General features: G+C 37.1%; 47 protein-coding genes. 30 read left to right on the plus strand and 17 right to left on the minus strand.

Translation table 11 applies throughout. The annotated features are described in order from the left end of the window. The 6 genes from J582_RS16035 to J582_RS16060 form a co-directional block, all read left to right on the plus strand. Positions 1 to 522 (plus strand): FimD/PapC C-terminal domain-containing protein (locus J582_RS16035; RefSeq protein ID WP_032048235.1); only part of this gene is annotated, 522 nt, incomplete at its 5' end. Further along, positions 513 to 1535, plus strand: a complete 1023-nt coding sequence (locus tag J582_RS16040) for a spore coat U domain-containing protein (protein WP_031982610.1) — start codon at positions 513 to 515, stop codon at positions 1533 to 1535. The genes J582_RS16035 and J582_RS16040, both read left to right, overlap by 10 nt. 232 nt (positions 1536 to 1767) lie before the next feature. Beyond that, the gene (locus tag J582_RS16045; protein ID WP_031982611.1) at positions 1768 to 2454 is read left to right on the plus strand and encodes a glutathione S-transferase family protein; all 687 of its coding nucleotides are present in this window, start codon (positions 1768 to 1770) and stop codon (positions 2452 to 2454) included. Positions 2455 to 2461: 7 nt separating this feature from the next. Beyond that, a complete protein-coding gene (locus tag J582_RS16050; RefSeq protein ID WP_031982612.1) occupies positions 2462 to 3223 on the plus strand; it encodes an SDR family NAD(P)-dependent oxidoreductase in 762 nt (253 codons plus the stop codon). Between the two features lie 9 nt (positions 3224 to 3232). Beyond that, positions 3233 to 3916, plus strand: a complete 684-nt coding sequence (locus tag J582_RS16055) for an SDR family NAD(P)-dependent oxidoreductase (protein WP_031982613.1) — start codon at positions 3233 to 3235, stop codon at positions 3914 to 3916. A 78-nt stretch (positions 3917 to 3994) separates the two neighbouring features. After that, positions 3995 to 4552 (plus strand): chorismate mutase, encoded by a 558-nt coding sequence (locus tag J582_RS16060; RefSeq protein ID WP_031982615.1) that lies wholly within the window; start codon positions 3995 to 3997, stop codon positions 4550 to 4552. 28 nt (positions 4553 to 4580) lie between these two features. Here the strand turns inward: J582_RS16060 and J582_RS16065 are convergent, their stop codons facing one another. Beyond that, the gene (locus J582_RS16065) at positions 4581 to 5066 is read right to left on the minus strand and encodes an Lrp/AsnC family transcriptional regulator (protein WP_031982616.1); all 486 of its coding nucleotides are present in this window, start codon (positions 5064 to 5066) and stop codon (positions 4581 to 4583) included. Between the two features lie 657 nt (positions 5067 to 5723). On the opposite strand from J582_RS16065, the gene J582_RS16070 reads away from it, so the two are divergent. Together J582_RS16070 and J582_RS16075 are read left to right on the plus strand one after the other, a co-directional pair. Beyond that, on the plus strand, positions 5724 to 6062 hold the full coding sequence (locus J582_RS16070) for a hypothetical protein (RefSeq protein WP_031982617.1): 339 nt from the start codon (positions 5724 to 5726) through the stop codon (positions 6060 to 6062). Between the two features lie 961 nt (positions 6063 to 7023). Continuing rightward, positions 7024 to 7578: a TetR/AcrR family transcriptional regulator gene (locus tag J582_RS16075; protein ID WP_031982619.1), complete on the plus strand. Its 555-nt coding sequence runs from the start codon at positions 7024 to 7026 to the stop codon at positions 7576 to 7578. 65 nt (positions 7579 to 7643) lie between these two features. Here J582_RS16075 and J582_RS16080 read toward each other — a convergent pair whose 3' ends face one another. The 7 genes from J582_RS16080 to sbnA form a co-directional block, all read right to left on the minus strand. After that, positions 7644 to 9884 (minus strand): TonB-dependent receptor, encoded by a 2241-nt coding sequence (locus J582_RS16080; RefSeq protein WP_032048236.1) that lies wholly within the window; start codon positions 9882 to 9884, stop codon positions 7644 to 7646. Between the two features lie 153 nt (positions 9885 to 10037). Next, positions 10038 to 10811, minus strand: a complete 774-nt coding sequence (locus tag J582_RS16085; protein ID WP_031982621.1) for an HpcH/HpaI aldolase family protein — start codon at positions 10809 to 10811, stop codon at positions 10038 to 10040. Continuing rightward, on the minus strand, positions 10804 to 14331 hold the full coding sequence (locus J582_RS16090) for an IucA/IucC family protein (RefSeq protein WP_031982623.1): 3528 nt from the start codon (positions 14329 to 14331) through the stop codon (positions 10804 to 10806). Before J582_RS16090 ends, J582_RS16085 begins: the two co-directional genes overlap by 8 nt. Then, complete coding sequence (locus J582_RS16095) at positions 14328 to 15533, minus strand: MFS transporter (protein WP_031982624.1); 1206 nt, start codon at positions 15531 to 15533, stop codon at positions 14328 to 14330. The genes J582_RS16090 and J582_RS16095 overlap by 4 nt, the downstream gene beginning before the upstream one ends. 3 nt (positions 15534 to 15536) lie before the next feature. Then, positions 15537 to 17177 (minus strand): IucA/IucC family protein, encoded by a 1641-nt coding sequence (locus J582_RS16100; protein WP_081404902.1) that lies wholly within the window; start codon positions 17175 to 17177, stop codon positions 15537 to 15539. 71 nt (positions 17178 to 17248) lie between these two features. Then, a complete protein-coding gene (sbnB, locus tag J582_RS16105) occupies positions 17249 to 18262 on the minus strand; it encodes a 2,3-diaminopropionate biosynthesis protein SbnB (RefSeq protein WP_004886614.1) in 1014 nt (337 codons plus the stop codon). Between the two features lie 21 nt (positions 18263 to 18283). Further along, positions 18284 to 19288 (minus strand): 2,3-diaminopropionate biosynthesis protein SbnA, encoded by a 1005-nt coding sequence (gene sbnA, locus J582_RS16110; protein ID WP_031982628.1) that lies wholly within the window; start codon positions 19286 to 19288, stop codon positions 18284 to 18286. 606 nt (positions 19289 to 19894) lie between these two features. Between sbnA and J582_RS16115 the strand changes: the two genes are divergently transcribed. The 7 genes from J582_RS16115 (at position 19895) to J582_RS26090 (ending at position 24467) form a co-directional block, all read left to right on the plus strand. Next, on the plus strand, positions 19895 to 21130 hold the full coding sequence (locus J582_RS16115; RefSeq protein WP_031982629.1) for a mechanosensitive ion channel family protein: 1236 nt from the start codon (positions 19895 to 19897) through the stop codon (positions 21128 to 21130). Positions 21131 to 21438: 308 nt separating this feature from the next. Then, complete coding sequence (locus J582_RS16120; RefSeq protein WP_002048677.1) at positions 21439 to 21690, plus strand: hypothetical protein; 252 nt, start codon at positions 21439 to 21441, stop codon at positions 21688 to 21690. Between the two features lie 414 nt (positions 21691 to 22104). Beyond that, on the plus strand, positions 22105 to 22575 hold the full coding sequence (locus J582_RS0104850) for a hypothetical protein (RefSeq protein WP_004886619.1): 471 nt from the start codon (positions 22105 to 22107) through the stop codon (positions 22573 to 22575). A gap of 182 nt (positions 22576 to 22757) precedes the next feature. Continuing rightward, entirely contained in the window at positions 22758 to 23111 is a 354-nt protein-coding gene (locus J582_RS16125) for a hypothetical protein (RefSeq protein WP_227556649.1), read from the plus strand. A gap of 158 nt (positions 23112 to 23269) precedes the next feature. After that, positions 23270 to 23551 carry a hypothetical protein gene (locus J582_RS0104855; RefSeq protein WP_004708208.1) on the plus strand — a complete coding sequence of 94 codons (282 nt, stop codon included), beginning with the start codon at positions 23270 to 23272 and terminating at the stop codon, positions 23549 to 23551. Between the two features lie 169 nt (positions 23552 to 23720). Next, a complete protein-coding gene (locus J582_RS16130) occupies positions 23721 to 24104 on the plus strand; it encodes a hypothetical protein (protein WP_031983157.1) in 384 nt (127 codons plus the stop codon). A gap of 231 nt (positions 24105 to 24335) precedes the next feature. Further along, positions 24336 to 24467, plus strand: coding sequence for a hypothetical protein (locus J582_RS26090; protein WP_002048661.1), 132 nt, complete (start codon positions 24336 to 24338; stop codon positions 24465 to 24467). A gap of 44 nt (positions 24468 to 24511) precedes the next feature. Here J582_RS26090 and J582_RS16140 read toward each other — a convergent pair whose 3' ends face one another. Beyond that, a complete protein-coding gene (locus J582_RS16140; protein ID WP_031983155.1) occupies positions 24512 to 25213 on the minus strand; it encodes a hypothetical protein in 702 nt (233 codons plus the stop codon). A gap of 383 nt (positions 25214 to 25596) precedes the next feature. Between J582_RS16140 and J582_RS16145 the strand changes: the two genes are divergently transcribed. Next, positions 25597 to 26031, plus strand: a complete 435-nt coding sequence (locus J582_RS16145; RefSeq protein WP_031983154.1) for a hypothetical protein — start codon at positions 25597 to 25599, stop codon at positions 26029 to 26031. A gap of 59 nt (positions 26032 to 26090) precedes the next feature. Here J582_RS16145 and J582_RS16150 read toward each other — a convergent pair whose 3' ends face one another. Next, positions 26091 to 27674, minus strand: a complete 1584-nt coding sequence (locus J582_RS16150) for an ATP-binding cassette domain-containing protein (RefSeq protein ID WP_031983153.1) — start codon at positions 27672 to 27674, stop codon at positions 26091 to 26093. Between the two features lie 262 nt (positions 27675 to 27936). Continuing rightward, a complete protein-coding gene (locus tag J582_RS16155; RefSeq protein WP_002053669.1) occupies positions 27937 to 28380 on the minus strand; it encodes a universal stress protein in 444 nt (147 codons plus the stop codon). A 288-nt stretch (positions 28381 to 28668) separates the two neighbouring features. On the opposite strand from J582_RS16155, the gene J582_RS16160 reads away from it, so the two are divergent. From J582_RS16160 to J582_RS16175, 5 genes are all read left to right on the plus strand, one after another. Next, complete coding sequence (locus J582_RS16160) at positions 28669 to 28896, plus strand: hypothetical protein (protein ID WP_000774578.1); 228 nt, start codon at positions 28669 to 28671, stop codon at positions 28894 to 28896. A 177-nt stretch (positions 28897 to 29073) separates the two neighbouring features. Then, the gene (locus J582_RS27300) at positions 29074 to 29247 is read left to right on the plus strand and encodes a hypothetical protein (protein WP_022575551.1); all 174 of its coding nucleotides are present in this window, start codon (positions 29074 to 29076) and stop codon (positions 29245 to 29247) included. A gap of 253 nt (positions 29248 to 29500) precedes the next feature. Then, the gene (locus J582_RS16165) at positions 29501 to 29944 is read left to right on the plus strand and encodes an RDD family protein (protein WP_002053613.1); all 444 of its coding nucleotides are present in this window, start codon (positions 29501 to 29503) and stop codon (positions 29942 to 29944) included. Between the two features lie 560 nt (positions 29945 to 30504). Next, positions 30505 to 33261 carry a magnesium-translocating P-type ATPase gene (gene mgtA / locus J582_RS16170; RefSeq protein ID WP_031983152.1) on the plus strand — a complete coding sequence of 919 codons (2757 nt, stop codon included), beginning with the start codon at positions 30505 to 30507 and terminating at the stop codon, positions 33259 to 33261. 15 nt (positions 33262 to 33276) lie between these two features. After that, entirely contained in the window at positions 33277 to 33996 is a 720-nt protein-coding gene (locus J582_RS16175) for an MgtC/SapB family protein (RefSeq protein ID WP_002053619.1), read from the plus strand. A 73-nt stretch (positions 33997 to 34069) separates the two neighbouring features. On the opposite strand, the gene J582_RS16180 is transcribed toward J582_RS16175, so the two are convergent. Further along, positions 34070 to 35242: a benzoate/H(+) symporter BenE family transporter gene (locus J582_RS16180; RefSeq protein WP_022575554.1), complete on the minus strand. Its 1173-nt coding sequence runs from the start codon at positions 35240 to 35242 to the stop codon at positions 34070 to 34072. 187 nt (positions 35243 to 35429) lie between these two features. On the opposite strand from J582_RS16180, the gene J582_RS16185 reads away from it, so the two are divergent. Continuing rightward, positions 35430 to 35903 carry an Lrp/AsnC family transcriptional regulator gene (locus J582_RS16185; RefSeq protein WP_002053657.1) on the plus strand — a complete coding sequence of 158 codons (474 nt, stop codon included), beginning with the start codon at positions 35430 to 35432 and terminating at the stop codon, positions 35901 to 35903. A gap of 36 nt (positions 35904 to 35939) precedes the next feature. Here the strand turns inward: J582_RS16185 and leuE are convergent, their stop codons facing one another. From leuE to J582_RS16200, 3 genes are all read right to left on the minus strand, one after another. Beyond that, positions 35940 to 36590: a leucine efflux protein LeuE gene (gene leuE, locus J582_RS16190; RefSeq protein WP_004708223.1), complete on the minus strand. Its 651-nt coding sequence runs from the start codon at positions 36588 to 36590 to the stop codon at positions 35940 to 35942. 73 nt (positions 36591 to 36663) lie between these two features. After that, entirely contained in the window at positions 36664 to 37653 is a 990-nt protein-coding gene (gene tal, locus J582_RS16195) for a transaldolase (RefSeq protein WP_004886642.1), read from the minus strand. Positions 37654 to 37783: 130 nt separating this feature from the next. Continuing rightward, positions 37784 to 38677: a LysR family transcriptional regulator gene (locus J582_RS16200; RefSeq protein ID WP_031983151.1), complete on the minus strand. Its 894-nt coding sequence runs from the start codon at positions 38675 to 38677 to the stop codon at positions 37784 to 37786. Positions 38678 to 38767: 90 nt separating this feature from the next. Here J582_RS16200 and aceI point away from each other — a divergent pair, with 90 nt between their 5' ends. Next, complete coding sequence (aceI, locus tag J582_RS16205) at positions 38768 to 39202, plus strand: chlorhexidine efflux PACE transporter AceI (RefSeq protein ID WP_004701059.1); 435 nt, start codon at positions 38768 to 38770, stop codon at positions 39200 to 39202. Positions 39203 to 39269: 67 nt separating this feature from the next. On the opposite strand, the gene J582_RS16210 is transcribed toward aceI, so the two are convergent. Then, a complete protein-coding gene (locus J582_RS16210; protein ID WP_002053671.1) occupies positions 39270 to 40838 on the minus strand; it encodes an acetyl-CoA C-acetyltransferase in 1569 nt (522 codons plus the stop codon). Between the two features lie 235 nt (positions 40839 to 41073). On the opposite strand from J582_RS16210, the gene J582_RS16215 reads away from it, so the two are divergent. From J582_RS16215 to J582_RS16225, 3 genes are all read left to right on the plus strand, one after another. After that, positions 41074 to 42465, plus strand: coding sequence for a 3-oxoacyl-ACP reductase (locus J582_RS16215; RefSeq protein ID WP_004886646.1), 1392 nt, complete (start codon positions 41074 to 41076; stop codon positions 42463 to 42465). Positions 42466 to 42539: 74 nt separating this feature from the next. Continuing rightward, on the plus strand, positions 42540 to 43394 hold the full coding sequence (locus J582_RS16220) for a MaoC family dehydratase (RefSeq protein ID WP_017393394.1): 855 nt from the start codon (positions 42540 to 42542) through the stop codon (positions 43392 to 43394). 71 nt (positions 43395 to 43465) lie between these two features. Next, complete coding sequence (locus J582_RS16225; RefSeq protein ID WP_031983147.1) at positions 43466 to 44725, plus strand: serine hydrolase domain-containing protein; 1260 nt, start codon at positions 43466 to 43468, stop codon at positions 44723 to 44725. Between the two features lie 48 nt (positions 44726 to 44773). Here J582_RS16225 and J582_RS16230 read toward each other — a convergent pair whose 3' ends face one another. Further along, positions 44774 to 45352, minus strand: a complete 579-nt coding sequence (locus J582_RS16230; RefSeq protein WP_031983146.1) for a TetR family transcriptional regulator — start codon at positions 45350 to 45352, stop codon at positions 44774 to 44776. Between the two features lie 126 nt (positions 45353 to 45478). On the opposite strand from J582_RS16230, the gene amvA reads away from it, so the two are divergent. From amvA to dnaX, 4 genes are all read left to right on the plus strand, one after another. After that, positions 45479 to 46957 (plus strand): multidrug efflux MFS transporter AmvA, encoded by a 1479-nt coding sequence (amvA, locus tag J582_RS16235; protein WP_031983144.1) that lies wholly within the window; start codon positions 45479 to 45481, stop codon positions 46955 to 46957. 257 nt (positions 46958 to 47214) lie between these two features. Further along, positions 47215 to 48996 carry a metalloendopeptidase CpaA gene (cpaA, locus tag J582_RS16240; RefSeq protein ID WP_031983142.1) on the plus strand — a complete coding sequence of 594 codons (1782 nt, stop codon included), beginning with the start codon at positions 47215 to 47217 and terminating at the stop codon, positions 48994 to 48996. Positions 48997 to 49018: 22 nt separating this feature from the next. Beyond that, positions 49019 to 49651, plus strand: a complete 633-nt coding sequence (gene cpaB, locus J582_RS16245; RefSeq protein ID WP_031983141.1) for a metalloprotease secretion chaperone CpaB — start codon at positions 49019 to 49021, stop codon at positions 49649 to 49651. A 123-nt stretch (positions 49652 to 49774) separates the two neighbouring features. Further along, positions 49775 to 51108 (plus strand): DNA polymerase III subunit gamma/tau (gene dnaX, locus J582_RS16250; protein WP_032048237.1); only part of this gene is annotated, 1334 nt, incomplete at its 3' end.

Consider the following 51108-nt stretch of genomic DNA (forward strand, 5'->3'; position numbering starts at 1 on the left):
GCGGCAGGACGTATATTTGCGGCCAATGAAATAGGGGATGGTTATGCTGTTGTCACCAATGCCGGACCGCAAAGCCAAATTATAAATGGTGGGATAAATCTAGGAACAACTGACAAGTCTGGAAGATTTCTTATTCCTAGTCTTATGCCATATAGAGAGAACCATATTTATTTAGATCCATCATATCTTCCTTTAAATTGGAATGTTAAATCTACAGATCAAAAAACAGTAGTAGGCTATCGCCAAGGGACTTTAGTCGACTTTGGTGCTCATCAGGTTATTTCAGGTTTAGTGAGAGTGGTTGATAAAAACAACTCACCATTATTACCAGGCTATAGCGTTCGAATTAATGGACAGCAAGATGCTGTAGTGGGCTACGATGGTGAAGTATTCGTTCCAAACTTATTAAGACAAAACAAACTTGAAGTAGATCTTCTCGATCATGGTTCATGCCAGGTTAACTTCACTTATAACAGTAATCAGTACTCAACTAAAAAATTGGGACCTTATATATGTCAGTAAATAGTATTAATAAGGCTCAAAGAGAGAGCTATAAAAAATTTTCATTGTCTTTAAAATATTTTATAGGTATTTGCTTATTTTATATCGTTTATGCATTTTTTAGTCCATCACATGCTGCTTGTACGGTAGCTGGAACGACCAATAATACGTTTACCTACACGGCAGCAAATATTAATAGTGATGCAACGGTAAACTTTTCAGGAACAATTACTTGTACGAATGGAGGGATAATACCTCAGATCTCTCCGTTTATGTGTATGAAGACCGTATTTACAGGAGCAACCACTGCGAATAATAACGTGACCTTACCCTATACGGTTACTGCAACTGTAGGTGGAGCAGGTTCTTCTACCACCAACCAAACCTCCAATGTTTGGTATGGTCCAGTGGTAACTATCGCTTCAAACAATGTTCTTAGCTATTCGGTAAATGTGAAGGTACCCGCACGTACAGGATCACTAATTGCTTATCCTCAAGGAACGTATACAGCTACAGTTCAACTATTTTGGGATATGGATCTTCTATCAGTGTTATGTTTAGGTGATTTACTCAGCTGGGACTCTGGAAGTGTAATTTTAACAGCAAATTTTGTAGTGCCAACACTTTGCCAATTAAACTCAACCTCGAATGTAGATTTTGGCAATATTAATGATATTGGCACGGCTAGTCGTGATTACACAACACAAGGTGCTGTAAATACGACATGTAACTATGGAACGCCTTATACGATTTATTTGGGGGATGGCAATAACCGTATAAGCGGAGGGTTCAGGCGTATGGCCAATAGTAATAATGAGTTTATTCCCTACCAGTTATATAAAGATGCTGCTTATAGTTCGGTGTGGGATGCTACGGGTGGAGTATCTAGTATTGGTGGCACAGGTGGAGTGTCTGGTACTGGAACAGGTAATGCTCAAACGACTACAGTTTATGGAAAAATTCCGCAAGGTACTACGATTGCAAGTAGACCTGGTAGTTACTCCGATAATGTGGTTGTTACAGTGACTTATTAATTATTTTAAAGCTATATGGGAGGCTCTTTTATGACAGAGCTTCTTATAATTAAAATTGTATTGGTTAGAAATTGCTAAAATATAAATAATACAAATCAAATAATTCTTAGCTTTTAAAACTTGAAGGTCATCAAAAATGGTTTGACTTAAAAAGGTATTCTGTATATTTATTGATTAGTTCCAAAAAAGAACTGGCAAGTAAAACAGGCAATTAAAAAATAAAGGTGAATAAATGTCAGATATTATTTTGCATCAGTGGGAAATTTCTCCATTTTGTCAAAAAATTTCAAGGGCTTTGAAATTTAAGGGTATCCCATTTGATACAGTAAACTATAACGGCATTCTTGGTGCCAAAGTTCCTTTGCTGAGTAAAGTGGGGAAAGTACCCGTTATTGATGATAAAGGGCAACGTATACAAGACAGTACCCGTATTGCTCGTTATTTAGATGAAGCCTATCCAGATACACCGCGACTTTATCCCGAAGATCCAAATCAAAAAGCACTTGCCGAACTGTGGGAAGACTGGGCAGATGAGTCTCTTTATTTTTATGAGGTGTATTTAAGAGTAAATGATTCGGAAGCTTTAGAGGAAGCCATCCGTATTAGTAGTATTGGTCGCCCAGCGTATGAAAAGCCGATGGTGAAAGCTTTTATTTTAGCCGAATTAAAAACACAGCTTTTCTTTCAGGGCTTGGGCCGAATGAAAGCCGAAGATGTTGAAGCAGAGTTTATTAAACACTTAGACCGTATTGAGCAGGTTTTATCACAAAGCGAATGGTTGGTTGGAGATAACCAGACGATTGCAGACATTGCCGTGGTTGCTCAACTTGGTGAAGTCGTTCGAACAAGTAAAAAGTTTAGTAAAGAAATTTTGAATCGTCCGTTTATTGCTTTATGGTATAAAAAACAAACAGGGTGAAACGGCTATGTCATTAGAACCACCGAATAAAACACGAGATTGTGCAGTTGTTATTGGTGTCGGGGCTTCGCAGGGGATCGGAGCAGCCGTTTGTCATCGTTTTGCAAGAGAAGGATTAAAAGTTTACGTTGCTGGGCGAACTTTCCAGAAAATTGAAGCAGTCGCGGCCGAAATCCATGCAAAGGGTGGTGAAGCTACCGCATTTCGTTTAGATGCCGAAGATATACATCAAGTACAGGCCCTATTTGACACCGTTACTAGTCAAAACGAACGTATTACTGCTGTTATTCATAATGTTGGGGGAAATATTCCCTCAATTTTTTTACGCAGCCCGCTATCGTTTTTTAATGATATGTGGCAATCCACATTTTTATCAGCTTATTTGGTTTCTCAAAGCTGCCTAAAAATTTTTAAAGAACAAAATCACGGCACACTTATTTTTACTGGGGCGAGTGCTTCTTTACGTGGAAAACCGTTTTTCGCTGCTTTTACCATGGGTAAATCTGCCTTGCGAGCTTATGCATTAAATCTAGCTCAAATTTATAAAACACAAGGCATTCATATTGCTCATGTCATTATTGATGGAATGGTAAATGGTGACAGAATTAATAAAGCTTTATTTGGGCTAGGCCGTTTGGCGCGTCTTACACGTGGAACAGGCGGGCTTAATCTTGATGCAATAGTAGAAAACTATTGGATGCTCTACCTGCAAAGCCCTGAACTTTGGACACATGAGTTAGATTTACGCCCATACCAAGAAAAATTTTGAGAGACTCATATGCTAAAAACAATATTTCAGAAGTTTCAAAAAAAGCAGGGCTGTGTTGTGGTTGCCGGCCATGATATAGAACTACTTAATCATGACTTTGTAATTTTGGATAAAAATCATCAAGCTCCATTACATGTTTATCAAGTCATACATGATTCTACTGTTCAGAACATACAAGTAAGTTACGTAAATGATGGCATGACGAGTGTGCGCTTAAACTTGATAAAAACTAAGCATTTAAAAAGTCTGCTGAAATATATAACAGAGCATTGTCATACCATTGAGTTATGTGTGTTTCAGCCAAATTTTTCATCAGCGCCAAATATCGAAGCTTTATCTTTAGAAGAAATTGAACACAGTTGGCAGACCACAGGTTTAAGTGCAGTGAACGTGTCACAGTTCGTACTGAAACCTATGTTAAAGCAGCAGCGGGGTACAGTGATTTTTCTTGGAGCGCCATCTCATCATTCGGCTCATCACGATGTATTAAGTCAAAGTATGTTTGCGAGTATACGAGCGTTATCACAGTCGATGGCAAGAGAGTTTCAACCCAAAGGTATACACGTGGCGTATTGTATGGTGGAAAAATGGGAGGGACAAAACCCGCACTTTATTTCATCGGTTAAACAAGTGTGCCAGCACATCTATCACCAATCTGATTCTGCATGGAGCCAAGAGCTCAGCGTATCGTGAGATTTTACTTTCGAGTGTTCTTAAAATAGAGTACTGCTTTGGAATGACAGCACAACAATAATTTCTACAGGTACTCAAATGTTAAATATTAAGTATGCTCAACAAACGGTTAAAGTGGCGACTGCAGTGGCAACTTTGATGTGCTTTTCTTCACTGGCACAAGCTTATCAATATGAGCAAACAGCACGTTTAATTAACGAACGTTTATCTTATATGAAAGATGTCGCAGGCTATAAAGCAGAGCAGCATTTACCGATTGAAGATTTAACACAAGAAAAGAAGGTACTCGACCAATCACTTTCTGCGGCCGAATCTTTTGGACTGAACAGTGAAACAGTAAAGCCATTTATAGTGGCGCAAATGGATGTAGCTAAAGCAATTCAATATCGTTATCGTGCGGACTGGTTGTCTAGCCCTGAAACCAACTGGAAGCCTCAAGACTTAAGTGAAGTGCGTTTAAAAATTAGTTCTTTAAACACCGAACTTCTAAAAAATATTGCCTATGAACTTAAGAAAAATAATAACAAGGCGCCTCATGGCTGTAGCTATATGTGGCCAGTTCAGCACCCTCAACTTAAAGAAGCCGATAAAAAGGCTTTATGTGTAACATTGAATAAAATCAAATTAAAACAATGAAGCACCTAAAGCGGCTTATATAACTCAATTATTCAATCAACATTAAATCGGCAGTATTGGCAGATTTAAGTGGTCGTAAGGCAAAGGTTGAACGCGTATGCCGAATACCTTTAATCGAATAGAGCTTTTTACGTAAAAAGCGTTCGTAATGTTCGGCATCTTTTACGGCCACTTTCACCAAGTAATCATAGTCACCCGTTACTAAATGCGCTTCAATTACTTCGGGAATGTCTGCCAAAGCCTCACTAAAGTTTTCTAGCATTTCATCGTCATGGCGTTCTAGCGTAATTTCAATAAAGAACAACTCGTGAATACCAATCGCTTTTGGGTTTACGTTTACTGTATAGCCTTCAATAATTTTTAGACTTTCTAAACGTTTGAGTCGAGTCCAGCAGGGTGAAGATGAAAGCCCAACTTCTTCGGCGAGCTGCGCAACCGTTAAGCGTCCATTTCCACGAAGGGCAGATAATATTTTCCGATCTATGCGATCTAGTGTGTATTCTGTGCTGTTCAAAATATAAACCAAAGAAGATTCTTCTGTTAATTTTTAATATACGTGATTTTTATGCTGAGATCATTTAAAAAAAACTGAAAATACAGTAAACATTTTGAGTGACACAGCCATACACTATTTCTATGCATCGAACTCTACTGGATAGGAGTTGTGATGAAGCAAAGAGCACTGTTTCAGTAAGGGTGACTAAACAGTGCTCTTTGCGGATCTTATAAAAAATTAAATATTAGAAATTTTTGATTCGAAAACTGCTTTTATAGTTGAAGAAAAGTCACTAAAAGAAATTATCTTTATCTGCTGCTTAGTTTTATATTTGACAAATTTATTTAAACATTTGTTAGGTACTCTCATAAACTAAATCTATCGATTTAATGAAGTTAATTCTCATTTTTATTTTATAATTATTCTTATATGGTTTTATAATCTCATTCATTGAAAAATATAAAGTATGTTATTTAAACCTACATCAAAATTTTAATTTAATCATTATAAGTGCATATAAAACTAATCCCATAATTTTAATAAGGTGATGAAATATTCAAAAGATAAGAGGATTTATCTAACTTTCTTATTATTAATAGACACTTATACACAATTATTATTTAATACGTCCGCAACATTGCCACTAATACTTTTAATAATTTTATCGGGGAAATAATGCGTAATTTTTTAGTAACAGCTTTCACTTTATTGATAGGCACATCAGTTTATGCTGCTCAAGAGCCTAAAACTTATATACAACGAACAACTTGCGAGAGAACAGTACAACTACATGGTTTTTTAAGCCGTGCTCAACTTGATTGTAATTATCACTATACTTCACAAGAATTAGTTCATGAATCTGACAAATGTACCAAACATGAACTAGGTGAAAAGTATGGTAGAGAAGTTATGAGATTAGGTATGGACCAATTTGAAGCACGCAAACGTGAAGATATGAAAGGCCAATTATGTAGCACAGTTTTAAAAGAGTTTCCAAACTATATTAGAAAATAAAATGGAATCTTAAAAAACCTCTGTAGCAAAGCCGATAAAATGGATTTTATGATTCATTTTATCGGTGTATCTTTAAATATTACTGATAATTTTAAATCTCAAAAAATAAAAGATAATGTAATGGATTAATAATTCGTTTTACTAAAACTTTTAATGATTTATTTCTAGCCAATATCACATTGACACTTAAAATCTCTCTTATTATTCTCTGCGGTAGAATGGAGGTGGGACGCTTTATGCGTGCTGATTCTTGTGTGTCAGTCTGTCAACCTGCCTTCATTCACTCATATGCTTATATAAATGAGTAGATCGTATTCATATTTATAATTTAAAGTGCGTTAAGCAAATATAATATATTCTATTCAATAGATTAACGAATCTAATCTAATGAAAAACAAAAAAATTATTTATCCATTTTCTAGCCAATATCACATTGACACCCCAAATCTCTCCGATTATTCTTTGCCTGCTGGCCTACATTGCCAGTCGGTTTTAGCAGACCGCGAGCGTATAGCGCATCAAAAAAGCAATTTTTTGGTGGCGAACTCGTTCGTCCCCCCTTCGTAGCGGTAGGACGGAAGGGGGACGCCTTGTGCGTGCTGGTTCTATATGCCCAGTCTGCTAACCCTCTTTCGTTCTGCCACCATAATCATTTAGCAGTGATTGGCAGAAATTTTATGCATATAGGATTTCATTCATGCCTACTTTTTCTAAATTGGCCTTTGCCAAAGTCTCTCTGTCCATACCATTTAAACAGTCTATAAATCGGTTTAATCGACTCTAAGTCTTTACGTCTTAAGAATCGTTACGACTCAAAAATCATAGCAACAATAAACCCGAGATAGGCGAGCACACCTTTATTGTGCTGCTTTTGCATGCCTGTTTTTAGCGCTCAATTTAAGAGTGACGGCATTTCTATCTCTTTTATATACAACAAAAAATTATTTTAAACGGTACAAATATGCCACCTTTAGTACTTTCTACACGTGCTTTAAAAGTTGTGAATCATGCAATTCATTTATTTCACCATCACGGATTCCATCTTGTTGGTGTCGACAGAATTATCAAAGAGTCTGAAATTACAAAAATGACTTTTTATCATCACTTCCAGTCCAAAGCACGATTTATTGAAATTTGCATACTTGTGCAAAAAGAACGGCTGCAAGACCAAGTCATTGCTATGTTTGAGTATGATCACAGCACAAGCGTAACGAATAAACTTAAAACACTTTATGACGTACATACGGACTTGGAAGGGCTGTATTACTTATTATTTAAAGCCATTTTTGAAACCAAAAATACCTATTCAAATGCTTATCAGGTCGCACTTAAATATAGAACTTGGATAACCAATGAAATTTATAGTCAGCTTAGATTACTAAAAGCTGATGCTTCATTTCATGATGCCAAATTACTTCTGCATATAATTGAAGGAACCATTATCCAAAGGCTCAGTCATAACGATGTAGATGAGCGGGACAAACAATTCGAATATTTTATAGCGATGTTTTTATAAAATACTAAAGATAATAAAAGCCCCGAGGTTGGGGCTTTTACTGTATTAGGGGCTAAGCAAAGCTCTTACCACTTATGGCTATAAGTCACTTTAAGCGTTATACCATTTGCAACTAAGTGGCTGGTGTTATCGTTCGTTCTTAATAATTGGCTATAAAGCGGGTAGTACTTGCGGTTAAACATGTTTTCTAGGCCAATGGTCATGGTGTCTTTCTTGTTAAGCGCAAAACTACTGATTAAATCTGCCGTGGTATAAGATTTTACATCGTAACGACCAAAACTATTTACACCATTCAAACGGTAATCTTCTGAACCGAAGTAAGTAGCTTGTAGACGGTTTGTCCAAGTTTCAGTTGGGCTATAAGAAATATAACCTGTTAGTTTTAATGGTGGAATACGGAAGCCCGTCATGTCCTGTTCAGCACCATTTTGAGGTTTCTCACGGCCTTTCATCCACGTTACGCTACCACCAGTTCCCCAAACATTTGCATCGTCAAGGTAGTCAAAAGTTGCTTCAACACCTGTGACTTTCTCTTTAGTTCGAGCCAGCACTAAACCATTATTGAATGATTGAACAGCACCCAAGTCAGAAGTAGAGTGGAATACAGCTAAGCTTGAAGAGAAGTTATTAAAGTTACCTTTCCAGCCAAGTTCGTAGTTATCAACTTTTACAGGCTCTAAGAATGATGATCCAAGGTTAAAACCTTCACCAGCATTACGAATAATCAAGCCAACATCAGGCAACTGGAAACCTTGGTTAAACGATGCATAAATTGAGTGCTGGTCGTTTGGTGAGAAAGTCACATTGGCATTGTATAACCATGCATCAGCTTTCACTTTTCCACCTGGAACTGTGTAAGGGTTGGTTTTGCCTAATTGTGATAAGGGAACAAAGCTGTCAATTTGCGCATAGCTGTCTTCATAGCGTGTACCAGCTTCTGCTGACCATTGGTCATTAAAGCGGTGTTTTAGCTGTACAAAACCACCGACACTTTGCGTGGTGAGTTCAGGTAAATAAATCAGTTTGCCGATTTTTACAAACTCTAAGCCGCCCGATTGATCATAAATTTTTTGATCAAAAATATCTAAAGGCATCTCACTTTTTTCACGGCTAAAGTCACCACCCCAAACCAATGAGGTATCACCTAAAAACTCAAGGGGAGTGGTCACCGTTAAGCGGCTACCGAGTACATTATTTTCTTGATAAATCTGGTCGACTTGTTTACCACGGTTGGCATTTCCACGGGCATCAAACGGTGAAAAACGGGTAAAGAAGTCGCGGTAATAAATTTGAGCATCAACTTTATTACCAAAAAAGTCTTTATGGTTATAGGTTAAATTGTAGATCTGGTTTTCGTTTTTATTTTGGTCTTTGAGCTTTAAGCCTTTAATGGCTTTGGCTGGTACGGTTCCAGCTGGAGCATTCTTAATACTTGGACTTGGGTCAGATGCATAGTCTGAGTCTTGCTCAGCATTATAGTAGTTTGCAGCAAACTGGAGGTATTGGTTGTCATCAATGTGATAACCCAGCTTACCGCCAATGCTATAGCCATTTGAGTCGTAAAGGTCGCCCTGACTTGGTTCGGGTGCAACACGGTCACCACTTGCATCATATGGGCTACCAATACGTTGATAACCAAAGTCGAGCGCATAGTCAAAAGCGTTAAAACTGCCCGTAAAATACTGGTGAATATCACCACTTAAAGCATTAGAACGTAGATTTGTAAGTGGTGTTTGAAGTCCAACGACCGTTTTAGCCGTAGGTTCACCGCCCGCAGCTTTCGTGGTAATTGAAATAATACCGCCCGCAGCACCGCCACCATAAATTGCGTTACTGCCACGAATCACTTCAATGTTGGCAATACTTTCAGGGTCAATGGCTGAAAGTCCTCTCGCTGTATCACGAGTGAGGTTCATTGGAACGCCATCGACCAAAATAAGCGCATTACGGCCACGTAAAGTTTGACCATAGTCAGTAATAGTTCGGCTTGAGTCGGATAGGCCGGGTACGGCTTTGGCTAAAACAGTCGCAATGTTGCCAGACGAACCATTTTTCAAAAGTTCAATTTGTTTTTCATCGAGCTTGGTGACTTGCTTGGCAGAGGTAGAGAGTTCATCTGCACGTGAAGCGGTAATGGTAATAGTAGGGAGGGCTTCAGGCTTTTTTTCTGTTTCTGTGGTTTCAGCAGGTGAAGCGGCAAATGCCGAATTTGAAAGAATAATGGCTCCTCCAAGTGAAAGAAGTGGAATGATATTTTTAACTTCAGACTTTCTTGTAAAAAGTTTATTACTTTTCTTATTTGCCATTGTCTCGCCCTGAGAGTGATTTTAAATTGAGCGAATTATAAATGAGAATCATTGTAATTAACAATATTATTAATTGCATTAAAATAATATATTTGAAATTTATTCAATGAATTAGGGGAATAGGCATTTATTCCCCTTAAAAGATGTGAACAGTTATGAAATGTCTTTAAAGGTATTTAGATGGTTTTGATGGGCACGGCGTATAATGCTGCGGTCATCCCCGAGCACAAAAAGCTGAACAGATTGTTGTTTCCATGCCGCGATATCTTCAGGTTGTCGAGGAATGGCGCAGAAATGCTTTTGACTATTTTTAGTCTTTAAATACATCTCTTGAACTTTTTCTTTCACTTTTGGATGGCTAGTTTGCCACGGCATTCCCATAGATTGAGAAAGGTCGGCAGCACCTTCCAGAATAATATCGATACCTTCAACTTTTAATATTTCATCAAGTTGTTGTAGTCCTTCCAAGCTTTCAATCATGGCAATGACAACCGTTTCGTTTGCAGCCTGTTGAACAAAACTCGCTAAATCGTCCATGCCGTATCGATTTAATCTTGTCGAGTTGAGTCCTCTTTGCCCAAGCGGCATATAGTGGCAATAGTTCACCGCCTGTTGAGCCTGCTCCGCATTTTCAATACGCGGAAACACAATGCCCGTTACCCCTGCATCGAGCAGAGGTAGTACGAGGTGGTTCGCGTTTAACGGCACTCTTACAAACACATCAAGAGGCATGGCTCTAGCAGCTAAAATCATGGTCTCGACTTGAGACGTACTAAATAAAGTATGTTCCAAGTCGATAATAATAAAGTCGTAGCCCGCAAGTGCCAGTTGCTCGACATTAATCGGAGAAGCTACGGAACAAAAGATTCCGTAGAGCGTCTCGCCATTTGCTATTCGTTTCTTAAAAGAAATCGAATGCTTATTCATATTCAATTTCCTTAATAAGGCTGAGCGGGTTGGGTGTGGTTTGTACTCTCAAGCGAATTTCCGGAAGAAAACGACGGCTTGCGAGCTGTTCAATATCGATGGTGTCATCTGTAAAGTTAAACAATTCATATCGCTCAATAAACTCTGGGTGAGCTTCTTTATGCTGATTGATGATGGTTCTTAACATGGTCCAGAATTTGATTTCATCGAAGTCATAATGTTCATTTAAGAAAATTGCTAACTCGGCCAGATTTACAAACCAAAGCGCATCTTGAGTAAAGTCTCTGAGCTCATTTGGAGAGTGGGTTTCCAAGAACGAGTTCGGGTTAATTTTGGCGTGTTCTTTAGGTGCATCTTGCAAGTTAGGTAAAAGATTCGGCTCGCGTAAAAGATGACGACTAAAACGAATTCCATCGTGGAAATCTTTCAAGGCCGCTTTAACTGGTAAGCCATTTTTATGAATCAGTACCATGTTTTGCGCATGTGATTCTAAAGCGAGACCGTGGCACCATAAAATATGCATGATGGGTAGATAAGCATTGGTGAGTAATTTTTCTAACCAGAACTCGATACCATACTCTTGAATCCACTCATCAATGAGAGGTTTTTGGTCAATATCAACTTGCATCAAACCTGTTACTGGCGTGGCCGATTCACCTTCTTTTAAGTAGCTGTAAATACTTTCGCGCCAAATGCAGGCGAGTGCGCCGTATTGAACAGGAAGGGCAATCTGCTGATTCACTGAAAGACCGCCAATCTCTCTTAAAATAACAGGCTTACGCTGTTTTTCTAAAATATGGTCTTGCTCAACAATGTTATACAGCCAGTCACTCATTTTTGCCGCATTTTGAACGGTATGTGGTGCCAATACGCGAGAGGTCGAGGTATTGACCAAATTCATTGCCAACTTAAGAGAAAGCGCCGAGATATCACTAATATTTGATAAAGTTCGAATCGACTGCTGTGGTAAATAAGTTGGACCTTCAATATCTAACGGAATGATCAGTTGGTTGCTAATCGCATCTTGATAATACAATTCAATAATTTTATCCCACTGCCACGGATGAATTGGGGTGAGGATATAATCTTTAAAATCTACATTTTGCTCTTTCAATTGATCGTTAATGGCTTGTAGATCTTTCTCTGAAAAATGCTGTTTATAAAGCTGTTCTAAGTTAATGGTTTCACTTAAAACCAGTTTGCATAAACTGTTATGAGTCGCTACCCATTGAACCGTAAAACCTTCAGAAAGCTCGGGTGCATATTTTTGATTTTCTTTTAAATCGAAGCCGATACGTGACTTAAAGCTTGGGTGATATAAATGGGCGTTGGTAATTCGCGCTTCTTGTTCTAGGTAAGGCAAAGTTCTTAAAGGTTGAGCAGGTGCTTGGCTCAAAGTTTGCGCATGTTTAACGTAAGTTAAATTGAGTTCATCATTAAAGTTTTGCCATTTAACTGGGTCAGCTTCAATAATATTTTTGAGGTCGGCAAGTAGCGTTTTTAAGTTAGGGCAAGTTTCAGCGTCTAACGTAATATCAGAACGGATTAAGCTTGAAGGATCTAGCTTAATTCGTTTAAAACTAAAATGTCGTTTGGCCGCGCAGGTATAGAAAACGGTATCGGAAATATAGAACTTGATTTGACCTTTAGAAAATTCGTATTTAAAAGTATTTTCAAAAATGAGCGCTTCTAATAATTGACCCATCACGCGATTTTCCGCAAGGGTTTTATAATTGGTTTGTTGTGTTGGTTGAAGAGGGCAAAGCGCTTCTGCGCCGCGATATTTATAAATAGGGTTTTCAACTTCAATCCAGATTGGATTGCCACCACTGTGGTAGAGCGTATTTAACATATTTGCCTTAATTGGTAATGTGAGTGAATGAATTAATAAGTCGCGGTACTGCTTGCCTTTGGCAGTAAAGTTTTCTTGTGTGAGGGTAAGACGGGTGGCTTGCCAAAGTTCAGATTCTTCAATTACCGTAACTCGTGCAATTGCACTGATGAGATGAGCAATATGGTTGATCACGAGGTAATATTTTAAAAAGGTCCAAGCATCTTTTTGAGAGAACCAAACAGTACTATCTTCAGAAATAGATGAGTCGTCTTCTATCATTTCTGAAACAATACTAATGCCTTCCATGTCTCGAAGAATAAGACGATGCGGATAACCGTTTTTAAATTCCATTAAACTGTTTTGCATGTGCGCTTCTACGCTAATACCTTTGTTTGCAAACAATTCAACTAATGGAATAAGTGAAACTTTAAGGTACTGTTTCCACCAGAAAGTAATGAAGTCTTTCGCATCGGTCGATTGTAAGTTTTGATTCGGTGCTGCTTGCTGAATAAAGCTTAAAAGCGGGATTTCATGGTTTTCGTTTTCTTCAACCAAGCCACCGAGCATTCGGGTATTTTCTAATACCTCTGGCGTAAGCCCCGCTCTATAAATAATGCCAAATGAACTTTCAAGCTCTGGGATTTTGACTGTTTTTGCTTCTAACTCCGGCAGAATCAAAAGGTCGGGATATTGCTCATTAATCTTGTGATTAATAATAATTTTGCTCGCATCAATGGCACGTTCCATTTCATCCATTGGGTTATTACGAATGAAACTGGTAATACGTACATCAATTGAAAGCTTTAAGAATAGGTTCGATCGAGGTAGCCACACGGTGCGAACGGATGAGGTCGGCCATACCGTTTGACCTAAAGCGCCCAGATAGATCACGTCTTGGCTGTCTAAATATTTCTTTAAAGATGGGTGTTGAAGTAAGAAGTTGGCTTGCCAAGGGTGGGTGGGCATGAGTTCATAATTTGCTAATTTTTCTTGCAAACGATTTTTCGCAGCTTCTAAAACTTCCTCTTCAATATGGTGAGAAGGTTCGTTCTCGCTGACCAGTTTTTGTATTAAAGACGAATGAACCGCAAAGTAATGGAGTTGAAAACTTGCACCTAACTCGGGGCTATACTTTTTCATGTCCTCTTTAGAAAAACCTAAATTGGCTTTAGAGGTCACATGAAAAGGGTGCCCATATAACATGCCTTGTTCAGTAGCCTGAAAACCACTCAATGCTTTAGTTGCTGTTTTGGAAGGTCTATTTTCTAAAAAGAATTTTGTGTTCTCGATACTATTGGTAATATCGGAATACAGGTTTTTATTTTGGTTTTTATCTTTCAATAAGCTATTCAGTTCATCTGTAATCAGCTTCACTAACTGTTTAGGGTCGGTGAGCGAGTCAAACGTATTGTCGTTTAAATTTTGCAGAACAAAACCACGTTGATATCTGTGATAACCCGTAGTTGATAAGTGCTGAACTGCGCCATAAACAACCGTGTTAGATGCATGAAATGTATAAGCAAAATACAGGGTATTTGGTTGCTCTGCATATAGGGTGAATAAAGGAGAGTCTTGAGCTGGAATAATGCATTCTTCAAGATTCACTTTGAGTTCACGAAAGAAAGTATTCAGGTACTGTTCGAAAAGTTTATAAGACCATGCATCTGTTGTAATAATTGAGTTCATTCTTGTGCCTCTTTTAAAATTGTATCCATTAAGAATCTGTTCAAAATCACCACTAATCCCGCACCGATAAAAAATAGTGAGGTGCAGATTAATGCCGCGGTAATATTGAAAAATGAGTAAGTGAGCGTGATGGTGATTGGGCCAATAAGTTGCCCTAAGACAAAGGCACTGTTAGAAATACCAATCACTTTTCCTTGGCTTTGAGCGCCAGCTTTTAGAGAAATGGTATGTAAGATCGAAGGAATAAGGGCTGCAAAGCAAAAGCCTTGTATGAGTCGTAATACAAGAACTAGCCAGATATTCGAAACCCAGATCAATGCAAAAATCGTGATGCCGCAAATCAAAGATGCGTAAATGAAGTTATTAAAAGAATCTCCTTTATCATCATTTCGTTTTCCCCAATAGGTCGCAGCAATAAAGGCTGCTCCCCATGAAAGCGCATGAATGGTTCCCGTTAAACTCGCAGCAGATAACGATGAGTGAGTGCTTTGGCTTATTTCACTAATGTATAAAACAAAGCATGACACCAAACCAAAGCCGCCCGCTTGAACCAAAATGCCGGCGCTTAACCATGAAAAAATCGTTCTATCAAAGAAAGCTGGAAGCTTAGATTTCTCTTTGGTTTTTGTGACCTCTGCTTTAACGGGATTAGTTAATACAAATGACGCGATCACAATGAGCGTCATCACAACAAATGCTGTTGCGTTGAGTAATACTTCAACCCGCCATTGATCCATAAATATCCCGCCGAGCACGGGGCCACATAGGCAAGCTAGCGCAACACTACTTTGTAGTTGCCCAAAAGCGGCACCACGTTGTTGTTCATTAGAAAGATATGAAACATAGGCATTTAAAATGACTGAGAGACCGCAAAAACCGAGTAAAATTCGCGCAAAAATAAACAGGTATAAATGCTGGGCGCTCGCCATGAGCAGTATTGAAATACAAAAACCAGCCAGAGAAAGTAGCAAGGCCTTTTTATGGCCGAATGTGTCGGATAGGTGTCCCACAATCGGTGCTGTAAATAAACTGCCAATAGCCGGAGCCGCAAGTGCCAAACCTGCCCAGATAGTGGGAGCACTCATATGCGCCGTCAGTTTTTCCATATAGAGCGGCATGATCGGAATCAGCACCATAAGCCCGAAAGTGGAAAAAAACTGACAGAGCAAAATAATGAAATGATCTAGGCGAGATGAGCGCATGATTTAGATATCCATGGTCTCATAGCTAGAAACAGATAAGCTGTGATAAGGGTTTGGCGTACTTCCTATTTTACTTGGCATGCCTGTTGAGTCGCTTTCTTGCGCAAGTAAAGGCGTAAGTAGCTGTTTGAATGGCCAATTCTTATTGTCAAAAAGATAAGTTTGAATTAGTGATTTTGTTTGTTCTGAAATCGGTTGGGTTTCTACAAAATCTTGAATAATGTCTTGTACCATCTCCCAAAAATCGCTTTCTGTACGATCCGTATATTTCAAGGTAGCTAGAGCAATTGGGTAGAGGTTAATTTGAATCCCTAAGGTAATGAAGTAATTAAATAAGTCTTCATTTTTAGTAAAGATAAGATTGTTCGGTGTACTGGTATCAATGATATAAACCGGAGGTATAAAACCGCTTTCTTCAATGGCTGTGGTACATATTCTTAAGGTATCGTGGTCACGTAAAATAAAGCATTTCAACTTGTTATTTTCATAACACACCATGGTGTTTTGCCCGTGGCATTCAGGCATGATTCCTTTTGCCCAAAGCGTTAAAAATGTTTGAATAAAATGAACGCTTAAGTCTTTTAGTAATGTCCATTTGTCACCCTTAATGCCTAAAGTTTCCCAAGGGTCAACATATGTACAGCTTAAAGCTGACATAGTGATTGGTGTGACATTTTTGTCTTGGCAAAAGTCAGGTAAATGTCGGACTTGGCAACCAATTACACCTAAATTCTTTACAATCGGCTCTTGTTTACCCAGCACCCACCAATGCGTTTCATTACTTAAAAAGAGGCGATTTTTTAATAAAGAAGTTTTATTAATGACGTCATTTAAAAAATCATACGCCGTATGACCATTCATTAAATAACGGCCTGGCATAGAGCGGATTGCACCTAATGTCTTGGCATTGGTCGAAAGTTTTAAATGCAGTGTAGGTTTTGTGTTGTGAATAAGCGTTCTTAAAGAAGAAGTCGGTAAACCAATTGTTGTGACATGGTTCAGGTCAATACCACCGTACTTATTTTCATCAAACTTTAAATAGCGATGTTGAGTCTCTAGCAAAGGCAGGGCTAAGTAGTCCTCTGAAAGCTGAGCCATTTTTTCAACAATAAGACTTTCCTCAACTTCTGATAACAGAAGCTCTTTGTGAGGAATTGACTCCATATTATTGATCACATCATCTTTCTTAAATGCCCACCAATACACCTCAATTTCTTTTTGAGTTGTGAGTGGGGCAAGTTCACCTTTTGAGTGCGCGAATGGATGAAATGGGCGGTCAGCGACCAGCGATAGCAACTCGCTTTTGATTAAAGGCGAAGAAAATGAAAGTGCTGACTGTAAAATTTGAGGAATTTTTTCAGCCGTTACTAAGTTGTCTAGCCAATAATCAATCGCTTTTTGATGGTGTGGTGACGGCCACCAAGTTGCTTGAGTTAAATAGTTAAAAATTTCAGAAATCGAAACTTTAGATGTTGTATTGCTTAAGAGGTTATGAAGTAAAACTTCGGGTTGGGTAACATAGAAAGGATTTACACCATCTACTTTTAAACAGCTGAAATAGAGTTCCAACTCATCATTGAGAGTAATTGCCAGATAAGGCTTTTTATAGGAAATATGATCTTTAAAATCTCCATAATTCTCCATGTAGAGGGCATCTATCGTTTTTTGTAGTTGTGCTGTGTAAATCCGATCTAACATTTTAGTTATTCCTATTCTTATAAAAGCGGTAGAACCGTGCCAACGTTTTGTTCTTGTGCAGCATTGAAGAACCACTTCGCGCAGACAATATCGTCAATTGCCATGCCCATTGGGTTGAGCAAAATGATTTCATCTTCGTGTTCACGGCCGTTTTTATGACCAATAATGATGTCGCCAAGTTCAGCATGCAGTTTTTCACGACTGAACAAGCCATCTTCAACCAACACGTTGATGACTTTCTTTTCTCGGTTTGATTGGTCCCAGTCATCTACAATCACTTTGTCTACTTTTAAGAAGACTTCGGGTTCGATGTCCATAATTGAAATGTTTGAAACAAAGCAGCCTTTTTTAAGCCACTCAAACGGAATGTAAGGCTTATCTGAAACGGTACAGGTAATGAGGACATCGGCTTGCACAATTGCAGACTTAGCACTGTCATGAATTTCAATTTCTAGATTCGGATATTCTGATAAGAACAATGCTTTGAGTTTTTCAGCTGCTTCAGGGTTTACATCAAATAAATGGATTTTTTTCACTTGAGCGTATTGCTCAAGTACAGTTTTAATCTGCATTTGAGCAATTGGACCGCAGCCAATTACGGTAATGTCTGAAAAGTCTTTTTTTGCTAGATACTTAATCGAAACACCCGTAATTGCAGCAGTTCGCATTGCACTAATTAAGCTGCCTTCCATCACTGCAACCGGATAATTTGTTTCTGAATCATTTAAAACAATCAGTGCGCTGGCACGCGGAATATTGAATTTTTTAGGGTTATGTTGTCTTGAACCAATCCATTTGATTCCGGCAATCGGGTCGTTGCCACCTAAATAACAAGGCATAGCGATAATACGGTCAGCAATATGGTCTGCACCTTGCCAGCGAAGGTATGGTTTTAAGGGTTGTACAAACTGTTTATTTGCATGCAGGGTTAAACCTTCAGTGATCGCTTCAATAAATGAATTACTATGATTTGCTCCAAGATTTAATAAATCTGATTGACTTAAATAGCGAAGGGTAGCCAAATTGCTCATGAATATGTCCTAAGGAGAAAGTTAAACAACATTTTGTAAAGTAAGGTTTTCTTGACGTCGTACGTTTCGATTGAAGTGACGCTTTTTGATCATTTCGAACCATTCATCTTCATAAACCAGATCGAGATAACGGTCGCCGCGATCGGGTAAAAGCGTTAAGACGCATGAACCTTCGGGAATGGTTGGAATCAGTTTTTTTATGGCTGAAATTGATGAGCCGCTTGAACCGCCTGCAAAGATTCCTTCGTGTTCAAGAAGTTCTCTACAACCAAGTGCCGACTCGTAGTCATCTACATAAATGACATCATCAATTTCATCGGGGGAGAGGAGAGCCGGAACAGTACTTGCTCCAATACCGGGAATTTCGCGTGGACCAGATGTACCACCAAACAGCACAGAGCCGACAATATCGACAGCAATGACTTTTAATTCTGGAAATCTTTCTTTAAGGCGACGAGACACGCCCATAATCGTTCCGGAGGTACTTGCTCCAATCACGAGGTAATCAATCTTGCGATCAATTTGATTTAGGATTTCTTCTGCTTCACCAAAGTAATGGCTTTTCCAGTTGTTTGGATTGGCATATTGATTAATCCAAACCGCATTTGGCAGTTGTTGGCATAGCCGTTTTACAGTGTCAATTCTGGTTTTTAAATATCCGCCGTTTTGGTCTTTCTCAGAAACCATTTCGATATTGGCTTTATAAAGCTTCAGCATTTGTAAATTTGCTGAGGCAATTTTTGGGTCAATCACGGCAGTAAATTTTAATCCATATATTTTGCAGGCCATTGCAAGCGCAATAGCTAAGTTCCCTGATGAACTTTCAACAATATGGCTGTCTTTATTAATCACTCCAGATTTCAGGCCTTCCTGTAGCATGAATAATGCTGGACGGTCTTTAATACTTCCTCCTGGGTTTAACAATTCCATTTTCGCAATCACTGAGACTGATTGATGCGTGAATAGCCTTGATAGTTGTAATAGTGGCGTTTTACCTATGCATTCGAGAATATTTTCATGGATCATGGCAGATCTTCTCAGGTTTTTATGTGTTGTAAATGATAATTATTATTAATTAAATTATTATTACGATTTATTCCAAGATTGTTGCGGTTTGTAAAGAAAAAACAGGAGGAGTTATAGGAATTTTCACTAATTTTTTTGTTCTAATTCTTTGAATAATAAACTCTATATTTTACAAAAGTTTAAATTAATAAACTTTTTAAATATAAGCAGATAGGCAGGAACTTACTATTTTATAAAATTTAATCACAGTGAAAAAATAAGTGAGTTGACGAAAAAATGAAGAAAAATAGGTGATGAGGAAAGTTTTTTCATTCATAACTCTTCATACCAAGGTAAGTTTATTGAAACAAAAAAGCTGTAATTTGATAAAAAGAGCACTTCTTATGAAGGAGCTAAGTAGATAAAGCAGTGTTGAATAACTAGTCTTATTTTAAAAATGAAAATCTACTTATTGCCTACTTGAATCATTTTTCTAAAAATTAATCTAATTTAGCGATTAAGTATTATAGACGTGTTGTATTTATGACGACATATGTAAACAAGCCTTAATCTATAACATACGAACACTTTAAAATTATTGAAAATAAAGTTGTAAGGTGTAAGGGTTTGGATTTTTTTAATTATTATCGTGATCTTCAAGCTGAGTTAAGCAACTATCCTTGGCTAGAAATGATAGTTTCACTCACAATTTTGATTTTATTTGCTGCGTTGGCAAACTTTATTGCTAAGCGAATTATTGTTAGGGGAATCCGTCATTTAGTGACTAAAATCAAGTCACTTAACCAATCTGTTTTTGCTCAGCATAGTGTTATTAAGCGATTTGCCAATATTGTGCCAGCCATTGTGATTATGAATGGTATTACCACTGTTCCACACTTATCTGAAAAAGCCATTGCTTTGGTACAGATGGGCGCACAGGCATTTATTTTCCTGACTATTGCACTCACTATTAGTGAATTATTAAATATATTTAACTTAATCTATCAGCGTAATCCAAAGTCTAGAAATAAGCCGATTAAAGGTTATTTACAACTCGTTAAACTCATCATTTTTGTTGTTTGTGGTTTGATGATTTTAGGTACTTTCCTTAAAAAGGATGTATTTACCTTACTGGCTGGCTTCGGTGCGATGGCAGCCGTATTAATGCTGGTATTCCAAAATACCATTTTGTCATTGGTCGCGAGTGTACAAATTGCTTCTTATGACATGGTACGTATAGGAGACTGGATTGAAATGCCATCGTTAAATGCCGATGGTGATGTGATTGATATTTCATTGCATACAGTCACAGTCCAGAACTTTGATAAAACCTATACCACCATTCCAACCAATAAACTCGTAACGGACACTTTTAAAAACTGGCGCGGTATGAGTAATGCCGGTTGTCGCCGTATGAAGCGTTCTCTTTATATTGATCAAACTAGCGTTCACTTCATGACTGAAGAAGAGCAGCAAAAACTTAAAGATTTTCTATTATTAGATCAATACCTCAATGCCAAGCAATCTGAAATTGAAGAATTCAATAAGCATTTAGGGAGTCAGTCACGCTATAACAAAAGACGTTTAACCAATATTGGGACATTCAGAGCATATGTTGAATTCTATTTACGTCAGCATAAGGGCATTGCTCAAAACCAAACTCTTATTGTTCGTCAATTACAACCGACGAGTGAAGGTCTACCTTTAGAAATTTATGCTTTTACCAATACTACGGCGTGGGTTTCTTATGAAGCAATTCAGTCTGATATATTTGATCATCTCATCGCGATATTGCCAGAGTTTGGCTTAAGAGTGTATCAAGCGCCTTCAGCCTATGATTTTCAAAAACTAACAGTAGAATAACTAAATAGAAGAATGCTATCTTTCTTGATTTTTCAAATAGATAGCATTCTTTTAATAATTTTATACATTAATTAATAATTATTTTTGGAAAATTATTATTAAATAGCGGTATAAATTGACTATACCAAGTTATGTGCGTTTCATAACTTGAAAAGATTAATTTTTAAGCAAACTCGATCTATAACTTTTCAGGAGTAAGGCTTAAGTAACAATTTTGACACTTTGAACAAAGAAAATACTAAATGTTTAAGAATAACAAACAATAAAGTTGCTTTACTAAAATTTGTTAGGTGAGTTGGAGTGTTTGAATGGCTACAGCAATAGAGAACCGAGCTAGACAACTTAAAAACGCAAAACGTGGAGGATATGCGCCAACCATTGCCAAAGATGTAAACAAACACAAAGTCCAAAAACTAAGGAGAGCTCTAGACGAAGCCCGGCGATATGTGAGTGAACTAAATGACGAAACCATTATCTTTGACGATCAAGACGCAAGGCAAAAGGCTGAAGGAGCCAAAGCAATAATTGAAATGTTTGAAGCAGCTTTAAGCGGTGCATGAGTACCATCAAGCTAAAACATAAATTATAAAAGACCTTGCTGAAGACACGGTTAACTTTTCAGTCCCTCGACTAAAAACTCGTTATTCAGCAAGGCAGCAAATAAAAAAATAATTCAAAAATTTCTATATTCTATTTTTAGCTAAGACAGCACAAAAAATATAAGTCAAATAATATTATTGATGAGCTTAATTTTTTTTCAGAAAATTATTACCAACTATAAAATCTTTCCGCACATAAAATGCGACGAATTTTGCATTTTATTTAATTGCTGTGGCTTATTATGGAAGGCAGTTTCATAACCCTCTTATTGATTACATTTGGCATTTCAACACTTACATACTGCAATAATATATCCATCATACTTCCCTAAAAATCTGATTAATCACCAAAGTCAGAATAAGAGGGAAGGAACCATGCCAAAATTTCTAATAATCGCCGAGAAGGTGTATAAAAAATTCGAAGAAGATAAATTGTTCTCTGATAACCTGATTGAACAATTAAATAATTTGGTCAGTATTATTCGAAAAGAGATAAAGGGAACCCCCTGTAAACTCAAATATAATTTTATAGACTTTGAAGAATGTCTAAGTAAACCCTTAAATGAATGTTCAATTAAACTCGACATGAGCTTAATGCCTAAATATAAAAATAAGGGTGAATATATTATGTGGTTAGCAAGCTTTATTGAAAGAATTACAACAGGTGGTCAGCCAAAACTTCCACCACTTTCAAGTATTGTACCTGCTGACTTTAATACTAAAAAAGAAACTCAATCCGTACTTGAAAGTAAAAAGGCAGTATCAGAAGAAAATGCCAAGATGATAGTGAACTATTTTAATTCCGAAGAGTATAAAAAAAATAATAAAAAAATAAATCTGGTTTAAAACCTATAAAAGTGTGTGTCCACCGCACTTTTATAATTGCTGATAAATTTCAGCAACCGCCTTCTGGGGCGGTTTTCTTTTATATAATTTATTTACTTTATTTGATGGTGACAGTCTTATAATATGCACTTTTTAATTATCATAAGCGAATATTACATATTATGAAATTACGATTTTTTATCTTGGGTTTACTTATTTGTACTAACACTACGGCGGCACCAAACACAAGCTTTGAAGATGAATATTATAGTATTTTAGAAAAATTCCATATAGTTCAAGCACAAAGAGATGCTTTTATCAAAAAGAATGCGAATAAAAATTTAACCAGTTCGCAAAGGAAAAAGCTAGATTCAATAGAATGTAGCTATATGCAATCCGAATTAAAATATAATGAATTTCTTATTTCTAGATTTAAAGAATATAAAACTTTCATGAAAAGATCTGGTCTAGTAGTAGCTGCTGATAAAGAGTTAATTCAAATGGATATTGATTCTTTAAAAGAAGAAATAAATGGTCCTAATGGAAAGTGTAAATAACTATAAGCACCGATAACGGTGCTTTTTAAAAGGAATTTTTTTATTTTCAATACGATATACATTACATACTTAAACAATTAGATCATAAAAAAATCCATAACTTATCTGTATAGCATGTTAAGTTTTTCTACACATATAAATTATAGAAGGACTGAAACATGAAATGTTCATATCAAGATTTGGATGGAAACAGTGTTGAAATAACTTGTGAAAGTTACATACATATACCATCCGGTGCAGGAGTAAACAAAATAGCCGGGAATAATCGGTCGGCAGACCTAATACATATTACCGAAGATTTCAGTTTTTTTAAGAAAACACAAGCAGATTCAATACCCATCTATCGATTTGCTGTTGATGATAATTGTAATGTTTTTAATAGTGATGAGTTACCAGCTTTGGCACAGATTGGAACAAATTGGAAGGTTTTAGATGAATAGTTTTTAAAATGAAAACATAGTCTATAAGTTAATTTTAAATATTTTGTAAAATTTATCAAATAGTAAATATTTAACTAAACTTAATAGAGGTATTATAGACAGCTAAATTAGATGTAGTCTGAATATTTATAGGCAGTTTTAGACTAAATGTTGCATAGTGAGAAAGAACATGAAGCGCCTTATTACATTATTTTTATTGCCTTATGCTACGGGTACATTCGCTCAAGAGCCTTTCGAAGTCAATAAAAGCTGTTTTATTGTGAATGGTAAAAATAGTACTGAGACTTGCTTACTCTCTTCTACGAATAACTTAAGTTCTAACTTTGAAAGATTAACTTTTCCAAATAGCAAAGTATTTATAAAAGAATCAAATATTTGTTCTCATGAGGATTCATGTATTTCTGTGGGAAGTAATTTATCGAATTTAAAAGATGCGACTATTTATTATCGTGATTTTAAAACTAAAAAGATTATTGAAGCACCTGAAAAAGATTCATGGACATGCTTTAAGCAACAGCATGATCGGTTAGATTTTTGTGTTTCCTACAATTAACAAAAGCTTACCTCTAAGAGTGATAATTAAAGTAATGAGCGAAAACTAGTTAAGTATCCCTCTCATCTCTAAAACTGCTGCTATTTAATTATCAATGCTTTAATTATGTGTGCTCCATTCTAATTTACATTTCTATGCGAGAAGTACAAAAAAGTCTATAAACCTATGCTGATCGTAATATGGATAGTCAGTATTTATAACCTAATCAATGGAAACTGTATGAGGTAAGATATGACTAAAATTATAGCTACCCTAGGTTTAGCAGCAATTATTTCAGTCTCTGTTGCGGCATGCCAAGGCGAGAACGATACCAAACAGCAAGATAAAACCACAACGCCGCACTCATTAGATAAAGACTCATAAAACTAAAAAAGCCCATCAATAGATGGGCTTTTTTAGTTTTATTTTCATTTAAAAAATGGATTACTCACAAACACTAAACCGACTGAAAAAAATGAGTCATCTTTAGTCTGATTTAAACGGTTACCGTAACTTGCGTTGAACTGTATATTTTCTTTGTACAACATATATTTAATACCGGTTTGATAAAATGAATCACTTCGATCATTTCCATACACTTCAGCAGTAACCGTTAAGGGTTTCGTAATGAATGTTTCTGTACCCACACCCCAAGTAGTTTGCTCGCGGTGAGTGGTGTGTTCTCTAAGCCAGCCCACATTAGTATGCAATAAGAAATGGTCATCCAACATAGAAATACTTAAGGGCACATTCACAGTCCAATCTTTTTCACTAGTGTGGTTGTTATTAATTTGGCTAGAAAATGAAACACCAATTCCCCAGTTATTGGTCTCAAGTGGTTTTATAAGCGTTTTCCCTTGAACAGTTGTATAAGTGATATTACCTGCCTCATCAGAAAAATGACGCCCCAAACCTACACCAAACTCAAAATTGCCACCAATATTGCAAGAAGGAATAACCCAATATTCCTTATCTTTAGGGTTATTCTGCATCCATGAGTCAAGTTGACAAGAATGGGCTGGGACTAAAGAAGCATCATCAACGACCATTGGTCGTCCAGCATAGCTACAAATAAATGCCAAGCAAGTGCTAAAAAAAACGATAGATTTTTTAAAATTAAGAAATAGCATGGATGACTCCAAAACAACAAGGAGCATATGTAAGTATTTACTTGTTTTTTAAAACAACTGATAAATAAGAAATAAAGCAAAAGGGAAGGACTCTCTTAAATCCACAAGAGAGCCAGTGGGCTTTAGTGGATACTTAAATCTGAGTCGATGATTTATTCTTATCAATCGAGCAAGTACTCACAATGAAGCTCCTAAAAATTCGTTGCGCGGATTCTAAGGCGGTTTTTATAAGCTGGCAAGTTAAAGTTTCATGACATATATTTTTTGAACAACTATTAAAAGACTTACAAACTCAAACGTTACTCATCAAATTTATACATAAAGTAAAATTTAATAAAAAGTATCTTTTTTATAATTATTTAAAAGAATTTTGAGGGTTAAAAATGAAAAAAAATATTAAAATTTTATTATTAACAGGATTAATTGCAACTTTACCATTAACTGTTGTTGCTAGAAATGTTGAAACCAAAGTAAGCTTTTTAAAAGGTTCTGATCAAACAACTTTAACAGGGAAATTTCAGGGCTATGATGATGTAAGGTATCGAGTTTTTGCAAAAAGTGGACAGGTTTTAAAATTTAACATTAATAGTTATAGCAACTTAGCTTATATTAATGTTTTTGCTCCAGGTCAAAAGCCAGGCAAAGATAAGGCATTATTAGTAGGCTCGACTACAGGCTCTTCAGGAGAAGTAATACTACCCGTTGATGGTGACTATATTATTCAAGTTTATCAAATGAGAAATAGTGCACGAAAAAATAGAACCGTATCATTTAATTTAGATCTTCAAATAGTAAATAATAAAAATATAAAATACTAATTAAGACCATCTATATAAAAGCTCTAATAATTAGAGCTTTTATATAAGATTAAAAAATATTAATTTAAATAAATTGACTCATGAATTCCGCACTTTTCAACAAAAGCTAAATCATGAGAGACTAATAACACAGCACCTTCATAGCTAGAAATAGCATTTGCAAATAGCTCTCTTGATTCAATATCTAGATGATTTTCTGGTTCATCGAGTAATAAAAGTTCAGGCATAGTCTCTGCATGACTTAAACCTAACAATGCGACTTTTAACTTCTCACCACCACTCAGTTGAGCTAAAGGATAAGTCCCTTTTTCACCTCGAAGCCTAAGCTGACCTAATAGATTTCTCCACTCTAACTCAGAAATATCAGGATTAATATTTCTTAAATTCTCAACAGCAGAGAGATGGTCTAACAAAAAGCTGAAGTTCTGATCTAGATAGAAGCAATTTACAAACAGGCTAATTTCATCTGTAGGCGCTACAGCAGATTGAACAATCTGTTTAAGCAAGGTTGATTTACCGACACCATTACGACCAACTAAGTGAGTTTTTTGAGAAGCTTTGAGGGCAAAATTGATGGGTTGCTGTGTTCCATAGTGGAGTTTTAAGTCATGAACTCTAAGAATTTCTCCTGAACGTTTTTGAAAAGAGGGGAATATAAATTGTTGAGGTTTAACAGTTTCCAGAAGTGATTTTTTATTTTTCAAATCCTGCTGGCTTTGCTCAATTTGACGGTGATGTTGAGACTGGATTGCTCCTAAACTTTGTCCAGCCTGTTCTTTTTTAAAGTCGAGTAAAATTTTAGCTTGTGAGTTTGAATCACGAAGTTTGTTGCCAGCACGCTCACGTTTTTGTGCTTTCATTAAAACATCATGTTGCTTCTGCTTCATGTGCTTAACTTCACGTTGATGTTGATGTACAGACTGTTCTAAAGCCTCAACTCGTGTTTGATATTGCTCATAAAAAATTTCATAGTTTCCTGTAGTTTGCTGTAAGCCATGTTCATTTAAGTGATAAATATGGTCCACTTCATTTAACAAAGTTAGATCATGGCTAATGATAAGAGCACCCGCCGGATGTTTCTTGAGGTGATGAATTAACCACTGTCTAGCATCTTGGTCGAGATGGTTACTTGGTTCATCAAGCAATAGATAGTGATCGGTTTTTAAAAATAATGCTGCTAACGCTAACTTGGTTTTTTGTCCTTCACTTAACTGTTTCACCGGAAAGTTTAAATCGGTTGGTAAGTGAGCCGATCGCAATAAGCCTTCCCAAACAGAAGGGAGATCCCAATTGCCTTCTAATAAATCATAATCATCGAATTCAGCTTCGCCTTGTTCTACTCTTTGCAAAGCTTTATAAAGTTGGTCAATCTCTAAAGCTTCTGCAATGGTGGATGAAGAAAGGCGCGTTAATTGAGCTAAATATGCATGCTTAGACAGCCAAGTAATTTGACCACTAATGTGCATTTCTTTGGTGGGCGAAATCTCTTGGAGCAATTGCATAAGTAAAGACTTACCTTGACCATTGCGGCCAATTAAAGCTGATACTTGATGATGCTCAAGTGAAAAATTTAATTCTTTAAACATCACTTTTGAAGGAAATTCTAAAGTGAGCTGCGATACTACACATGCCTGCTGAGTCATAAAAAAACCTCATAAATACAGGATGTACAAAATAGGAAAGTTAAGCTTTAAATAAAGACGTTAAGTCACTAAAAATAGTCTATTTTGCACATCAAAAAAGAGAAAATTGATGAGAAAAAAGACTTACTTCATTGGCGTGACTCACAAAATAGAGGGGGAAAGAGACTAATAGTTTATAACGGTTTTTAAGCTGTGTAAAACTTATGCTTTTTTTACGTAGAAAAGCCTAATCAACTGATTAGGCTTTTATTTGACTAAGCAATTATTCTTTTACTACCAAAACTTGGATTTTAGTGCTGTTTAGAACATCTTGTGCAAAACTACCTAAAATAAGTTTTTGGAAACCTTTGCGACCATGAGAACCAATAACGATCAGGTCTGATTTTAAGTCTTCTACAGCTTTTAAAATGCCATCAGATGAGATTTCACCTTGAATAATTTGTGTATCAATATCAACGCCTTCTTCAGCACATAAGGCTTTTACCTTGGCAAGCGTTTTTTCAGCATTCGCACGCGCTTCAACAAAATAATCTTTTACAACAGGAGAGATGTAATAAAAATCAACACCACTAAATGGATCTACTGCAACAAGACTAATTGCTGTAAGTTTACTACCAAAAGCTTTAGCAATATGGGCAGCTTGTCGGGCTGCTGCCAAAGAAATCTCGGAACCATCCACAGGTACAATAATATGTTGATAATTCATAATGTTATTCCTCTTATTTACAAGTTGTTATATGTATGAAGCTTTTCTTACTTAAAGATTAACACATTTGTTTAAAGGTAGAAATCAATTCAATTAAGTTGTCATTAAATTAAATAAAAATGAAATATATAATTGATTTTTATTGCTTTTAAAATGACATTGCTTGATCGATATAGGGTAGAGTGAAAATTTTATTTTTTAGATGAACTTTACAATAAATTACTTTTCATATTTTTGTCATACAGAACTCGTATAACCAAATAGTATATTGAGTGGGGGAGTATAAGAATGGCAGATTTAACAGCAAAGAAAGTAAGTAAACTTATTGAAGAATTTCGCCAAACAGGTAAAGAACCGGAAAAATTAGTAATTGGATATAAAACTTATGCAAGACTTATGGCTGACGATAAGTTTGCTGAAAAAGTAGTGCCTTCACTGGAAAATTCAAAAGATCGTTTATATAAAAATCTGAAAATAAAACTTATTACTGAAAAGCACTATTTTGAAGTTAAATAAATTATAACTGTGATATTTGTCACAGTTTATTTTTTATTATTAACATTTAGCAAGAATTATTAACATATTGTTTTTGAGTTAATACAAAGAAGGTGTGTATTCAACATTTGAGAACAGTATTTATTGCTAAAAGCGCTAGAATGAGTTGATTTTATCGTAAATGGTTGAATAAACTAAATGTTTAAGTTAATTATAATTTTATTTTATCTACTTACTATTCTAGGTGTTTTATCTATACTAGGAGGTGTATTAACTTTAAGCTTCTTTTTGATAATTATTGGTTTAGGACTAATCTGTGCTGCATTACTATTGAAGAAAGAATTTAAAATTGATGTTTTGTTTTGGAAATAATCAGCCGTTATATATTATTCAATAAAAATAATTAAACCACCTCATCTAGAGTGAGGTGTATATAAAATACTTAAATATTATATATTATGTTATAATTTATTGGTCTCAACAGTATTTATTACAATTCTAAGTAAAATAGAAAATTAAAAATTATTTCAAGTATTTAAAAATAAAAAGATTTCCTTTAGGATTAAAGTAAAATGAAGTTGTCTCTTTAGTATAAGGCAAACGATAACAAAACAGAGGTGTACGCATGAGCTATAAATACGAATATGCAGGGTTCTGGTTACGATTTGGTGCAATGATTATTGATACACTTATTCTCTTTTTAGCAATTATTCCAGCTGCATGGGTTTTTTATCGTGGAGATTATGATCTGATATTTGCGACAGGAATGAGTAGTAAACCGCAAAACTATTGGTTTGATCTGATTGTAAATTATGCTTTTCCATTTTTATATACCGTTTTATGTTGGCTCTACTTTGCAGGTACACCAGGTAAACGCCTTATGCGTTTAAAAGTTCTCGATGAAAAAACGGGTAATAAGTTAACTTTGATGCAATCCATCATTCGTTATATTGGATATATTCCATCCATCTTAGTATTTTGTATTGGTCTTATTTGGGTGGCATTTGATCCTAAAAAACAAGGCTGGCATGACAAAATGGCGAAAACTGTGGTAGTCAAAGAGCTGTGATTTTAAGCTGGAATTTTGTTAATAAAAAATTACAAAAAAATTCTTGTGTGTTATAGAGTAAAACATATACTTGCCGCGAGTTTATTTAATGGAGATCCTAAATGGGTAGTTGTTCGAGGTTCGAGTTTAATTATCAATTAAACCAAAGCCAATACTGAGCAAGATAACCATTAGGAAGGGCTATCTTGCAATGAGATAGCTTTGTAAAAAATTAGATTAAACCTATACAAATTATTTTTTGTAATTAAGTACTTCAAGCACTTATCTATTTAGTTTCTCGCTAGAAATGGGGAGAAGCCAATGTTCTTATATGCTTCCACACACTGCTATAACTACCAAAATTCAATTTTGGTAAATAATTCGTCTCATACGATTCAAAGTATTCGAGCTATGTTCAAGCCCGCGACTTTCCGTCAGCGTTGGTTCGGCTTTGGGCTAATTTTCTCTTCTTCATCGTAACTCTACGATCTCCGATTCCTTTCTAAATTTTAAATTTTTATAGACTTTATTTATCAATAAGGTCGAGAGCTTTGTACGCCTAAAAAATGGAGGATTTCGCGATGAAATTCTGGCAACGACTCTTCACAGCATTTTTACAAAGATTTCATTTGATGCGTTTTTTTGGTCGTAATCGATCTTTTAAAGAGCTACATCAATCTAGCTATGCTCAAGAAATTAGCAAAAATTTATCTATGCGTTTGCTCGATGCATCAAGAGTCCAATCAAGTGATTTATTAAAACAATTCGATACTCATTACACAGGGCTTACAGAAGAACAAGCACATACCCAACAAATGGCAGTGGGGCTTAATGAGATCACTCATGAGAAGCCATTAACTTGGTGGCAACATCTTTGGTATTGCTACCGCAATCCGTTCAATATTTTGCTTAGCCTTTTGGCATTAATTGCTTTTTTTACCGATGATTTAACGGGTTCAACCATTATTAGTGTGATGGTTATCCTCTCGACATTACTTCGTTATTGGCAAGAAGCAAAATCAAATCAAGCTGCGGATGCTTTAAAGGCAATGGTAAGTAATACCGCTACAGTACTGCGTCATCAAGTTAGTGCAGAAGATTTAGAGCTTATGCATGAGCGTTATGGCATTGATATTAAAAACCAAACCAATCACCAATTTGAAATGCCAATTCAATATTTGGTGCCAGGTGATGTGATTTTATTATCTGCAGGTGACATGATTCCTGCTGATTGCAGAATTTTAAATGCCAAAGATTTGTTTGTCTCTCAAGCTGCAATGACTGGTGAATCAATGCCTGTCGAGAAATTTCCATTGCAGAAAAATCTCGAAGAAACGAGTGCTTTAGAGCTAGATAACATTGTATTTATGGGGACCAATATTGTTTCTGGTTCGGCTCAGGCAGTTGTTTTAAGTACGGGTATTCAAACATATTTTGGTGCACTCGCTCACCGTGTTACAGCTACTGATCGAAGTAACACGGCATTTCAAATGGGTGTCAATAAAGTCAGTTGGTTACTTATTCGTTTCATGTTGGTGATGGCACCTGTTGTACTTTTTATTAATGGTTTCACTAAAGGTGATTGGACAGAGGCATTTTTATTCGCATTATCGGTTGCTGTTGGTCTTACTCCAGAAATGCTACCGATGATTGTGACTTCAACTTTAGCCAAGGGTGCGGTTTTCTTATCTAAAAAGAAAGTGATTGTTAAACGTCTAGATGCGATCCAAAACTTTGGTGCAATGGATGTTCTGTGTACCGATAAAACTGGAACGCTAACTCAAGACAAAATCTTTTTATCTCAACATATTGATGTTCATGGGGAAAAATCAGACTTTGTACTAATGCAGGCATTTTTAAACAGTTACTATCAAACAGGTTTGAAAAATCTGCTTGATGTGGCTGTGTTAGAAGCTGTTGATGATCAGATCAAAACTCAAAAGTTACGTTATAAGAAGTTAGATGAAGTTCCTTTTGATTTTGAGCGTCGCCGTATGTCGGTTGTGGTAAAAACACCTCAAGAAAAAGTGCGTATGATTACCAAGGGCGCAGTTGAGGAAATGTTAAAGGTTTGCCGTTATGTCGAGGTAAACGGCAAAGTAGAGCCTTTAACAAAACAACGTGAAGTCGCAATTGAAGCATTAACTCAACGTTATAACCGAGATGGCTTACGTGTTGTTGCTGTAGGGTATCGTGAGTTTGATAATAATCAGGAAAATTATTCGGTTGTTGATGAAAGTGATTTAATTTTAATCGGTTACGTCGCATTTCTTGATCCACCTAAAGAATCTGCTCGAGAAGCAGTACAAAGTTTGCATGCTCATGGTGTAACCGTAAAAGTACTTACTGGTGATAATGAGTTTGTCACTCAAAAAGTGTGCCGAGAAATTGGTCTGAACTATGACCAAGTTCTATTGGGCGGTGTAATTGAAACCTTAACCGATGAGCAGCTCAAAAGAGCAGTAGAGCAATACCATATTTTTGCAAAGCTTAGCCCTGTACATAAAGAACGTATTGTTGAGCAGTTAAAAGCCAACGGTCATGTGGTTGGTTTCTTGGGAGACGGTATTAATGATGCCGCGGCTATACGCGCTGCCGATATTGGTATTTCAGTAGATACGGCAGTAGATATTGCTAAAGAATCAGCAGATTTAATCTTGCTTGAAAAAAGCTTGATGGTGCTTGAAAAAGGTGTAATTGAAGGCCGTAGAACTTTTGCCAATATGTTGAAATATATCAAAATGACGGCAAGTTCAAATTTCGGTAATGTTTTTTCGGTATTAATTGCGAGTGCTTTTATTCCATTTTTACCAATGCTGCCTATTCACTTACTCATTCAAAACTTACTTTATGATGTGTCACAAATCGTGATTCCATTTGACAACGTTGATGAAGAGTTAATTGCAAAACCGCAGCGTTGGCAACCTGAAGAAGTTGGCCGTTTCATGGTGGTGTTTGGACCGATTAGCTCTATTTTTGACATTATCACTTTTTGTTTAATGTGGTTTGTGTTTTCGGCGAATACACCTGAACATCAGACTTTATTCCAGTCTGGCTGGTTCGTAGTGGGGTTACTCACTCAAACGTTAATTGTGCACATGATCCGTACGGCTAAGATTCCATTTATTCAGAGTCGTGCTGCAACCCCATTGTTAGTCATGACAGTAGTGATTATGTGTATTGGTATTTTCTTACCAATGGGCCCTTTAGCAAGTTATTTAAAACTGCAAGCTTTACCATTAAGTTATTTCTTATATTTGCCTTTAATTTTAATTGCTTATATGTGTATTACTCAATGGGTGAAAAAAATCTATATCCGCCGTTACGGCTGGCAATAAAATTATAGGTGCAAGATGAAGTTGCAATTTCTACAACATGCAGATTTATCTAATATTGTTGATACATTAATTAGTCTCTCAGTTGCTTTTATTTTAGGGGCGTTAATTGGATTTGAACGGCAATATAGGCAACGGACTGCTGGTCTTCGAACCAATGTACTGGTGGCTGTAGGTGCTGCAATTTTTGTGGATGTTGCAACAAATCTTACTGGAGCAGATGGCGCTGTTCGGGTCATTGCTTATGTGGTTTCGGGTATTGGTTTCTTGGGCGCAGGTGTAATTATGCGTCAAGAAGGTAACATCCATGGCTTAAATACCGCAGCAACTTTATGGTGTTCTGCTGCGGTAGGGGCCGCTGCGGGTTCTGATTTAATTATTGAAGCCATACTGGCAACAGCTTTTATTTTATCTGCCAATACGTTGTTAAGACCGATTGTTCATATCATTGACCGTCGTCCATTAGACGATGATACAGAGGTTTTACATGTAATTTATATTATCTGTGACCGAAGTCAGAGCAAAGTAGTTATGGATGAATTAAATCTAACGTTGAAGCACCACAATTACCCTCCCAAAGACATTGATGTAACGCCTTTTGGAGAGAAAGAGGTTGAAATAGAAGTGACGTTAATTGCGACTTCAATTGAAGCGGAAGAAGCGCAGCATATTATTAACCACTTAAATGCGATGCCACAAATAAGACAGGCTTTTTGGGATAAAAACGCAATTAATTAATTTAATGAGACTTTGCACTTAACTGTTTATGAAATGCTCTAAATGGTTAAGCGCAAAGTTTCTATTTTAGGTGTTATTTTTTAACCTTAAATTTAAGGACTACAAATACAATAATACCGATAATTAGTCCCCAAAATGCCGAACCAATACCGAAAAATTGGATACCCGAAGCACTACATAAAAAGGTAAATAGTGCTGCTTCACGGTCTTCAATTGGGCCAAAGGCAAGCGCAATGTTATGGCTAATGGTGCCAAGTAATGCAATACCTGCTAAAGCTACAATAAAAATATGAGGAAAGGACATGAGTAAGCTTGTCAGTGTTGCTGCAAATAGTCCCATCAATGCATAGAAAAAACCAGAGCTTATGCCAGCAATATAGCGTTTACTTGGGTCAGGATGAACTTGATCATCAAGGCATACAGCCGCACTAATCGCAGCAATATTGACGCTATAACAACCAAAAGGCGCAAGCAAAACTTGGGTTAAACCGGTCCAGCCAATGAGTTGATTGACATGTGGTTTATAGCCATAACTTTTAATCATGGCAATACCGGGTAAATACTGTGAAGCCATACTAATCACAAACAGTGGTAGCGCTAAGCCTAAAACTGCTGACCAGCTAAAAACAGGACTAATCCAAACAGGTTTAGCCAAAGACCAGTGAAGTGTAGGCATATGAAAGTCTAAAAACACAGGGCAGAGCACAACACCAGCAAGTGCTGTGAACACGATGCTATAACGCGGCCATAATCTTTTGGTAATGATATAAATGACGAGTAAAGATAAAACGAATGCCCAATCATTTTGCAAACTTGCGAAAAGTGAAATACCAAATTTGAGTAAAACGCCTGCAAGCATGGCACTGGTCAAGCTTTGAGGAATATATGAAAGCGCCTTTTGAAATATTCCTGAAAAACCTAAAACCGCAGTCAGTACACCAACAACTAAAAAAGCACCAATTGCTTCATTTATGCTATATCCACCGCCAGTTGCAATAATTAAAGCGAGACCGGCAGTAGACCAAGCTGTTGCTACAGGGTATTTAAATTTCCAAGAAAGGATGAGTCCTGATAAACCAAGACCCAAACCTAAAGCCCAAAACCATGAGGTGATTTGTTCAGGTGAAGCATTTAAAGCTTGGGCTGCCTGAATCACTAAAATAGCCGAAACACTAATACCAATTAGAAAGGTAATGAAACCCGCGAATACGGCTGGAATAGAAAAATCTTGAAGAATCTTTTGCATGGCTAAATGTTCTAAGTCCCTGAAAAATTAATATGTTTCTGCCTATATTTTCAGCCAGATAAATCTAACAATTTTTTTAAAGAAGGTGCTTCCTATTTTGGGTGTCAAAATGAAATAATATTTTTTATATAGTTATAAATGCTATTATTTATTTCATAATAAGTAATTAAATTTGGATATTATTTTTATGAATGAGCAAGCTGAAAATTTGACACCGCTTGAGCTGAAAATTATGCGTTGTTTACAAGAAAATGGACGCTTAAGTAATGCCGAACTAGCAAAACTTGTTGGTATTAGTACCTCGTCATGTTGGAATCATACGCAACGTCTTTTTAAAATTGGAGCTATCTTAGATGTTCGTGCTCGAATCAATCCAAGTATGGTGCAGCGTGAGACCATCGTTTTGGTTGGGGTAGTGCTGGACCGTTCAACACCAGATAGCTTTCAAGCTTTTGAACAAGCCGCAGGTGATTTGGAGAATGTTCTAGAGTGTTATCTGGTTGCCGGAGAAGTCGATTATTTTCTAAAAATTCGTGTTAAAGACTTAGCTGCTTTTAACCGATTTCATAGTGAAAAAATTATTGCCTTACCGGGAGTAAGGCAGGTGAGAACATTCTTTGTACTTAATGAAGTCAAAACAGATGGCATGCTGGCATTTTAATAATCTAATAAGTTTTAACTTTATTGCCTCAGTAACTTACATGGTTGAAGTGGCCAGCTTTAAACCGAACCCAAAAAATAAAATACCCACTAAGAAAATTCCGCTTGCAGCAATTTTATGATTTTGCTTAAAAAATGCTGAGAGTTTAATGCCAGAGAAAATAAGCGCTGTTAAATAGCTAAAACTAATAATTTGTAAAATTACCGCTAAGATTAAAAAACTTAAAGCTGGATAAGCATAATCTGGATTAATAAACTGAACAAAGAAAGATAAGAAAAATAAAATTGCTTTAGGGTTAAGTAAACTAATACTTAAGGCTGTTTTATAAGGATGAATTTTATCTAAAGCAGGTAAATCAGCCATTTCGGCTTGTGGTTGATTACGTAATTTCCAGCGTTGAATACTGCCTTGTAAAAGTTTAAACCCTAAATAGGACAGATAAAGTGCACCAACGAGTTTAAGAATAATAAAAACCCAAGGGAATGCTTTTAATAAAGAAGCTGCACCTAATACGGTACATAGCATTAAAATAAGATCACCAGTAAAAATACCAAGTGCACCCATATATCCAGTTTTAATACCATAGCGTGAAGCAATTGACATCACATAAAGGGAATTGGGTCCGGGTAATAACACAATTAGGAGTGTACCAATAATATATGTTGTTAGATCTGTTATGCCGAACACGAGAAACTCAATAAAAAACCGATTTTTGTCATGATAACAAAAATCGGTAATTTTGTATGAAAAGTGCAGTTTTTTAAGATTTAATTTCTGCATCAATTCCAAAGGATTGACGTAATAAAAGGCTTAATTGATCTCGCGCTTTAATGAAGCCATCAACACCACCTTGTAAAAGTTGGAAAGCCATTAAGTCATGATTGAGTTCGTCTTTAAAACTTTGTTCGTTCTGAGCAGGTCTAATAATAGCTTCTGCTTGTTTTGCTTGAGTTGCATCAAGTGCAGCTTTAACAGCACGTGTATCTTGCTCAAGTTGAGTAAGTAGTCCCGGCGAAATTGTTAGCAAGTCACATCCTGCAAGGCCAAGCACTTGATCGATACTACGGAAGCTCGCACCCATCACTTGAGTTGGAATATTTTGCTGTTTGTAATAGGTATAAATTTTCTTAACTGAAACTACGCCTGGATCTTTCTCGATTGGGTAAGAGTCAACACCTTCAGCTTTTTTGTACCAGTCTAAGATACGGCCGACAAATGGTGAAATTAAAGTCACTTTCGCATCTGCACATGCCTGAGCTTGGTGTAAACCGAAAAGAAGAGTGAGGTTACAGGCAATACCTTCAGCTTCGAGTACTTTAGCAGCCTGAATACCTTCCCAAGTCGACGCAATTTTAATAAGAATACGTGACTGATCAATACCATAACCTTTGTAAAGCTCACATAATTCATGTGCTTTTTGAATGGTTGCTTCAGTGTCGTATGAAAGGGCAGCATCAACCTCTGTTGAAACTCGGCCTTCAATGAGTTTTAAAATTTCTACACCAAATTTTACGGTTAAAATATCAATGGTTCTTTCAATCAGCTCATCATTTTTATAGCCTTCTTCTTTGGCTTGATAATAAGCATCTTCAATGAGCTCTTTACTTTCTGGTTGTTCTGCTGCCGCAGTAATCAATGAAGGATTCGTTGTAGCATCTAAGGGACGAAATTTACGAATAGCATCAAGGTCGCTACTGTCAGCAACAACGGTCGTTAATGTTTTTAATTGGTCAAGTGCTGTATGAGTCATTGATATTCAACATCTTCAGTAATAAATCTTATGTTTTCTTTATAGCACAAACTCTATCCATACTGTCGATATATCAATTGTTATGTTTCAAAGAAAAACGTTTATGTTCTGCATCTAAATTGAAATTATTTTAAGGAACCTGCTGCATTCGCTTATTACGAATATAGTCAATCAGGAAACGTGCAGCAGCGCCGAGTTCACTTTCACGACTCCAGACCAAATCAACGTAATATTCAAAGCGCGGTGTAAAATCAAATACGTCTAATGCTTTAAGCTTGTTATTTAACTCAGGGTTTTCTTTAAACATCTCTTGCGGCAGTACTCCCCAACCCAAATTACGTAAAATCATTAAGCACGCAGAGTGGTGGTTGTCTGTACGCCAGTAATGTTTTGAAAATAATAATTCGGGTTTTAAGGTTTCATCTCGACTTGCTACCACAATTTGTCTCGTACCCAAAATCTGCTCATAAGAAACATGCTCTTGGCTTGCGAGCGGATGGGTTTTTGAAATAACAGGAATTAAGGCTTCACGTTTGAGTTCAACAAACTGTTCTCTATTGTCTAAATGCTCACGTTCAAACATAAGGGCCAGTTGAGCAGAGCCATCTAATAACATTTGAAGCGCATCTTCTTGAGGGGCAGACACAATATTAATTTGTAGATCGGGAAAGCGACTTTCTAGCAGGCAAACATAGTCGGTCCAATTGGTATGTAGCAGTTCAGACACTACAACAATAGTAAGATTAGGTTCCAGCCCAGTACTTAATGCATGCGCGTGCTGTTTCCATTGATTCATTTCAATCAATAGTTGTGCCGTCTTTTCATATAGCACTCGTGCTTCGGCTGTAGGAGTAGGTTCGCGGCCTTTACGTTCAAATAAAGTCAGGTTCAGATCGATTTCTAAATTAGCAATCGACATGCTCACAGCAGAGGGGACTTTACCGAGTTTCCGTGCTGCTGCTGAAAATGAACCTGTTTCCATAACGGCTTGGAACATGAGAAGTTGTTCTTGATTAATATTCATCTGTCAGAAAAATTGAAAGAACCTGATTGGATTAATCAAAATTATAAAAATAAAATGCACATTATCCAAGTTATTATTGAGTATTTAAAAATGTTGATTTCCAAGAGAAGACTCATTCATGCAATCAGTTATGAAGGAATTTTGTTGGTCATCATTGCGATTGCATTAAGTTTTATTTTTGACATGCCGATGGAAGTGACTGGAACACTCGGTGTGTTTATGGCAGTGGTTTCTGTTTTCTGGAATATGATTTTTAACCACTATTTCGAAAAAGTAGAGCATAAATATAATTGGGAAAGAACGATCCCTGTGCGGATTTTACATGCGATTGGTTTTGAGGGTGGTTTGCTGATTGCGACTGTTCCAATGATTGCATATATGATGCAGATGACAGTGATTGATGCATTTATTTTAGATATTGGCTTAACCTTATGTATTTTGGTTTATACCTTTATTTTCCAGTGGTGCTATGACCATATTGAAGATAAGTTTTTCCCAAATGCTAAAGCAGCATCACTTCATTAATTCACATAGATTGAAATGAAATAAGCACCCAGATGGGTGCTTATTTTGTTAGGTCGATAAATAGAAATTATTTTTCTACAATCGCCACCACACCTTCACCGCCTGCTGTACAGATCGAGATTAATGCGCGGCCTGAACCTTTTTCATTAATTAATTTAGCTGCAGTAGCCAAGATACGACCACCAGTTGCAGCAAATGGGTGACCTGCACCTAAAGATGAACCATTTACGTTCAGTTTAGAGCGGTCAATTGAACCCAATGGTGCATCTAAGCCAAGACGTTCTTTACAGAATTTTTCATCTTCCCAAGCTTTTAAGGTAGAGAGTACTTGAGATGCAAATGCTTCATGGATTTCGTAGAAATCGAAGTCTTGAAGCTTAAGGTTAGCACGCTTAAGCATACGAGGTACTGCATAAGCAGGAGCCATCAATAAGCCTTCTTTAGGACCGTTCTTGCCAATGAAGTCAACAGCTGCTGTTTCAGAGAAAGAAAGATAAGCTAAAACTTCATGTCCGTTTTCTTTTGCCCATTCTTCAGAAGCAAGCAATACCACAGAAGCACCATCAGTCAACGGAGTTGAGTTACCCGCTGTCATTGTTGCAGTTTCGCCTTTACCGAAAACTGGTTTTAATTTAGCAAGTTTTTCAACTGTACTGTCAGGACGTAAGTTGTTGTCACGGTTAAGACCTAAGAATGGAGTCATTAAGTCATCAAAGAAACCGCGGTCATAAGCAGCAGCAAGTTTTTGATGGCTGCTTGCAGCTAACTCGTCTTGCGCTTCGCGAGTAATACCCCATTCTAATGCAGTGATTGCTTGGTGCTCACCCATTGAAAGGCCAGTACGTGGTTCACCATTGCTTGGTGCATCAAGAAGCTTTTTAAAATCAATTTTTGTTAAAGCTTTAAGACGGTCTTTACCAGTTTTAGCAACATTGAGTTCAAGTAAAACTTTACGTAAACCATCACCTACAGCAATCGGCGCGTCAGAAGTGGTATCTACACCACCTGCAATACCTACGTCGATTTGACCAAGGGCAATTTTGTTAGCAACAACAAATGCTGCTTGTAAACCTGTACCACATGCAATTTGAATGTCGTAAGCAGGAGTTTCAGGAGCAAGATCTGTACTCAATACAACTTCACGAGTCATGTTGAAATCACGGCTGTGTTTTAAAACAGCGCCCGCAACAACCTCACCAATACGCTTACCTTGTAAATTAAAGCGCTCAACCAAACCATTCAATGCTGCTGTCAGCATGTCAGAATTAGACGCTTTAAAGTAAGCGGTATTTGAACGTGCAAATGGAATACGGTTGCCACCAAGGATTGCAACGCGGCGAACAGTGTTTTGACTCATGGTTTTATCCTGTTGAACAGAAGTTTTGGTTTTTGTTGCTTTTGGTGCTGCAGCTACATTTGAAGATGTAGACGGGGTTGCTGAAGCAGCGCTCTTACTACGAGGGCTACGTGCAGGTGCAGTCGTTGAACGAGTACGTGTCGTTTTTGGTGTATTAGTTGCTGCTTTAGGAGTAGTGCTGTTACGCTTAGCCGTGTTAGAAGCCGACTTTGATGTATTTGACACTTTTTCCTGAGCAGAATTCTCGACTGCTGGATTTTCTTGAGTTGTTTTGCTCATAAGGCTTTTCCAAGCATAATAACGATATTCTTGTAAGCTACCTTAACACAATTCAAATAGACCTGTATTGACTAGAATGACATTGTAGATAGCATTCAGGTCAAGACATCAAAAGATGAACTCAAGTATGATTTGGAGTAACTCTAATGAACGACTGCTTTCATATTGTTTCTTTCCATCTCATAACATAATGAAGCCTGTCGTAGAAAATTCATTTCTTTGAGAGATAATAATCATGACTGATCAATACCAAGCATTTACGCAATCTCCTATTGGTAAATTCGTTGTTAAAAATCTGGGTTTACCATCGCCAGTTGTATTAGAGCGTTTTGAAAGTGCTCAGCCAGTAGTGAATGGTGCAGTATTGGTTGGCGCAGCGCCGTCAAGTGTTTTGTCTGGTGCGATTGCACAAGTACTTAGCAATATTCATGCTGACAGCTATGTAGGCAATAATGTTGCATTACAACAAGAAGCTGCAAAAGTTGGTTTAAATTTACGTCCATTCAATGCGGGCGATAAAGAATCAAAATTCAAAGCAGTTGTATTTGATGCATCTGGTATTCAAAACTCAGAACAGTTAAACGAACTTTATAAATTCTTTAATCCGATTGCACGTCAAGTTGCGACTTCTGGTCGAGTGATTGTGATTGGTACAACACCTGAAACTGCAAAAACTGTAAAACAGGCAATTGCTCAGCGCGCACTTGAAGGCTTTATCAAATCTGTAGGTAAAGAATTTAAAAAGGGTATTACTGCTCAAGTTGTTTATGTTGATGAAGGTGCTGCTGCAAATCTTGAATCAACATTACGTTTCTTGCTTTCTCCACGTTCAGCGTATGTATCTGGCCAAGTAATTCGTGTATCTAAAGCAGATGTGGTGGATGTTGATTGGGCAAAACCACTTGCTGGAAAAACTGCGTTAGTAACTGGTGCAAGCCGTGGTATTGGTGAGGCAATTGCACACGTGTTGGCACGTGACGGTGCTCATGTTATTTGTCTAGATGTACCACAACAACAAGCTGACCTTGACCGTGTAGCTGCTGACATTGGTGGTTCTACATTGGCAATTGACATTACAGCTGCTGATGCGGGCGAAAAAATTAAAGCTGCTGCGGCAAAACAAGGCGGTTTAGATATTATTGTTCATAACGCAGGTATTACACGTGACAAAACTTTGGCAAACATGAAGCCAGAGCTTTGGGACTTAGTCATTAATATTAACTTGTCTGCTGCTGAACGCGTAAATGACTACTTATTAGAAAACGATGGTCTAAATGCAAATGGCCGTATTGTTTGTGTATCATCAATTAGTGGTATTGCGGGTAACCTTGGTCAAACCAACTATGCTGCTTCAAAAGCTGGTGTAATCGGTTTAGTGAAATTTACTGCACCTATCTTAAAAAATGGTATTACCATTAACGCAGTAGCACCTGGCTTTATCGAAACTCAAATGACTGCGGCAATTCCGTTTGCAATTCGTGAAGCAGGTCGTCGTATGAACTCAATGCAACAAGGCGGTTTACCTGTGGATGTGGCAGAAACAATTGCATGGTTTGCATCAGCTGCTTCTACAGGTGTAAATGGCAACGTTGTACGTGTGTGTGGTCAAAGCTTGTTGGGCGCTTAAGCACTCTTAGCTAAATAGGGGTGCTTGTGCATCCCTTTTTTATTCAAGAATCTATAAATTATAAAAGGTTAGGTATGAATACTCGTCATTTTAGCCAACTACCAAAAGCGGCATTGGCTTATCCAAAAGTAGTACAAGGCTTAATTTTTAAAAAGCCGCAGGGGCCAAAAATCTTACCACAAGTTGAATATGTGGTAGACCGTCTTGAAATTGATCAGAGCCATCTCAAAGCTTATAACGAAGTATGTGGCTTTCAAAATAATGGCTTTGTACCGGCAATTTATTTAGCGGTACTTTCTCAAAGCTTGCAAATGCACATGATGACAGCAGAAGCCTTTCCATTTCCAATTTTAGGTTTAGTGCATATCCGTAACCAGATTAAACAGACTAGACCTATTGGTGTAACTGAAAAACTAACTTTGTCATGCAAATTTGGGGAATTAAAACCGCATGATAAAGGCGTTCAGTTTGACTTTATTACCACGGCAAAAGTTGGCAATGAAGTAGTGATGGAAGGCTTAACGACTTATTTATCTCGCCAAAAAGTCGAGAAAAGAGTGGGTGAGAAAGCCAAAGAAGAACAAGCACCAGTTTATGTTCCAAAGGCCCAGTGGGATATTTTAGAAAACACAGGCCGCCGTTACGCGAAAGTGTCTGGTGATTTTAACTTAATTCATATTCATGCCATTACTGCAAAAGCATTTGGCTTTAAACAAGCAATTGCACATGGTATGTGGAGCAAAGCTAAAGCACTAGCGAATCTTGAATTACCTAATGCTTATGAAGCAGATGTCTGGTTTAAGCTACCAATGTTCTTACCGTCAAAAGTTGAGTTTTTAACTGCCAATACAGACAAAAAGACTGATTTCTTGATCCGTAATGCGAAATCTCAAAAACCGCATGTTGCCGGAACAGTAAAAGCATTATAAAAATATCAGTAGCCTGAACACAGGTTTGGGCTGCTTTTGAGCAAAATAACAAAAAATGCAAGGAACTTCATGTGATTAAAGAAATTTTACTGGCCGATACCCATAACTATCACGGTATTTTAGATGAACGTTTTATTGATTTAGCTCACCAGTTCAGCCGTCTTCAAGATGCTAGAACAGGACAAGGTGGAGCTGCTTTAGCGGTTTATTTTAGAGGCCAGAAAGTTGTAGATATCTACACCGGTCTAAAATCACAAACTGAAGCTTGGCAACCCGATACTTTGGCAGTTTGCTACTCTACAGGGAAAGGTGTACTTGCAACCTTAGCACATATTTTAGTCAGTGAAGGTTTTTTAGAATATGACAAACCGATTGCGACTTACTGGCCTGAGTTTGCTCAGAATGGTAAAGAGCAAATGACTTTGCGTCATGTGTTGAGTCATCAAAGTGGTATGTTCGATATTCGAAATATCATCGAAAGTGCGAGGGAAATGCTCGACTGGCAACATATGTTAGATGTAATGGCCATGTCCAAACCAAGATTCATTGCAGGACAGGGCAACGCTTATCAAGCTTTAACATTTGGTTGGCTTGTTGGTGGTGTGCTTGAAAAAGCAACTGGTCAATCTTTAGATCAACTCATGCAAAAATATCTCATTGAACCGTTGCAGTTAGATGGTGCTTATTTTGGTACACCTGCAAGCCAGTTGGAACGGGTAGCTCGTTTAATTATTCAGCCGAAACCAGAAAAACCAGCATCTGCTCAAGCCGAAAAACCTAACAAACCTCAGCCACGCAAAAGTTCACTTTCTGAAAAAATGATTACGTGGACTGGGCAGGACCCTCAAGATTTTCAGGATGCTATGATTCCAAAAGGAATGAAGAATTTTAGTTTCTTTAGTGATGAAGGATTGCAAGCTGTTATTCCAGCAGCAAATGGCACATTTACTGCGAATAGTCTTGCTAAAATTTATGCGATGCTGGCAAATAAAGGCGAATGGGATGGACAGCAACTCATTCGCCCAGAAGTATTTAAAGAGCTGAGTACCATTCAAAGTTATGCACGTGATCGTGTCATGCCAATACCAATGAATTGGCGTTTAGGATATCACCGTATTATTACGATGGGTAAACGCGCTAAAAATGGCTTTGGGCATATTGGCTACAATGGTTCAGGGGCATGGTGTGACCCTGAGCGTGATCTTAGCTTTGCCTATACCCATAACTTTCAGATTGGTTCAATCACGGGTGACTATCGTTTATGGGGATTGACTCAAGAAACCTTACGCTGCACTGACCAAATTTTAAAAGGGCGTAAAGGTTGGTTCTAATTTTAGTATTTTTAAAGCTGGTATTTTTTAGCAATGCCAGCTCAACATTTATAATAATTCTAGGCGAATAATCGCTTCGGTATGGCGTTTGAAGTCTTCTTCAGCTAAACCTTGTAATCCTAGTTGATAAATCCCTTCTAATCCACACACAAAGGCAATAAGTCGCCACGCAATATCTGTGGAATTAGACCTATTTTTAAATTCACCTTCTTTTTGGCCGCATTCAATCGATTGCACAATAGCTTGATGCCAACTTTGCATGGCGAGGTTATACGCTTTTTGTATTTCTGCATCTTGTTCAATCAAGAGTTCAGCTTCATTCCATAAACGTAAGTAGGGCTGAAGTCTGTCGATATTTTCTGCCCCTAATAAGATGAAGAGTCTTTGAAATTGGCTAGTTGTTTGGAGAGTTTGTTCTATTTCATCAAGCTGTTCCATCAGCTTTAAAAAAGCTTCAGCTTTTAAATGAGATGCGGAAGAAAAATGATGATGAACTTGTCCGGTAGAGGTTTGTGCTTCTGTTGCGATTCTACGTACCGTCATGGCTGTAAAACCTTCAGCCAAAGCAACTTGCATGGCAGCTTGCAAAATCATTTCTCTACGTTGATCGCGATTAAGATAGGCCATGTTGCTTTCACCTGACTGAATTCGACACAAACTACATTAAATTTAAAAATTGGACAAGTGTCCAATTGTGTATATAATAACCATGATTTGAACACATGTCCAATTTTTGGATATTAGAAGAATGTTATGCAAAAGAAATGGTTAATCCTGACAATTATTGTCCTTATTTATTTACCAGTTACGATTGATGCAACGGTGATGCATGTTGCAACACCGACTTTAAGTGAAGCATTAAATTTAACTGCCAATCAGCTTTTATGGATCATTGATATCTATTCACTGATTATGGCGGGTTTAATTTTGCCGATGGGTGCACTTGGTGATCGTATTGGCTTTAAAAAATTATTATTTATAGGAACTGCCGTTTTTGGTATTGGTTCTCTAGCGGCTGCTTTTTCTCCAACGGCCTATGCCTTAATTGCTTCACGTGCTGTTTTAGGCCTAGGGGCAGCGATGCTTATTCCGGCCACTTTATCAGGCATCCGTAATGCTTTTACCGAAGAAAAGCAGAGAAATTTTGCACTCGGTCTCTGGTCTACAGTAGGTGGCGGTGGAGCAGCTTTTGGCCCGCTAGTTGGTGGGTTTGTACTGGAACATTTCCATTGGGGAGCTGTATTCCTCATAAACATTCCGATTATTTTAGTCGTTCTGGTTATGATTGTAATGATCATTCCTAAACAGCAAGAAAAAACTGATCAGCCAATTAATTTAGGGCAAGCTTTAGTTTTAGTGGTAGCCATTTTAAGCCTCATCTATTCAATCAAATCGGCTATGTATAACTTCTCGGTACTTACAGTCGTGATGTTTGTGGTGGGTATAAGCACATTAATTCACTTCATTCGTGGCCAAAAAAGAAGTACGACGCCAATGATTGATCTGGAGTTATTTAAACATCCAGTGATTTCTACCAGCATTGTCATGGCAGTTGTTTCCATGATTGCGCTGGTTGGCTTTGAATTGCTCTTGTCTCAAGAGTTGCAGTTTGTCTATGGGTTTTCTCCCTTACAAGCAGCGATGTTTATTATCCCATTTATGATTGCAATTAGTTTAGGTGGTCCACTAGCAGGAATTTGTTTAAATAAATGGGGACTTAGACTTGTATCTACTGTTGGTATTTTAATAAGTGCACTCAGTTTATGGGGACTTGCCCAACTTAACTTTTCGACCGATCACTTCTTAGCGTGGACGTGTATGGTCTTTTTAGGCTTTAGTATTGAGATTGCCTTACTGGCTTCAACTGCTGCCATTATGTCATCTGTTCCACCACAAAAGGCGAGTGCAGCAGGTGCGATTGAAGGTATGGCCTATGAGCTTGGTGCTGGTTTAGGTGTCGCTATTTTTGGTTTAATGTTGTCTTGGTTTTATAGCCGCTCAATTATTTTGCCAGCCGAGCTTCCGTCAGATTTAATTGAAAAAGCGAGTATTTCAATTGGTGAAACTATGCAATTAGCATCTAGCCTTGAAAAACCTTTAGGAGAGCAATTAGTTGCGGTTGCGCAGCAAGCTTTTAGCTATGCACATAGTTGGGTGCTTACTATCTCAGCCATTTGTTTCTTCCTGTTAACTGTATTTGTCTGGTTTAGTTTTCCTAAGAAAGTAAACTAAAATAAAGGGTAAAAAGAGAGATTTATCTTTCTTTTTACCCTCAAATGTCTTTTTAATATTTTCTTTATATTCAATTTAGTTATTTAATTCTCATAAACAAACTATTATTTAATAAATTTCATGTTTTTATTTCAAAATGATTCAAACATCATCTTATTGAAATTTAATAAAAAAATTAATGATTTGAAAATTGACTGCAAAAAAATGGTTTGTTAACCTACTATTCGAAAATCTAAAAACAAATAAAAGAGGCTACTGTGAATTTTAAATTAAAAACATCACTTATTATTGGTGCAATTGTTGCATCTTCACTTGTATATGCTGCAACCGTACTCTCACCAAATCAGAATAATAATAGTGGATCAATTCCGACGGGTTATTCAGATTTAGAGTTTTCTTTAGCTAATGGAAATTGGGTAAAAAATCTCTCTTTACCAACAAATGCTAATAATTCAGACAAAATTACAATTCGTTCTAGTGCTGCTTATAGTAGTTATTTAGACACTTCTAATACGAATATTCCGTTAGAAGTGTTGAAGATAAATAGTGGGGATGTTTATCAATTTATCTTTAATAGCAGTCAAAATAAATGGATCGCTCAGTTAGCGACAGTGAGTCCTACCAATGGTGCGACTTATGAAGTCGTTCCATTAACAACTGCATCAATGCAAAAAGTACTTATTCAAGATGGCAAATGGGCACAAACCATTGCATTGCCAAGTGATGTACGTGATGGAACAACCGTACAAGTTGTTTCTACAGCAAGTGCAAGCTCAGAGATTGATAAAACAAATTTACTATTCCCGAGCAGTTTTACATTAAAAAATGGATCTGAATATTGGTTTAAATATTATTCTGCTTTAGGAAAATGGGTGCCAGAATATATAAAACCTCAGAAGCTAAATGTTCAGCAAATCGGAATATCTTTAGCCGCGGTAAGTAGTCCCCTTACCGAAATTGCATTTGGAAATGGAAATTGGGTTTCCAATTTCACTTTGCCTACCACTGCAAGTGATCGAGATAGAATTATTATCAAGTCTACAGCGACTTGGTCTGCAAAAATTAATAACACCAATATTAATAGCCAAGCGACCTTAACACTTAAAACAGGCGATCAATATGAGTTTATGTATGTAAGCGACAAAGGATATTGGCAGCTGATCTCTTCACCAACAAAGGTAATTGATTCAACGGCAACAATCCCTGCAACTTTACCGAATATGACTCAGCCCACTTTAAAAGTAAAACTGTCTACATCAAATTGGCAGCCGACCTTGCAGCTACCAGCTCAAGCTCAAGTCGGGGATAAGGTGGTTATTGTGTCGAATGCATCGGCAGACACTTTGATTAATGCGGCTAATGGATTGTCTACTGCAATTAAAAATGGTGAAAACCGCCGTTTTATATACACTGCTCAAGGCTGGACAGTAGATAGTTATACAATTGATATGTTGTTAGTTTCTAGCCCAGAAGTAAATGCAATTTTAGGTGAGAGCGCTGCAAAACTTAGAATGGTTGAAGGCGTAAATTTAACAAATTTAACTGCTGAAAATTCGAATGCACGTTTTTACTTAAGAGATGTGGGTTATATAACTTATAAAATCCCTGCTACCACTTTAAAAGAAGCAATCTCGACTGGACGAGATGACACGACGGTACAAAATGAGCGGAAACGTGTATTGGCAGACGGTGTTTATTATCAAGGTAATGAGCCGGGCGATGGTGGCTGTGGTTGGGCTTGGATCAATGCTTCTGCATATAACATGATTGGCGCAAATGATATTGCAGGTTGTTCTTTTGCAGCCATGCGTCATGAAGTTGGGCATAATCTTGGTCTATATCATAATGGCTCAACCAATATCGGTTCAGGTTTTGCTCATCCCTTAGGTAGTACCGCAATGGGCGGTAATAATATTAATTTTTATTCTAGTCCATACCTTTACAATCCTAAATATGGTGTTCGTTTGGGTGAAGAAGGAAAAATTGATGCGGTTAGTGTGATTAACCTGAACGCACAAAAAATTTCTCTATATAACTAATCTCTATTTTTAGCTATAAATAATGAAGAAAAATAAGTTGTTAATAGGAACTGCTATCGCTTGTGTGGCGTTAGCAGTTTTAGTTTGGTTTGCTTGTTCACAGCAAAGCTCTTCTGCTTTAACATCGCCTTTAGAAAGTCGGCAAGAGTCTGAGACAAAAGTTGCAGATCGTCAGAATGAATTTGCTCGTCAAAATATGCTGAATTTGAGTCCGTCAGAAAAAGAAAGGTTGTCTCAGCAACAAATTGTTTTTAATGAAGTAGAAAGAGATCAGCTTCCTTCTAAAACTAATTTTCCCCTGCTTAAAAATGCTAAAGGTATGGTCATTAAATATGATCCAAATGTGATCGAACTTAAAAAAGTCGGGGACACTGTTAAATTTCAGATGTTGGAATATGGCATTAATCGTACAGGGAAAATTGTAGAGATCGAACCTGTTGATCAGGATATTGTTCGATGGACTGGTAGATTTGACCAAGGCGATCCGAACCAGAATTTTTTTACTATTACTCAAAGTCAAAAAGACCACTATACAATCATGCAAATTTTTACCGAGAAAGGAAATTATTCAGCTGAAATTAAAGATGGTGTCGGGTTGGTACAAACTATGGATGAGGGTGTTACAGATCAGGAGTTACATCATGATCATCCATAGAGGAATAAATGATTTTGGTAGGGAAAAGAAGTCAGTTCGCAGTTTATCTGTACGGATATGAGCTTTATGCGTTCACACTCTTTTAAAAACAAAGTATGCTTATGCCTGTAACAAGGAGCATACATGTATCAAGTACTTGCTAGAAAATACCGTCCACGTAATTTCAATGAGTTAGTGGGACAAAACCATGTTTCTCGTGCATTAAGTAGTGCATTGGAACACGGTCGTCTTCACCATGCTTATTTATTTACAGGAACGCGTGGTGTAGGTAAAACTACAATCGCCCGTATTTTAGCCAAGTGTTTGAACTGTGAAACAGGTGTGACTGCTACACCATGTGAAGTCTGTGCAACCTGCAAGGCGGTAAATGAAGGCCGTTTTATTGACTTAATCGAAATTGATGCTGCTTCAAGAACAAAAGTAGAAGATACGCGTGAACTTTTAGATAATGTTCCTTATGCGCCAACGCAAGGTCGTTTTAAAGTTTACCTGATTGACGAAGTACATATGCTTTCTACGCATTCTTTTAATGCGTTATTAAAAACACTAGAAGAACCACCAGAACACGTTAAGTTTCTGTTTGCAACGACTGATCCGCAAAAGCTACCAATTACGGTTATTTCACGTTGTTTACAATTTACTTTACGACCTTTAGCGGTAGATGAAATTACCAAACACCTTGGCGCTATTCTTGAAAAAGAACAGATTACTGCTGATCAAGATGCAATTTGGCAAATTGCTGAATCTGCTCAGGGTTCACTGCGTGATGCGCTATCATTAACTGACCAAGCCATAGCTTATGGCCAGGGTTCTATACATCACCAAGATGTGAAAGAAATGCTTGGCTTGATTGACCGTACGATCATTTATGATTTGATTTTAGCGGTTCATCAAAACCAACGTGAAAAAGTGAGTCAGTTATTACTCCAATTTAGATATCAAGCCTTAGATGTATCGTTAGTGCTTGATCAGCTTATTTCAACATTACATGAGTTAGCTTTATTACAGTATTTACCAGAGCTTGGCTTAAAGTATAGTGAAGAAATTAATGCCAAAATTCTTCAACTTTCTAAGTTAATTTCTGCTCAAGATTTGCAGCTTTACTATCAAATCGCATGTAAAGGCCGTTCAGACTTGCAACTTGCCGTAACGCAAGAGCAAGGTTTTGAAATGTGTATTTTACGCTTATTGGCTTTCCGTCCTTTAGCACCAAATGAAATTTTAGTTTCAGAGCCTGTTCAACAAAATGAGCAAGCAGTGGTAGGGCTAAATCAACAAGTTCAGCAAACTGCTCAGGAGATTACACCTGTAAGTACTGTTCAGCCTGTTGAAGTTATTAGCCAACCCGCTATGGTTGAACCTGAACCTGAACCTGAACCTGAACCTGAACCTGAACCTGAACCTGAACCTGAACCTGAACCTGAACCTGAACCTGAACCTGAACCTGAACCTGAACC

This window comes from Acinetobacter sp. 1566109, from assembly GCF_000582255.1.
GTDB lineage: Bacteria > Pseudomonadota > Gammaproteobacteria > Pseudomonadales > Moraxellaceae > Acinetobacter > Acinetobacter nosocomialis.

Coding starts and splice junctions, on each gene's coding strand:
- J582_RS16040 (WP_031982610.1), top strand. CDS start 513: ATGTCAGTAAATAGTATTAATAAGGCTCAAAGAGAGAGCTATAAAAAA.
- J582_RS16045 (WP_031982611.1), top strand. CDS start 1,768: ATGTCAGATATTATTTTGCATCAGTGGGAAATTTCTCCATTTTGTCAA.
- J582_RS16050 (WP_031982612.1), top strand. CDS start 2,462: ATGTCATTAGAACCACCGAATAAAACACGAGATTGTGCAGTTGTTATT.
- J582_RS16055 (WP_031982613.1), top strand. CDS start 3,233: ATGCTAAAAACAATATTTCAGAAGTTTCAAAAAAAGCAGGGCTGTGTT.
- J582_RS16060 (WP_031982615.1), top strand. CDS start 3,995: ATGTTAAATATTAAGTATGCTCAACAAACGGTTAAAGTGGCGACTGCA.
- J582_RS16070 (WP_031982617.1), top strand. CDS start 5,724: ATGCGTAATTTTTTAGTAACAGCTTTCACTTTATTGATAGGCACATCA.
- J582_RS16075 (WP_031982619.1), top strand. CDS start 7,024: ATGCCACCTTTAGTACTTTCTACACGTGCTTTAAAAGTTGTGAATCAT.
- J582_RS16080 (WP_032048236.1), bottom strand. CDS start 9,884: ATGGCAAATAAGAAAAGTAATAAACTTTTTACAAGAAAGTCTGAAGTT.
- J582_RS16085 (WP_031982621.1), bottom strand. CDS start 10,811: ATGAATAAGCATTCGATTTCTTTTAAGAAACGAATAGCAAATGGCGAG.
- J582_RS16090 (WP_031982623.1), bottom strand. CDS start 14,331: ATGAACTCAATTATTACAACAGATGCATGGTCTTATAAACTTTTCGAA.
- J582_RS16095 (WP_031982624.1), bottom strand. CDS start 15,533: ATGCGCTCATCTCGCCTAGATCATTTCATTATTTTGCTCTGTCAGTTT.
- J582_RS16100 (WP_081404902.1), bottom strand. CDS start 17,177: ATGGAGAATTATGGAGATTTTAAAGATCATATTTCCTATAAAAAGCCT.
- sbnB (WP_004886614.1), bottom strand. CDS start 18,262: ATGAGCAATTTGGCTACCCTTCGCTATTTAAGTCAATCAGATTTATTA.
- sbnA (WP_031982628.1), bottom strand. CDS start 19,288: ATGATCCATGAAAATATTCTCGAATGCATAGGTAAAACGCCACTATTA.
- J582_RS16120 (WP_002048677.1), top strand. CDS start 21,439: ATGGCTACAGCAATAGAGAACCGAGCTAGACAACTTAAAAACGCAAAA.
- J582_RS0104850 (WP_004886619.1), top strand. CDS start 22,105: ATGCCAAAATTTCTAATAATCGCCGAGAAGGTGTATAAAAAATTCGAA.
- J582_RS0104855 (WP_004708208.1), top strand. CDS start 23,270: ATGAAATGTTCATATCAAGATTTGGATGGAAACAGTGTTGAAATAACT.
- J582_RS16130 (WP_031983157.1), top strand. CDS start 23,721: ATGAAGCGCCTTATTACATTATTTTTATTGCCTTATGCTACGGGTACA.
- J582_RS26090 (WP_002048661.1), top strand. CDS start 24,336: ATGACTAAAATTATAGCTACCCTAGGTTTAGCAGCAATTATTTCAGTC.
- J582_RS16140 (WP_031983155.1), bottom strand. CDS start 25,213: ATGCTATTTCTTAATTTTAAAAAATCTATCGTTTTTTTTAGCACTTGC.
- J582_RS16145 (WP_031983154.1), top strand. CDS start 25,597: ATGAAAAAAAATATTAAAATTTTATTATTAACAGGATTAATTGCAACT.
- J582_RS16150 (WP_031983153.1), bottom strand. CDS start 27,674: ATGACTCAGCAGGCATGTGTAGTATCGCAGCTCACTTTAGAATTTCCT.
- J582_RS16155 (WP_002053669.1), bottom strand. CDS start 28,380: ATGAATTATCAACATATTATTGTACCTGTGGATGGTTCCGAGATTTCT.
- J582_RS16160 (WP_000774578.1), top strand. CDS start 28,669: ATGGCAGATTTAACAGCAAAGAAAGTAAGTAAACTTATTGAAGAATTT.
- J582_RS27300 (WP_022575551.1), top strand. CDS start 29,074: ATGTTTAAGTTAATTATAATTTTATTTTATCTACTTACTATTCTAGGT.
- J582_RS16165 (WP_002053613.1), top strand. CDS start 29,501: ATGAGCTATAAATACGAATATGCAGGGTTCTGGTTACGATTTGGTGCA.
- mgtA (WP_031983152.1), top strand. CDS start 30,505: ATGAAATTCTGGCAACGACTCTTCACAGCATTTTTACAAAGATTTCAT.
- J582_RS16175 (WP_002053619.1), top strand. CDS start 33,277: ATGAAGTTGCAATTTCTACAACATGCAGATTTATCTAATATTGTTGAT.
- J582_RS16180 (WP_022575554.1), bottom strand. CDS start 35,242: ATGCAAAAGATTCTTCAAGATTTTTCTATTCCAGCCGTATTCGCGGGT.
- J582_RS16185 (WP_002053657.1), top strand. CDS start 35,430: ATGAATGAGCAAGCTGAAAATTTGACACCGCTTGAGCTGAAAATTATG.
- tal (WP_004886642.1), bottom strand. CDS start 37,653: ATGACTCATACAGCACTTGACCAATTAAAAACATTAACGACCGTTGTT.
- J582_RS16200 (WP_031983151.1), bottom strand. CDS start 38,677: ATGAATATTAATCAAGAACAACTTCTCATGTTCCAAGCCGTTATGGAA.
- aceI (WP_004701059.1), top strand. CDS start 38,768: ATGTTGATTTCCAAGAGAAGACTCATTCATGCAATCAGTTATGAAGGA.
- J582_RS16210 (WP_002053671.1), bottom strand. CDS start 40,838: ATGAGCAAAACAACTCAAGAAAATCCAGCAGTCGAGAATTCTGCTCAG.
- J582_RS16215 (WP_004886646.1), top strand. CDS start 41,074: ATGACTGATCAATACCAAGCATTTACGCAATCTCCTATTGGTAAATTC.
- J582_RS16220 (WP_017393394.1), top strand. CDS start 42,540: ATGAATACTCGTCATTTTAGCCAACTACCAAAAGCGGCATTGGCTTAT.
- J582_RS16230 (WP_031983146.1), bottom strand. CDS start 45,352: ATGGCCTATCTTAATCGCGATCAACGTAGAGAAATGATTTTGCAAGCT.
- amvA (WP_031983144.1), top strand. CDS start 45,479: ATGCAAAAGAAATGGTTAATCCTGACAATTATTGTCCTTATTTATTTA.
- cpaB (WP_031983141.1), top strand. CDS start 49,019: ATGAAGAAAAATAAGTTGTTAATAGGAACTGCTATCGCTTGTGTGGCG.